Here is a 54,779-nt window from a genome sequence, read left to right on the forward strand (position 1 = left end):
TGGGGCGCCACGCACGACGATCAGCGCATCTGGGCGATGGTGGCCTTCCTCCAGAAGCTGCCCTCGCTGACGCCGGAGCAGTACCAGATCCTCACTGCGCGGGGCGAAGGGGATTCGGGCATGGATCACGCCGACGCGGCGCCGGCTGCGGCGCCTCCATCGGCCGGCGACGCTCACGGCGGCCATGGCGGCATGGACATGTCGCAAATGCCGATGTCGGAAGCGGGATCGGCCACGCCGGACGCCGAGAAGGCCGTGGAGGCCTTTCGATCGGCCCTGAGGGCTGGCGATCGGGCGGTCCTCTCGTACTGGCTTACCGACGACCTGCTGGTCTACGAGGGGGGCGGCGCCGAGCGCTCGCGCGACGAGTTCCTGGCCTTGCACGCCGGGGCCGATGCGGCCTTCCTCAAGGCCTCGAAGGTCGATCTGCTCAAGCGCGTTTCTGGAAGCAGCGGTGACAGTGCCTGGGTCAACTCGGAGTACCGCATCCGCGGACAGTCCTCCAAGGGCCGGCCCATCGACGTGCTGAGCACCGAGACGATCCTGCTCCGCAAGACCCCCCAGGGCTGGCGCGTCCAGCATGTCCACTGGTCCTCGCAGGACTACGCCGCTGTCGCGGCCCCTTCGGCCTGAGCGCGGAGGATAGGACCATGAGCGACTGCTGTGGCGACTCTGGAAGCACGCCGATGGCACGCGATCCGGTTTGCGGAATGAAGGTGAATCGGGTCACGGCGCTGCGTCACGAACTCCAGGACAAGGTCTTTGTGTTCTGCAGCGAGCGCTGCCGGCAGAAGTTCATCGCCAATCCGGCCCAGTACCTGGCGCCGCCGCCATCGTCCGTGGGCGCTCCCTCTGATGCCGATACCTTGGCAGCCGGTAACGGTGTGATCTACACCTGCCCCATGCATCCCGAAGTACGACAGCCAGGGCCGGGAAGCTGCCCAAAGTGCGGCATGGCCCTGGAACCAGAAGCACCGTCGCTGGAGCAGGACGACAGCGAATTGCGCGACATGCGCAAGCGCTTTCGCATCGGGCTGGCACTCACCCTGCCCCTGCTGGTCCTGTCGATGGCTGAGTTCTTTCCCCACCTGGAGCTGATGCGCCGCATCGGGCATGGGGTGTGGAGCTGGAGCCAGCTCGTGCTGGCCACGCCGGTGGTTCTCTGGGCGGGCGCCCCCTTCTTCGTCCGGGGCTGGCAGTCGATCCGTCAGCGCAGCCTCAACATGTTCACGCTCATCGCGTTGGGCATCGGCGCGGCCTACGCCTTCAGTATCGTGGCGACCCTGGTGCCGGGGTTGCTGCCCGAGACGTTCCGCATGGCCGGCGGTGCGGTGCCGCTCTACTTCGAGGCCGCAGCGGTCATCACGGTGCTGGTGCTGCTGGGACAGGTCCTGGAGCTGCGCGCACGCTCGCAAACCTCCAGTGCCATCCGCTCCCTGCTCGAACTGGCGCCCAAGACGGCGCACCGAGTCGATGATCAGGGAAACGAGACAGACGTGGATGCGCGGCACCTGCAAGCGGGCGACCGCCTGCGGGTGAGGCCTGGCGAGAAAATTCCGGTGGACGCCGAGGTGCTCGAAGGCGAGAGCCATGTCGACGAATCGATGATCACCGGAGAACCCGATCCGATTCGCAAGCAAGCCGGGGACAGTGTTACCGGTGGCACGATCAATGGGCGTGGCAGCCTGCTGATGCGCGCCGCCCGCGTCGGCAAGGACACGCTGCTCGCGCAGATCGTGCAGATGGTTGCCGAAGCGCAGCGATCGCGTGCGCCGATCCAGCGCCTCGCGGATGTGGTTTCGGCCTGGTTCGTGCCGGCGGTCATCGCCGTGGCTGTGGTGGCCGCGACCATCTGGGGCTTGTTCGGTCCCCCGCCCCAGCTGGCGACGGCTCTGGTCGTGGCCGTATCCGTGCTGATCATCGCCTGCCCCTGCGCGCTCGGCCTGGCGACCCCGATGTCCGTGATGGTCGGGATCGGCCGCGGCGCCCAAGCGGGTGTCCTGATCAAGGACGCCGCCGCATTGGAGCGACTGGAGAAGATCGATACGCTGGTCGTCGACAAGACGGGCACATTGACCGAAGGCAAGCCCAGCTTGCGCTCGGTGTTGCCCGTTGGCCGCTTCTCCGAAGCGGAGGTGTTTTCACTGGCTGCCGCCGCAGAGGCGCTGAGCGAACATCCCTTGGGCCGCGCGATCGTCGAAGCGGCCGCGCTACGCACACCGGGGCCTACGCCCCCCGCCTTGGAGTTCGGCTCCGACCCCGGGCTTGGCATCTGGGCGACCGTCGGCGGCCGCAAGGTCCTGGTCGGGAACCAGCGTCTGCTGGAAGCTCGTGGAGTAGCGACGGAGGCTCTGCTCAGCCCAGCCGAACTGGCCCGTCTCAAAGGCCAAACCGCAGTGCTAGTGGCCATTGATGACCGGCCCGCCGGCGTCATCGCCGTCGCCGACGCCATCAAAGCCTCCACACCCGAGGCCATCACGAAGCTGAAAGCGGCCGGTCTCCGGATCCTGATGCTGACCGGCGACAATGAGCGCACCGCACGCGCGGTCGCCGAGGAACTCGGCATCGAGGAGGTCATCGCGGACGTTCTGCCCCAGCATAAGGCGAGCGTCGTGCAACGCTTGCGGCGCGAAGGCCGCCGCGTCGCCATGGCGGGCGACGGCGTCAACGATGCCCCGGCGCTGAGCTCTGCCGATGTCGGCATCGCGATGGGCACGGGCACCGATGTGGCCATGCAGTCGGCCGGCGTGACTCTGCTCAAGGGCGATCTGCGCGGTATCGCGCGTAGCGTGGCGCTGTCCCGCGCCACGATGCGCAACATTCGCCAGAACCTGTTCCTGGCCTTCGTCTACAACGCCCTGGGCGTACCCATCGCGGCCGGTGTGCTGTATCCGCTCTTCGGCCTGCTGCTGTCGCCAATGCTCGCCAGTGCCGCGATGAGCCTGTCCTCCGTGTCGGTCGTGGCCAATGCCCTGCGGCTGCGTTCGACACAGCTCTGGCCGGAGCCCACATGAATATCGGTCGCATCACACCCGCAGCTTTGGGCGAACGCCTTCGGCACTCGCCCGCGCCGCTGCTGCTCGATGCCCGACGCCGTGATGCGTTCCGACGAGAACCGCTGGCGCTCCCTCATGCGGTCCCGATCTACATGGACGAGCAGCCACCGCAGCTTCCCGATCTGCCGCGCTCAACGCCAGTCGTCGTCTACTGTCTGTGCAACGGACAAGCTTCGAGCACTCGCGTCGCACGTTGGCTCGAAGCAGCTGGATACCGCGACATTGCCGTCTTGGACGGCGGATGGCCCGCCTGGCTTGCCGGCGGCGGCGTGACCGCGGTGCTGGCCCCCGAAGCCCGGCGTCAGATCGCCCAATGGGCCGTCCTGGGTGAAGAGCCGCAGGGCGATCTCATTGCAGAAGCCGCATTCCTGCGAGGCCTGGTCTTGCCGGCCCGCCGTGAACTGGCGGTGCTCTTTGTCGATATGGTCGACTCCACTCGCCTGTTCGCGACCCACTCCCCCGAGCAGGTACTTAGCCTGGTGCAGGCCTTCATGGAGATCGTGACGGAAATCGCCGTAAGCCATTGCGGCGATGTCCACGACTTCGAAGGCGACGGTGCCATGCTGTACTTCGCCAGCCCCACGGAGAGCCTGCCTGCGGCCTTCGCCATTCGTGATGCGCTCGCCGAACGCCGTGTGACTCGCCACGACCTCCCCGAGGTACGCATGGCCCTGGACTTCGGTCCGCTGATTATTGGCCGGATTGGCGGCCGCGAACGCCGCGGACTTTCCTTTATCGGCACGGCTGTGCACACCGCGGCCCGCCTGCTCAAGCTCCCTCCGCCGGGCGGCATTGCCGCAACCGAAGCAGTCATGAACTACGCGCGTATGAGCCACCAGGAACATGCCGAAGCCTTCGTGCTGCACGCAGAGCCGCAACACCTCAAGGGCTTCGACGCCCCCGTTTCGGTGTATCTGACTCATCCGTCGTCCAAGAGGGGAAAAACATGAAGCCATACCCGCAGGCCTTTCTGCTGAGTGCATTGCTGGTCAGCACCCTTCCGGCGCTTGGGCAGGATCGTTCCGCACCGGAGTTCGGGACCTATCCCGTCATTCCCGTGCAGTCCCGGGACATCGACCGGGTGGCCCCCGTCATCCACGGGTTACAGCCGGCGGCGTTCATGCTGGGACACGGGGGCAAATGGATGGCGGCCTACGAGTACGACTACGAACGGATGAACCGCAACCTCGATGGCACCGGAGGGATCAGCGAGGGTGAAATCCTGCAGAACTACTTCGCCGCACCCACCAAGATGAGCATGCAGATGCATATGGGCATGCTGATGTACGCGGTGACCGACGATCTGGCACTGATGGCAACGCTGCCCTACCTCGTCAAGTCGATGGAGCACCTCACCGCCGACGGCGAGCGATTCAGCGAACGCACCAGCGGTATCGGCGATGTCGGACTACGTGCACAGTACGTGGTCTATGCGCAGCCCGATCTGCGCCATCGTGTCCTGCTCAATGCTGGCCTCAGCCTGCCGACCGGATCGATCAACGAGCGCATGAACGGCATGCGCTTGGAGTACCCCATGCAGCTGGGCTCCGGCACCGTTTCCCTGAACCCTGGAGTCGCCTATCTGGGACAGGCCGCGCAATGGGGCTGGGGCGCGGAGTTCTCGCCCAACCTGCGCATCGGCGACAACGACAACGGCTATCGCCTCGGCAACGACTATCGGCTGGGCCTATGGATGATCCGTCGCCTCAACGAGGTGGCCAATGCTTCGGCCCGCGTCGAGGCCCGCCGCGTCGAAAACATCCGCGGCGCCGATGCAGAACTTGATCCCGCGGACGAACCGACCAAGGACGCTTCCCTGCAGGGCGGCAAGCGCCTGGACTTCCTAGTGGGCTTTGACCTGAGGCCGGGCCAGAGCCCCCGCTCCGAGCATCAGAGAGTGTTTCTTGAGGTCGGTGCCCCGGTGTATCAGGACCTGGATGGACCGCAGCTCAAGACCACCTTCCTCGGTCGGCTGAACTGGCAATGGCGCTTCCTGTAGTCCTCGCCCCCAATGACGCGCTGCCACTTCCGTGGCGGCTCTATCGGACCTTGAGTTTTCGGACATGAAATCAGCACGCTCATCGCAGAAGAAATGGCGCCAGTATCTTGGAGCTGGAGCGGCCATGCTCGTCATGCTCGCCGTGTTGTCCGCAGCGTCCTGGTGGGCCACCCGCGCGCCAGGAGCAATCGATGCCGAGACTGTCGTCGTCTACAAAAGCCCTACCTGTCACTGCTGCTCAAAATGGGTCGAACATCTGAGGGTAGCTGGGTTCACCGTCTCGGTGAAAAATGAGAATGCCATGAATCCACTGAAGACGCGGCTCGGCGTTCCGGCCGATCTGGCGTCATGCCATACCGCCCTGGTGCACGGTTACCTCATTGAGGGCCATGTGCCGGCGGAAGACATCCGGCGGCTGCTGGCCGAGCGTCCCAAGGCCAAGGGTCTCGCGGTACCCGGCATGCCGATCGGATCTCCCGGCATGGAACAAGGGGATCGTGTCGACCGGTATGAAGTCGTCCTGTTCAGCGATGATGCTCCGGCCTCGGTGTTTGCTACCCACGGGCCGGCGGCGCCATGACCGTGAGCCGACGAGCCACCCCACCGCAGCGGGCTGGTGGGCTGTCTGCGCTGCCGACCCGCGGCGACGCCCAGGCCTTGCCGCGCGTCACCATTGGCCGCCTAGCAAAACTGACGGACACCACGGTCGATACGATCCGGTTCTATGAACGCCTGGGCCTGTTGCCCAAGGCGCGTCGATCGACATCTGGATATCGCAACTACGGCGCGGACGATGTCGATCGATTGCGTTTCATCCGACGCGTGCGGACCCTGGGGTTCAACCTGGACGAAATCTCGGACATCCTGCGCCTTGAGCATCAGAGCGAGATCACCGGCCAGCTGGAATCCGGTATCGAACCGAGGGTTCGCGAGATCGAGCGTCGCATCCATGATCTCACCGCGATCCGGGACCGCTTGCGGCAACACGCCGGCAAGGCGAAGGGCCGCGCGAAGGGCCGCGCCTCCATCATCACCGAACTGCTGGGCCCTGACAGCTACCAGACCAAGGCCCGATGAAGGCTGTCATGCCACCGCTGGCGTCAGCAGTTCATACTCGAAGGCATCAGGCTAAGGGCTCGGCAAGCGAACTAGTCTTGCCGGCCCCTCTTGCGAGCCGGCGACGATTAGTGGGCGGCGGCGGCCGTGCCCTGCTGGGCACCGCGTGCCGGAGCCTTGCTCGCCATCTGTCGGCAGGCCTCGGCGCAGCGTCGGCAGGCCTCGGCGCACTGCTGGCAGTGATCAGGGGGATGACGTTCGCATTCCTCGCCGCAGGCCTCGCAGATGTCCGCACACAGCTGGCAGATCGCGCCGGCAAACTCACTGCCGCGCGCCATCGCCGAAGCGGCGAAGCGGCAGATCTGCGCGCAGTCCATGTCGAGCGCGACGCAGCGGGCCATCTCCCCGACATCGGGCTCCTGCAGGCAGGCTGTGGCGCAGTGGTCGCAGGCGTCGGCGCAGGCCTGGCAGGCCTCAATGCATTCTCGAAATTGATCGTGGGCCATGTCATTGTCTCCGTGTAAGAAAAGTGGGCTGCGGACCGAGAAGGCCTGCGGCGTTTCTCTTGCAGCAGCCATGCCCGCTCCAGGAGGACAATCGCTTCAGGTGCTTGGCCCGAAATCTCTGGACCTTGATCCGCCGCCCCTCTTTGCAAGATGGGAGAGTTTCGCGGCTGCCTCTTGCAGACTGCAGGCTCCAACCCGAATGAGCGCGCTTCAATGAGTCAACTTCAACCCGAAGACATCGCTGCCGAGACCCGGCAAATGCTGGAGGTCTGGCGTGAAGATCCTGCCGCTACCTATCGAAGCTGGTTTCTATGGGAGGAACGCCTCAAGAACTTCCGCTCTATCCGACGGGGCCTTGCGGCGGTGGTCGAGGAAATCGAGGCGGGGCGCTTCGGCAATGCCTATCGAGGATCCTCGCTGGAGACGGTGGTCAGCAGCATCGCGGAGCAGCGCCAAATCTTCAGGGGCGCGGATCACGCCTTTCTCTGGAAGCCGAAACTGCGCATCCCGGATATTTACGAGAGTCCGGACAATCAACGCGCCTTCGGTCGCTTCCTTCACAGCTGCGCCTGCTGCCAGACTGAAGAACCCGTGCTGGCTGCGATCCAGCAACTGGATGAGCAGCGCATCAAAGGTCTTGGCCCCGCAGCCGCGAACCTGCTGTACTTCTTGCATCCCACCCTGATACCGCCCTTCAACACTGCGATCGTGCGCGGCTACAACATGCTGACCGGCGCACAGGCCAAGCTCGGCAGCTGGAAGGAGTATCTGGCGATGCGCAGAGGCATCCTCGAATTCAACCAGCGGTATCGCCAACTGCTCTCCAATGACCTCGGCGCCATCGGCGGACTGCTGTTCGATATCGGTTCCGGCCGCTACATGGCACCGGCGATCGGTCGCGAAGAGGACCAGATCGCCCAATGGCGGTCGGATGTCGCGCTCGTGCGCGAGCAGTCGGCCCGAATCAGCAGCTCGCTGCGAGTAGCGGCCGAGGGCGATCTCACGCACACCGAGGTGCAAGGCTGGCTGAGAGACCTGGGGCAGGCGCTGGGCTACCTGGTCTGGATCGCCGCCAACGACCGTTCCAGGCCCTATGGCGGCGGTCGCCTGTCCGACGGCTGTGTCGATACCTTGCCGCCCAAGATCGCCGCGGCTGGCAGTGCCGAATCGATCCGGCTGATCGATGTGCTCTGGATCGACCCGGACCAGGAGCGCATTGCCGCAGCCTTCGAGGTCGAGCACACGACCAGCATCTACTCGGGCATCGTACGGATGCTGGACCTCGCTCTTTCCTTCGACGAACCGACGTCCGGCAATTACTTTCTTGTCGCGCCCGATGATCGGCAGGAGCAGGTGCGTGTACAGCTGGGTCGGCCGGCCTTCAGCCGGGTCTCCGACCTGAAGCTCCACTACCTGCCTTACGGCGCGCTGCGCGAGCACCGCACCGCCCTGGCGCGGTTCGGAACGGGGCTAAAGGGCATGCTGAGCCTCGCCGCCCCGTTGCGGTAGCTGCAAGCCCGGACACCTGCATGAGCCAGACCGATCCGAATCAGGCCCGCAGGCTCGCGACAATCTCGAGCTCGATCGGGTCCTCACCAGCAGCTCGCGCGAATCGGCAGCCTGACGTTCAAATCCGGCTTGCAGAAATTCCGACAATCTGCGTTCGAGCCAGCAATAGGGTCGACCAAGTGCACCGGCGCTGACAAAACCTACATGCCCGCCGCGGTGCGCCAATTCCAGTGTAACGTGGGGCGACAATGCCTCCACATCGGGAACGATGTCGGACGTCATAAAGGGATCATCCAGCGCATGCACCACGAGAGTCGAGCGCTGAATACACTTCAAATATTGGCCGCAGGAAGCGTGCGTGTAGTAATCCTCCGCGTTGCAGTAACCCGCCAATGGCGCCGTGCAGGCCTCGTCGTATTCAATAAAATCCTGCGCCGCAAGTGCAGCAGACAAATCGACCAGAGCTGATAGCGGAACCTGGGTATGCTTGCGCCGCAAAGCGACTTTCACCGCGTCGAGCAAGCGCTTTTGGTAGACGCGGGAGAAGCCCGTTCGCAAGCGCTCGGCGCACGGTCGGATATTGAAGGGCACGGAGGCCGCTGCTGCGAGGTTCACCGGTGCCAACTGGCCCTCTTCTGCCAGCGCCTTGAGGGTAAGGTTTCCGCCCAGGGACCAGCCCACCGAAGCGATGAACGCCTGGGGTTCCTGTTTACGCAGCAGATGCCAGAAATAGCGCAGGTCTTCGGTGTCACCCTGGTTGTAGCAGCGGTGCAAGCGGTTCGGCTCCGGTCCCGCGCCGCGCAGCTGCAAAATCACCGTGCGCCAACCTTGCGCTATCAGTTGGCAGGCAGTACCCAGCAGATACTTGGACTCAAATCCGCCGGCAAGTCCATGTACCAGCACCGCCAAGGTGCGGATTCTTCTACTGTTGGTCAGCGAATAGCGCTTCACCTGAGCAGTGAATCGCAGGATTGTGAGCAAGTAATCGCTGGTCCGTGATCAGCAGTTCGCTTTCTGTGCGAGCAGGTGCTTGAGCGCGGTACGTCCGATACGGTTGGGAATCACGAAGGTGTAGCAACAGAGGCCGGCAATAGCCAGGTAACTCAGCCCTGCGACAAGCTGAGCCATTGCGAGACCAAGGCTGCGCGGATGATCGGGTTGGATGCCAAGCACGATCACGGCAACCAGGGCCAGAAGAATCGTGTAAAGCCAACCGAAGGCTTCGAGCTTCGCTGAGGGAGCAAGAGTCACCTCGTCTTTGATCTCGAGTACCCCGGTACGACGGAGGTAGGTGATCAACTCTTCCGTGAGCTTGGCTTTCTTTTTGAGTCCGATGACTGCGGGCCGCTGCTCTTCCAGGACGCTGAACCGATAGATCAGCTTGAATGCACCTTCACCCTCAGTCGCGTACTGATCTCGAACTGCGTCGCTTTGCAGCTTCAGCCATTCCGCAGCTTTTCCAATCGACAAGTTCTCGAAGTAATCGCGCCCAGCCGCTCGGACATCGCATCCCAGTACGACTTGTTGCTTCGAAGTGTCTTCGGTGTCCACGCCTACGATCTCCCTGATCACTACGCTATCGATTTCAATCCGAAAGCCGATTCGTGTCAGAGACAAGCGGAGCTGCTCGAGATCGGCGTTTGTTTACCCTTACTTACTCTTCGGTTTCTTGCTGCCTTCGAAGTAATCGCGGCCGGCAGCTTTGACCGACAGGCCTATGTTCTGTTGGGCTGGTCGAGATTTACCTGCTGCAGGCTTCGATTCAGGCGCCGTAGGTTGCTCGCCCATTGCAGCCTTCAGAACATCGAGCGGTCGCTTTGAGTCGTAGTAAGCAGCCGCAGTGTTCAACGCGCCGCTAATGCGTTCTGCCGAATCTGTCGTTGCGATATGACCGTTGTACAGAATCGCTGCGAGAACAATCTCTTCTCCGGCCTTCAGATAAGGCTTCAACAAGTCACCGAGATCGCCAGTGTCAATCGACGCACCGACTCCAGTCATGCCGGAAAGAAGCTTCGCTGCTTCGGGATCACCTTCGATCTTCGCGAACCTTGCCAGCATGACTTGGGCCGCGATGAACTTGAAAGTTTCGATCGAGACCGCCTGCTCGCCCCTCATTGTCCCTGAGCCATCGAGCAGCCAGTCCACGCTGACCCCGAATGCCTCGCGGATGCGGTACAGGAACTCGGCACCTGGACGCTTCACCCCTCGAATAATGTCGGACATGAAGGCGGGCGACGCATCGATACGCGCCGCAAAATTGCCCTGCGACAGGCCCGTTGCTTTCACCAACTCTGCCAAGCGCGAACCGAGACCTTCCAGGCCGCCCATGGTTGTCATTTTGTTTTCACTTGAGTATCGTTCATGCTCAATAGAGAATAACTCTTGCTCACGTAGTCAGGATAACTACCACGTGGAAACGGGTCACGTCGCTGTCATGGATTCAATGGAGATCACCTACCGCCTGAAGCGGTTGGGCTGGTCTCAAAGCGACCTTGCACGGGAGTTCGGCATTACGCAGTCCGTGGTTTCGAACACCATCAGCGGGCGTATTACGTGCCATCGAGTGGCGACGTTCATTGCTGATCTATTGGGGAAGAATCTGCACGATCTCTGGCCGGGAAGATACGTCTTCAAGCCGAGACGACCTCGTTACCAACCGGCGGGGGTGCTACCGATGACCACCTGATGCTGCCGCTGTGCTGAAGTTGATGTCAGCTTTTTAGCGAGGCTCAGAAACGCGAACGGCCCAGGGGCGGGAACCCCTGAGCCGTTATAGGTGCTACCGACTGCTTTCTTCAACGGTATCCTGCGATTTCTCGCCAAGCCTGTCAAGGTTGGCGCCTCGTTCCCCCCGATGAAAATCAAGTCACTCTGGTGACGGTCGTTGCTCGGCCCGAAGCAGAGAATGGGAACCGTGATCCATGATACGAATCAAGCCGGATATTCTTCGGGCCACTGCCCGAATTTGCATTCAACGCCCTCAACTCTCATCACGAAAAACCGCTCGTGCTGCGGATTGCTCACCGGGCAGCGCACTTAAAATTCGAGAGCGCGTGGAGGTCTCCGGCCTCACTCTTGAGGCGCTGGAAAAACTGGATGACAGGGCGCTTCTAACGAGACTCTTCGGTGAACCCGCCCACCCTCCGACCCGCAAAGTCCACCCGGACTGGGTCGAAGTTCACAAGCTAATGGCGCAGCCCGATGCCACGCTGATGGTGATATGGGAAGACTGGATCGAAACGGAAGCCGACGGTGTCGGCTACCAGCAATTCGCCAAGCTGTATCGATCCTGGCTGAATAAGCAGAAGCTCACTTTGCGCAAGATTCACCGAGCTGGAGTCAACACTTTTGTTGACTACGCCGGCGCGACGATCCCGATCTACCTGGAGGACGGAACGATTCGGGATGCGAGTGTTTTCGTCGGAGTGCTTGGCGCCAGCAACTATACGTTCGGCTACCTCTGCTGGGGACAATCGATCCCAGATTTCATCGATGCCAACAATCGCATGCTGCAGTTCTTCGGCGGCGTCACCGAGTTCATCGTTCCCGACAACTTGAAGTCAGCTGTTATCGTCGCAGGACTAAAGCGGCTGAAACTCAATCAGAACTATCGAGAATGGGCGGTGCATAACGGCACCATCGTCCTTCCCGCGCGCGTGGAAAAGCCCAAGGACAAGGCTTCCGCCGAAGTGGGCGTACAGATCGCCCAACGACACATCGTCTTTCGCATGCGCCAACAGCGCTGGCATAGTCTAGAAGAGGCGAATGCGGCACTGAGGGTCTTTCTGGACAAGCTCAACTCTCGCCCCTTTGCCAAGATGCCGGGCACTCGGCGGGAGCGCTACGAATCGATCGACAAGCCTGCACTCAAGGAGTTGCCGACGACGGTTTTTGAACCTTCTGAAATCGTGATTCGCAAGAAGGTCGGAGACGAGTATCACGTTGAGTACGGAGGTAACTTCTACTCGGTGCCATACGCCTTAGCTCATACCTTCGTTGATCTGCGGGTGACTCGTTCCACGATCGAAATCTTGCAGCACCATCGCCGCATTCACAGTCACCAGCGGAGCTACGGTACGAGGGACCGCATTACGGCGCGAGAGCACCTGCCCGACGCACATCGGCACTATCTCGATGGTGAACCTTCGGCGCTCCTCGACTGGGCAGCGCTGACTGGCCCGAGCACGCAGGCCGTTGTTTCGTCGTGGCTCACACGCGGCAGCCAATTTCACACGGGTCTGGTCATGGCCCGCGGTCTCCGCTCTGAGGCGGATGCCTATGACTCGAAGCGGATCGAGTCCGCTTGCAAACTTGCGCTGGAGATTCGCTCTACGACCCTTAGCGGAATTCGCACGATTCTGCTCACCGAGGCTGACCTACGTCCGAGAGCACTTGCGGCTCCGTCGAACACGATTCATCACGACAACATTCGCGGTCCTGGCTACTACGATTCGACTCCGGAGCCCAGCTTGTGATCACTCAACAAACCATTTCCAATCTCCGCGAACTCAAGCTGCGGACCATGGCACAGACCTACGAGCAGCAACTTGCTCAGCCTTCATTCTCGACGCTCTCGTTCGATGAGCGGTTGGGCTTGATGGTCGATGCAGAACTGTCGTCCAAGACCAACAGGAAGTTGCAGCGCCTGTTGAAGGCTGCATCGCTACCGGAGCGTGTTCTGATTGAGGATCTTGCCTTCGGCGTCGCCCGTGGCTTGGACAACTCGGTGATCCATACGCTGGCCAGCGGCGAATGGGTTCGACGGAAGCAGCACGTTCTGGTGTCCGGCGCGACCGGTACAGGCAAAACGTGGGTGATTAGCGCTCTGGGGTCGCAGATGTGTCGCCTGGGATATCCCACGCTCTACCTTTCTGCCGGCGACCTCTACGATTTGTTGACCCGCGCTGCAGCGGATGGATCGTGGGCTCAGGTCAAGCGGCGCTTGATTGGAATACAGGTGTTGATCATCGACGACTTTGGCATGGCGCCGATTCCATCGGAACACGCACACGTCCTGCTCGACATCATCGACAAGCGTCGTCGCATCGGGCCTGTCGTGATCGCGAGTCAATTTCCGAAAGGGAAATGGCACGGCTTCTTCCCTGATCCGACGATGGCAGACGCCGTTATGGATCGAATCGTTCACATGGCGACGGAGATCAATCTCAAGGGCGATTCGATGCGGAAGATGAAAGGCAACGAGGCTATCGCATAGGCGCTTGAGCCCGCCGCATTGAGCATCCCGTTCCTTTCATAGCGTAGCGTAGTTACTCACTACGCTACGCTACAGGAGTACACCTGTGGCTCATGTCACCCTTGAAGACGTAAAAATTGCAGTTGGCCAACTTGAATCGCTTGGCTCTTCAGTCAGCGTCGCCAGCGTTCGTGGGCATCTGGGCCGGGGCAGCGCAACCACGATCACACGCCATTTACGTGAGGTCCGAGAAGCGAAGGCCCGTGAGAGGCTGCTTGAACCGTTGAATCCTGACGACGTTTCTCCCGAGATCGTCGAAAGGATTACTGCTGCAGCAAAGGCGGCTGGCATTGAATCATTTCGCGCAATCGCAGAGCCGCTGAATCGAAAGATTGAAGAGGCCAAGGCGGCGCTCGCAGCTGAGCGCCAGACAATGCAGCAGGACATGGCGCAGGTTGTTGCCGAGTCAAATGACGCTACTGAGCGGTTGGATATCCTGCAACGAGAAACGTCCGAAGCGATACGCCGAGAAGCGGCGGCCCTGGCCGAACTCGCTAGTGCCCGCGATCAGCTGCAGAAGCTGCTCTCAGAGCGTCAATTGGAGCGCGAACGACAAACTGAAGAGCTGTCCACTCTCCGGCAATACTTGACCGAGGCGCAGTCCGAGAACCGCCGCGTGCAGGAGCGTGTGGAAGTCGCCATTGGGGAAGCAGCAGAGCTGCGCGGCCGTCTTGCTGCATCGACCGAGCGGGCGCTACGCGGCAGCTAATCCTTGCGCAAAGACCAGTCAACCATTCCCCTTCCAGCCAGCCCTCAGCGGCGAACGGCCTTGCCGGTCTGAACGACGAGCGACTCCGGGGTTACCCCCAGATGCTCCGAGAGGACAAAGAGAGTGCTGAGGGTGGGCTGCCGCTCGCCTCGCTCCAGCAGGGACACGTAGGTCCGGTCGATGTCGCAGGCCAGCCCCAGAGCCTCTTGTGAGAGGCCGCTCCGGGTGCGCGCTGCACGCAATACCGCCCCGAACGCGATCGCGATTTGGTTACGTTGGGCGGGGGTGGCAGCCATCGGCCGGACGATGAATGTCCGACGACTATTGATCTACCGACTATAGTCTGAGAGGCTATACTTGTTTTCTAAGCTTTCCGAGGGCCGGCAGGCGCAGGTGGTTGCTTCCTGCACCGGCGCAGTCAGGAAAGCTGTCTCTCGATGCACAGCGGACAGTCCGGATTGCGAGAGGAGTACGACGAGGGATGCCTCGTGAACTTTTCGACAGGACTGAGGGTGAAGCGTGTGTTTTCGATTGATTTACGGCGATTCCGAGTTCGAGCTGGCTCTTCCCTTTGAAGAGCATATCGAGAACCGCCTATTCCAAATGATCAGCAGTGCCGAGCCGTCCATGGCGGCTGAGCGCGGCCGGAACGACCTGGCCCGGCGCATGGCGGACCTGGTTACTGCCTTGCTCGAAGGCGAGCTTCTGCCGCCAACTGACAAGCAACTAAAGTACGCGGTGGCGATCGCCCGAGAACTCTCGCTGGAATTGCCGGCGGAAGTTCTCCAGTACCGCGAGGCCATGACTGTCTTCTTGGGCACTCACGCCCAGCAGTACCGGCGCCGGAAAGGCTATTCGAGTCCAGCAGCGGTAGCTCAGGCGTGAGCGCTGAAACCGCTGAACAGGTTGCGCTCCGTGCAAGCGCGGCGCTTGAGTCCCGGTCGGCGATCGACTACGGCTCTGGCTTTGCCGACAAGCAATATCCCGAGATCGTTTGGTCAATGTGCGGACTTCCGTCCACCAACGAGATTGCAGTGATCGCAACCGTAGGCGATCTGAGGTTTGGCATGGCCCATCGCTCGGTCTTGGAGTGGCCCGCCATGATCGATCGCATCTTCGGCATCGATGTCGACGACCAGCGACTCGCCCTCTGGCTCTCCGAGCAGTTGTGGGCCTCACACTCCGAGCAGTTAATCGCCGCTGCGCTGCAGATTCGTCATGCCCACTAAGTCGGACGGCGAAGTCACACGCCGCCCCATCGTGAACGTCACGCTGACCGACGTCCGGCGCCGTTATCAGTGGGTTGTGAGCAAAGCCAGAAGAGCCGACGTGATCGTCCACAAACGGGGAGCCCCGATCCTCGTGGTGCTATCGATCCGGCGATACATGAAGCTCATAACTGCACTCGAGCTTATCGGTGGCGAAAAACATTCACGGCCGAGATCGGCAGAATCGCCCCCAGGATGAGAATCAGCAGCCCCAGCACCAGGAAGCGCAGCAGCTGAGCCTCACTTGCTGTCAATAACCATCTGATAACCGCCATCGAGCACTAAGCATGGCTGTGATGATCGTGCTCATCATCGCGGTCATGGACATTTGTAGAGAGCGAACAAATGTCCTCATCTGCGCAGGGCTCGAACTCGCACTGCAAGGTGGTGTGCGTCACCTTGTATTCGGATTTCAGCTTCATTTCCGTGCGCCGCAGGAAGCTGTCCACCTGGACTCCGGGCGCCAACAACACGTGCGCGGCCAAGCTGATTTGCCCACTGCCAAGTCCCCAGATATGCAAGTCATGCACGCCGCGAACATCCGCATCCGATCGAATAGACGACTCGATCTTGTCGATCTCGACGCCTTCGGGAACGCCTTCGAGCAACACGTTTGCGCTTGCCTTGAGCAAGATGTAGGTGCGCGGCAACACCCACACGGCAATGAGCACCGCGATCAGCGGATCGAACCAAGTCCATCCCGTGAGGTAGATCACTCCGGCGCCGATGATGACGCCGAGTGAGCCGAGCATGTCGCTCCAGACTTCGAGATAAGCCCCTTTGACGTTGAGGCTTTCAGACTGGCCTGCGCTCAACAGTCGCATCGATATGAGATTGACGATCAGGCCCAGCGAGGCGATCACGAGCATTGGGATTGATTGCACCTCCGGTGGCATCCGGAATCGCTGCCAGGCTTCGTAGAAGATGTAGATCGCGACAGCGAACAGCATGCCGGCATTGAACGCCGCTGCGATGATCTCGAATCGTCCATAGCCGAAGGTGCGCCGTCGATCAGCCGCTCGCTTGCCGATGCGAATCGCGAGCAAGGCAATCGCCAGTGCCACGGTATCGGTCAGCATGTGCGCCGCATCGGAGATCAGCGCCAGGCTGCCGGTCAGCCAACCTCCGACCGCTTCCGCGATCATGAAAGAGCCGGTCAAGCTCAGTGCGATCCACATCGAGCGCTCGTTTGCGCCCTTCCCGTGATCATGTCCCGCGCCCATGGTCGTCTCCTTAGATTGAAACCTTGTCTTCGACACGACGGTGCATCCACGTGAACCAACGACGAGGAGCGCCGCCTGCATCCACCAAGTAAATCTCGTGCGCATCGGTGCCAGCGGTAACCTGCGTGGCATGGCTCTCCATCAGAACGCCGCGTGCACTAGGGCGCTCGGCCGCAAGGCGCTGCAATACCTCGGCGGGGACATCGCCCTCCAGAAAATAGTCCAAGTAGCGGGCGATGTGACAGCCCTGCGAGTTCGGTGGCGCGTGGACATCCGCCCTCGGAATTCGAAGGTCTCCCGGCTCATAGAGGCGCACCGTATACCCGGAGTTTTCCAGGCTCTTTCCCCAGCTGAATGCGCAGGCACACGTGTGCAGACCGTAGATCGTGACGACTTTTTCGACCGGCGGTGCAAACCATCGATCCCAGTTCACGGCAACCGCAGCGGCAAGTCCGAACACGATCGCGACGAAAGCCAGAACCTTCAGGCGATACAGTAGTTTCTCTTCTTCAATTTTCCTCATGTCGCTCTTGCGACGACGAGGATGCGCAGGCTTGATGCCCATGTAATGTCTCCAAACCGGACGGCTGGGCGCGTGTTCGCGCCCAGCCGTCATCTAACTCAATAGGCCACGAATATCGCGGGCCACCCCATCAGGTCGCGAAAGTCGTGCAGCGTGTGCAGCACGATCGCTGCGATGGCGAACCAGCTGACTTCCACGAGCGATCGCCGGAACGGAAGCGGGCGAATCGTCCACTTCGCCGGTTCCGTGAACAGGCTCCAGTCCGGCCAGAAACGCGGCACTCGCGCTCGGTAGCGTTCGTACAACCCTTTGTGCCAGGCCGATAAAAACGCTTCCTCCTTGCGAATGACCCTGCCGAAGTACAGCGCGTAACACGCCGCAAACAGCACGGGTATCACCACGGTCTGTGTCGCCAGTACAACGCCGAGTCCACCGACGAAGCTGAAGAAGTACAGCGGGTTTCGCGTCACCGAGTACGGCCCGTCGACGAGCAGCACGACATTCTTATTGCCGGCCGCGTAGCTACTGCACCAGACCCGCCCCAATGCTCCGATCACGGCAAGCACGAGGCCGAGCGACGCCGTCAGATGTGCGAGCACCACACTGATCTCTTCCCAACCTGATCGACTGACGAGATAAAGCCCGAGGATCAGCGCGCAAACAAACCGCGCAATCCAGAATCGACGCGGCGGTGGGCGCGTGTCGGTGGAATCACCCTGACCCAGCGTCATGATGCTTCTCCGCTCGTCTGCGCCGAGGCGACCGATGACTCGGAGCGGCGCTCACGTCCGTGAACGAGTCGGTACAGACCGGGCAATACGAGCAGCGTCAGGATGGTCGACGAGATGATTCCGCCGATCACGACGGTCGCCAGCGGGCGCTGCACTTCGGCGCCGGTGCCGGTGTTCAACGCCATCGGCACGAAGCCAAGCGAGGCGACAAGCGCCGTCATCAGCACGGGACGCAGACGCGTCAGCGCGCCTTCGATAATGGCGTCATCCAGGCCGGCGCCTTGCTCACGCAGGCTGCGGATGAACGTCACCATGACCAGGCCGTTGAGCACCGCAACACCGGACAGCGCGATGAAACCGACGCCTGCCGAGATCGACAGCGGAATGTCGCGCAGCCACAGCGCCAGCACGCCGCCGGTGAGCGCCAACGGCACACCCGAGAAAATCACGAGTGCGTCGCGCAGATTGCCGAAGGCCAGGATCAGCAGCCCCAGGATCAGCGCCAACGTCACCGGCACCACAACCGCCAGGCGCTGACTCGCGGACTGCAGCTGCTCGAACGTGCCGCCGTAGTCGATCCAGTAGCCGGGCTGCAAGGACACCTGGCGAATGGCCGCCTGTGCATCGGCGACGAAGCTGCCGAGATCGCGACCCCGCACGTTGGCGGTGACGACGATGCGTCGCTTGCCATCTTCACGGCTGATCTGGTTCGGACCCGGAGCAACGACGAGTTCGGCGACTTCGGCGAGCGGCACCGTGCCGCCGCCCGGCAGGCTGATCGGCAGGCGTTCGAGATTGCGCAGGTCATCGCGCTGCGCTTCGGGCAGCCGCACGACGATCGAGTAACGCGCATCGCCTTCGAACACCTCACCCACGTCGCGACCACCCAGTGCAGCGGACACCACCGACTGCAGATCGGCCAGCGCTACACCGTAACGCGCCAAAGCATCACGACGCGGCTGAATCGACAGCACCGGAAGGCCGGACACCTGTTCGACTTTCACATCCTCGGCACCGGTGACGCTGCGAATAGCAGCGGCCAGCTGATTACCCGAGCGCAGCAGCACGTCCAGATCGTCGCCGTAGAGCTTCACTGCAAAATCCGAACGCACGCCTGAGATCAGTTCGTTGAAGCGAAGCTGGATAGGCTGACTCAGTTCGTAGGCATTGCCGGGCAACTGCTCCAGCGCGGATTGCATCTCCGCGGCCAGATCGGCTTTGGGCTTCTTCGGATCGGGCCACTGATCGATCGGCTTGAGCATCACGTAGCCGTCCGAGATGTTCTGCGGCATCGGGTCGGTCGCCACTTCGGCTGTACCCGTGCGCGCAAACGTCGTCAGCACTTCGGGGAATTGCAGCAGCCGCTGCTCGACCTGCTTCTGGAACTCAACCGACTGCGTGAGCCCGGTCGCGGGAATGCGCAATGCTTGCACGGCGATGTCGCCTTCATTCAAGTTCGGAATGAACTCGCTGCCCAAGCGACTCGCAACGGCGCCGCAGACGAGAGTCAGCGCAACCGCACCTGCAACGAAGCCCCAGCGCGCCTTGAGCGCGAAGCGCAGCATGGGCTCGTAGCCTCGGCGCGCGAGATCGAGTACGACGTTGTGCTTCTCTCGTACCGGACCACGAAACAGCAGCGCCACGCCGGCCGGCACGAAGGTGACGGACAGGAACAGCGCCGCGACGAGCGCCATGACCACGGTCTGCGCCATCGGGTGGAACATCTTTCCTTCGACGCCTTCGAGCGCAAAGATGGGCAGATACACCGCCGTGATGATGAACACGCCGAACAGACTCGGGCGTATCACTTCGGCAGTCGCCTCATAGACCACGTTGAAGCGATCGCGCAGCGTCAGCGATTGCGTGCCGGTGCTCTCTGAGAGTCGTCGCAGGCAGTTCTCGACGATGATCACGGCACCATCGACGATAAGGCCGAAGTCGAGCGCGCCGAGACTCATCAGGTTAGCCGACACCCCGGTTTCGACCATGCCGGTGATCGTCATCAACATCGCGATCGGAATCACCGCAGCGGTCAGCAGCGCTGCGCGCAGGTTGCCGAGCAACAGGAACAGAATCACGACGACCAGCAACGCACCTTCGAGCAGATTCTTCTGCACCGTGGCGATGGCCTTGTCGACCAACACCGTACGGTCATAGGCCGGAACCGCTTTCACGCCTTTGGGCAACGAGTCGTTGATCTTGTCGAGCTGGGTCGCGACGGCTTTGGCGACGGTTCGGCTATTGGCGCCGACGAGCATCACCGCCGTGCCCAACACTGTCTCGTGTCCATCACGCGTCGCCGCGCCGGTACGCAATTCCTTGCCAAGCGCCACTTCGGCGACATCGCCGATCGTGATCGGCAGGCCATCGCGCGTGGCAACGACGATGCGACGCAAATCGTCGAGCCCTGCGACCTGCCCCGGAATGCGGACGAGCAACTGCTCCTTGTTGCGCTCGAGATAACCCGCACCCTGGTTCGCGTTGTTGCGCTCAAGTGCTTCGGCCACCTGATCCATCGTCAGGCCGTAAGACAGCAGGCGTCCCGGATCGGGCAGCACATGAAACTGCTTGGCGTAGCCGCCGATGCTGTTGACCTCGGTCACACCCGGCACCTGCAACAGCTGCGGGCGAATCACCCAATCCTGCAGCGAGCGCAGCGCCATCGAGTCATAAGGCTTGCCGTCTGCCTGGCGGGCTTTGTCTTCGGCTTCCACCGTGTAATGGAAGATTTCACCGAGACCGGTCGCGATCGGCCCCATCGCGGGTTCAACGCCTTCGGGCAGGCGACTACGCGCCTGCTGTAGACGCTCGTTGACGAGGTTGCGCGCGAAGTACAGATCGGTGCCGTCTGCAAACACGACGGTGACCTGCGAAAGCCCGTAGCGCGACAGCGAGCGCCGATAGTCTAGGCCCGGCAAGCCGGTGATGGCGGTTTCAATCGGCACGGTGATGCGTTGCTCGACTTCCAGTGGCGTGTAGCCCTGAGCCTGCGTGTTGATCTGCACCTGCACGTTGGTGATGTCGGGCACCGCATCGATCGGCAGGCGCTGGTAGTTCCAGACGCCAAGTGCGATCAGCGCGAGCATCAGCACCATCACAACGCCGCGTCGATCGATCGAAAATCGAAGTAATTTCTCAAGCATGGTGGCGCCCTCCGGCGATGGCGGCAGAGCGAATGTCAGTGACCATGTTCGGCCTCTCCCTTGCCTTGTTCCGCCTTCAGCACGAAACTGCCTTCGCCAACGACGGCGTCGCCGGTCAGGAGACCTGCGAGCACTTCGACGAACAGTCCATCGCTACGGCCGACCTTGATCGGGCGTGCTACGAATCCTTCCGGTGTCTCGACGAAAACGGACGTGCTGCCTTCAATTTCCTGCAGCGCAGTCGCCGGCACGACGAGCGCCGCATTCGATTCACCGATGGTGACTTCGCCGCGCACATAGAGACCCGGAGACCACGAGCCATCGGCGTTGTCGAGCAACACGCGCGCAGTAAGGCTTTGCGTGTTCGAAGCGCCGAGGGGCGAAACGAAGACGATCTTGCCGTCGCGCACGGGGCCGCCATCTGCCGTCTGTACGCGCACCGATTGCCCCACTTGAACGCGCGTGCGATCGCGCGGGAATAGCGCCAGCTCCACCCACACGGTGCCGAGATCGGCAACCGTGAACAGGGAGGCTCCTTCGGCTTGCTCGCCCGGATTGGTGTTGCGCTCGGTCACCACGCCGCCGAGCGGGCTCGGGATCGGATACACCTGCAAGCTCTCGTTGCTTTCGACCGTCGCCAGCGTCTGTCCCTGGCGAACGGTGTCGCCGATCTTGGTGCTGACGCTGCGCACGACGCCTGGAAAGCGCGCGGTGACGCTGCGGATGCGTTCGGCATTGGGTTTGACCACGCCATAGAGCTGCAGTGTTTCGCGAATCACACCCGGAGCAGCCGGCGCGATTTGCAGCTTGGCCGCTTGCTTGGCTTCCGGGGTCAGCTTGATCGCTTCGCTGTGCTCGCCGGACTCGGCCGCTCCGGCTTCGTGCTGATCACCTTCGGCGTGACCTTCCTTTTCGTCGTGTTTCTCGCCTTGAGCATGGCCTTTGGAATCGTCGTGAGCGTGGCCTTGTTCGTCCTTGTGTTCTTCAGGCGTTGAGGAGCTACAGGCCGCCAGCGACAGCAAGCCAGCCAGCAGTGCAGGAAAGAGAATGAGTTGGCGCATGGGATGTTCCTTCAGCGACTCAGGCCAGTGCCGGTGAGTCGTTCGATTTCGATGAGGTTGAAGTGGTACTGCGCGGCGGCTTCGATCGCCTCGCGCTTGAGGTCCAGCATTTCGCGCTGGGCATCGACCAATTCGAGATAGCTGTAGCGGCCGCGCTCGAAGGCGTAGTCGGTGTTAGCGAGCGCCGATTCCATGCGCGGTAGCGCCTGTTCGCGAATGAGCCCGACCTGACGTTGCCGGTCGAGCAGCTCGCGGTAATAGCCGAACAGCTGCGTACGCGCCTTCACCCGCGTGGCTTCGCGCTCGGCCGCTGCACCTTCACGGCGAGCTTCGGCTTCGGTGATGAGGCCTTGGTTGCGATCGCGCACCGGCAGCGGCATCTGGAACGAGAACACCAGGCCGGTATCGTTGGTCTGCTCGAGCCGGCGCACACCAGCTCCGATCTGGAAGCCTTGCCGCCGGCCCGCGATCGCCAGCGCGATCTCGGCATCGCGCAGCCGCGTTTCCGACAGGTAGCGAGTCAGATCGGGGGTGTTCTCCAGCGCCCCGAGCAGTTCGTCGTAGGAGCGCGTAGGCGGCAGCTGATACAGATCGGCCGACGCCGCCAGAAAGTCCGGCTTCGAAGCGCCCCAGCTCGCCGCCAACGCGTATCGCGCGGTCTGCAGCTCATGCTCGGCGTGGGCGTCGTCGTTCTGCGCACGCTGCAGGGCGACGGCCGCACGATCACGCTCGGCCAGCGGCGACTTAGCCGCGGCGACGCGCTTCTCCACCGCTGCGGACGTCTTCTCGGCCAGCTCGACCGCAAGGTGTGTGAGCTGGTGCTGCTCTTGTTGTGACGCGAGCGAGACGAAGCGGCGTGCGGTTTCGGCGATGGTGTCGAGGCGCCTGATGTCGCCATCGGCCTCCAGGCCATCGCGTTCTCGACGAGCCACGTCGAGTCGGCGATCGCGCAGCCCGCCCAGCTCGATCACCTGGCTCAGCATCAGCGTGATCTCGGCGTATTTGCCGGCGCTGGCTTGTCCGGTGCCGAGCACGTTCTCGACAGTGGTAGACAGGGTTGGATTGGGCCGTAGGCCCGATTGCGTAATCCGACCGTCCTGCGCCTTCAGGGTGTAGGCATAGGCGGCGAGATCAGGGTTCGATTGAAGCGTGCGCGAGATGGCTTCGCGCAGCGTTATAGCGGGCGCTTCAGCTTCGACCGAAGTCGAGACGCCGAACGCCAACAGCGCCGCAGCCACGGATAGGCTGCGACCCAGGTGGGTGAACATGAAAATCTCCAAGACAGCATGAACGACCGCCCGGCTCGGGGCGGAGAAAGGTTCAGGTCAAGGAGATCGACGGCGGGCCGCGTGACGGCGGCGTGAAATTCGAAGGTCGGGGAGCCGCCGACGTGGGCGGGCCTTGCGGCAGCAGACTGGTGAGCCAGCCCGTTGCGGTGGACAGCGTCAGCCGATCTGGTCCCGGCAAGGCAACCACATCGAAGTCCACGTCCGATGCGGAATTGGCCGCCATGACGGCCAGTTCCAGCTCACGGTCGTCGGCGTGGTCGCTGTCGTGCGATTCGCCGAACAGCAGTCCAGCATCCGCGTAGTGCGGCTGCTCGTGGGTGGCCGGCTGTTGTTCCGTGCCCGCGCAGACATGGAGATGCACACCGAGCACGCGCGTAAGCACGAGGCCGATGCAGAAGATCCAGGTGGCGGTCAGGCGGGACATACGAGTACAGACTAGCAGGTCGGATGTGTCGGATTAACCAAACTGGACGCGCGGCTCGACCGTCGCCAGCTCGCGGCGTGCCTGGCCGATCACCTGCCAAGCCGCGCTCAAGCCGAGCATCGCCATGCCGACGGCGACGATCAGGTCGGGCCAAGCCGTGCCGGTGCCGAAGACACCGACGGCGGCCAGCAGGACGGCGACATTGCCGATGGCGTCGTTGCGCGAGCACAGCCAGACCGAGCGCATGTTGGCGTCGCCGCTGCGGTAGGTGTAGAGCAGCACCGCCACGCCGAGATTGGCGACCAGCGCGATGACACCGATCACGCCCATGGTTTCGGCATGCGGGACGGCTCCGATCCAGCCGTTCCAGGCAGCCTGGCTGAGCACGTAGAGGCCGTAGCCCCCCATGGTCAGCCCTTTGAGCAACGCGGTGCGCGCACGAGCCACCAGGCCCAGCGAAAGCACGAGCAAGGAAACGGCGTAGTTGGCGGCATCGCCGAAGAAATCGACGGCGTCAGCCATCAGCGAGGCCGAATCCGCTCCCCAGCCGGCCGATAGCTCGACACCGAACATCGCGAGGTTCACCGCCAGGGCGATCCACAGCGCGCGACGATAGCTGGGCGGGATCGCCTGTGTGGAGGAGCAGGTGCTCGAAGCGCAGCAGTTTCCGGCCATGGTCATCTCGTCTGGAACAGCGAATGGCGCCAGTACACACCCTGTAGTAACTTCAGGGTCAAGTGTTCCTGCCGGAGGCCCCATGTCCGAACTCGCGATCAAGATCGGCGACCTGTCCGAACGGCTGAAAGTGCCGGTCGAGACCATCCGTTACTACGAGAAGGAGCGGTTGCTGCCGCCTCCTCGTCGAACCGAAGGCAATTACCGGGTCTACGACTCGGCCCAGTTGGATCGCTTGGCCTTCATCCGTAACTGCCGATCCTTGGACATGACGCTGGATGAGATTCGCGAACTGCTGCGGCTGCGCGATGCGCCGGAAGAGGAATGCGGAGGCGTCAATCGACTGATCGACGAGCACATCGATCATGTGCAAGAGAAAATCGCAGAGCTACGAAAACTCGAATCGCATCTCCAGGCATTGCGGCGCCGCTGCGACAGCGCTCGACCTGCTGGAGAGTGCGCAATCCTGGGCGACCTGAATTCAACGGTCGTTCCTGCGGCATCGACCGCTGGCCACATCGGATTGCACTCGCCGTCAAAGCGTCGCCGCGCCGGAGCGTGACCACCGCCGCTGTCACATTGCGGGTCGCCTTCAGGTTCGTGGCAGAGTTGTAGTGTTCAGCGGTTTTGGCGAAACACCTTCACGGCCGAGATCAGCGGGATCGCTCCCAGGACGAGGATGCAACTACGATGAAGTGTCCGTCGATCTCCTCCTGCGCCGCCATCGGAGATGACCCTTATCTGCTGGCCGAAATCTCTTCGGCACTGGCCAAAAAGTGCACGTACTTTCCGGTTTTGGACAGCCCCCGCTTGCACTGGCCTCAAGTTGAATCTCCTGCGACTCGGCGCCGGAACGCACTGGCCAGGATGCAGGTAAAAACTGTGGTCTACGCTGGGCTTGACCCTCACGTCGATACGGTTCTTTCGAGAGGCATTCCCAGCGGACAAATTGTCCGCATCGCGGACGGCTCTCAAATCGACAGGGCACTGCCGGGAGCTCGAAAACAAGCTGTCTTCCAATGGGGCAAGGAACACCTGGCCCTCGGCCTTTTGCGAGCGCTGCGTCTGAATGCGCGCATCCAGTTCGACGGCGTGTCCGAGGCGGCGTCTGTTCCAAGTGTGTCGGGCCATTTGGTCGTCTGCGAAGAAGGCGACTTGCACGCTCAGGTGGTCGCGGCGAACTACGCGCACGCGCTCGACGCAGGCCTCATCCTGATACCGGCGGTGGAACGCAGGTTGGGAGAAAAGCTGTTGGAGCGCTTTTACAGCGCGACTGAGGTCCGAGATCGCCCTATGGGTGAAGTTCTGGAGGAGCTTCGGGGTGAGCTACGGGAGATGGCAGGAGGTGTGTCGCAAGCTGATTACGATTCGGCGACCTTCTTTACGAGTAGAGTCCCGTGGGGTTATGCGTTTCCGGAACGTCCTTCCACGCATATCTTTCTATATCCAGACGTTGGCATTTGCGTCTTGCATGGCTTACTTGCTGAGCAGGCAACGACACCAGGAATCAAAGTCGCCGCCGTAGTCGATCCTGGGCAAGTTCTCGCCACGGAAGTCGATGTTGCGATTAAATCGCTGTGCGACAGCAGTGTATTTACCAAGATGCTTGCAGACCGCAACGCCAGTGTTCGACAGGTAGCTCGGACAATCGAGCTGTATCCATACGACTTTTTGTTGATCTCGACTCACTGCGGAGACGACGGAGGTTGGCGGCGGACCTACGAGTTCAAGGATCGTGGCGGTAGGCAGCGTACGTTGGTAGTCGATGTTGCTGCTGCATTCTCTCGGTTGGATGACAGTGACCGAATCGAAGTCATGGAGCACATTCGATTCGTAGCCTTGGACGGCGTGGATATCACCGATCCGTCGGCACACTCTGACCATATCGGCTCAGTGAAGCTCGAATTCAGTGAGCTGATATCGCGCCAAGAGCTAGAGCCTGTTCATGTGGAGACGGTGCAGCGAGTCGTCGGGTCTGCGGCGTTGAAGATGGCGGATGGCTCATACATCTGCCACCCACGATCGCTCGCAAACGAGCGCACCCCGATTGTGTTCAACAATGCTTGCGTGTCATGGCACGAGCTTGCGCTCGCTTTCACCTTTTCCGGCGCTCGTTGCTACATCGGAACACTATGGAGCGTTCGCGACTCCGAGGCGCAAGTGCTCGGAGAAAAGGTTCTTGGCACTTATTTCGGCGAGCCACTGGAGGTCGCGTTGTGGCAATCTCAGAACGACATTTGGGGCGACGATGTCGCTCGTCGTCCATATGTGATGATCGGAACCAACTTTCAAAGGCTGCGAGGCACAAGAAATGACGGGCCTCTGCGCGTTCTTTCCATTCTCAAAGCGTCAAAAAGCGAGTGGCAACGACGCCTCGACCTCATCACTGCCCCTGACGATCAGCAAAAATCGGCGCTGGGTGACTACATTCGCTATCTCGATGACGAGATAAAAGGGTTAACCAGTCGCTGGATAAAGCGCCCCCCACCTAAGCGTTGATCTGGTTTCGAATCACAGCCCCGACGATACCGCTGCCCAACCGACATTCGGTCGGGCAGCGTTGCTTCCAGGGCAGATCAGCCAATGCTGGGCAGCACGAACGCGAAGAACACTCCGAGTCCGAAGATCGCCAGCGAGACCAAGTAAACGCCCAGACTGGCCCGACGAGCCCGCATGCAAGCGGCAGCAAGCCTCGCATCTGCCGGGCAAGGCGCGAGACGAGCGCGGTATTGCAGTCCGCCGGCTATCGCGAGCATGACACCGGCACTACCGAACACGAGGGCCTTGTGTGTCGAGAGCCAGATCAATTGCGGCACGGCGGTAACCAGCCCCGCCAGCGTGGCGCCTGCCCCGATCGCAACCAACAGCGCGGGTAGCGCACAGCAGATCAGCGTCGAGCTGCTGGTGGCGATCGACAGAAGAGCACTCCAGAGGCTGCCGCGTAAGTCGGGATGGAGTTGATCCGTCATGGCTTGCTCTTGAGGCGAGTGCGGATTTCTTCAAACGTTTCGGATGTCCGCTCGATGGACTGGAGCGTGTAGCCGGCTTCCGTCAGCGTGCTGCGGAGGTCTTCATCCTTCACATCCTTTCCGGGCTTCAGTGCGACAGCGACCAGTCCATTTTCGAGGTTTACGAGTACGTCGGATGTCGCGTCCATCTTCCCGAGTTTTTTCGAGATTCCTTGTGCACAGAAGGCGCACACCAGCCCGTCAACTTTCATCTCGATGGTGCGAGGTGCGTCGTTTGCCCATGCAGCAAAGCTCAGTACGGCCGAAAGTAATGCGGTGATTAGAAAGCGAGTCATGGGAAGCTCCTAAAAATTGATCATGAACATGGACTGGAGGTGGCCATCGATCGTCACGCCAGCCTCAATCCAGAAAGCGGTTGTGCGTCCGTTCTTGAACAGGCGAACCAGTGCGGCCGGTTCGACGCCGTCATAGAGACCGCCGGTGTAGTCGCGAGCCTGCACAAGCAGCCAGGTCGCCAGCCGATCCCAGTCATGCGGATAAGGCGCCCAGCCGAGTTGGAAGGTATCGATGCGGTGCGAGAACCCGTCTTTGGCGTACTGCCAGTCCGTCCTCAGCGAGGAATAGAAGCGCAGGGTTTCGTAGTCGATCTGACCACCCGCGTTCCAGGCGAACTTCCGGCCCGTTGTGTCGCTACTGTCGGCACTGCCGATGCCGCCCCAACCGAAAACATTCGCTTGGGCGCGAGGAAGGTTCCAGCGATGCAGCAGCAGGTTGCCGCGTAGATAAGTGATGTCTCTTGAGAAATCGCCATCGTCGGCATCGAGCCGAAGATTGCCGACGCCAGCAGACCAGCGATAGCTGGGGGCGTAGAACGCCTGTGCTTCCGTCATGGTGCCGGCGCCGTATTCCCCCATCAAAGCCGTGCCGCCTTGATAAGCGATGGGTTTGGCAAAAGCAGGAGCAGTCAGCAAGCAAGCCGACAAGCCCCACACGCGAAACGTGGACATGGTGTCCTCCTAATTGAATTGGAAGGCGCCGCCGCGAAGCGGCGCAGCAGCTCAACTCAGGAGGACGGCAGGGGGCCTTAGCAATCGATCGGGACGTGCCGGTGGCAAAGCCACGACGGCAGGGATTTTCTCGAAACGAGAAAGGACAAAGCCGTCGATCGCCGAGATCGGCGGAGCCAGCGCCGTCAACACGCCGAAGCAATTCGGGTCGCAGTGGCAGTCGCTCTTTTGATCGTCGCAGCACGGCATCTTGGCCGGCATCGAAACGGGGTCATGGCACGGCATAGCCTTCACTGCCGTCTGCTCGGGCATGGCTATCGTGGGTGCCATCGACAGCGCGCTGCCCAGGCCCTCGACGAGGACCACCAGAATCAGCAGCAGGGCTTTGACCAACTTCGGCATGGGGCCAGCTTAGATCATCTCGATTGCCCGCGTGCAGGGACGCTACTGGCGAGCTGTCGCAATAGACGACAGGTCCGTCGTCTGATCAATCGGGCGTCCATCTTCCTTCCGCTCCGAATACCGATCGACGAGCTGGGATGTGTGTGGCCGCAGCAGCACCGTCATCCGAACAAGCTCTTCCATCACGTCGACAATCCGATCGTAGTAAGCCGAGGGACGCATGCGGCCCGCAGCGTCGAATTCCTCGAACGCCTTGGCGACGCTGGATTGGTTGGGGATAGTGAACATCCGCATCCAACGCCCCAGGAGCCGCAGCGTGTTGACGGCGTTGAAGGACTGCGAGCCGCCCGACACCTGCATCACTGCCAGCGTGCGTCCTTGCGTGGGACGCATGCCGCCCATGTTGAGCGGGAGATGATCGATCTGAGCTTTCATTAGGCCAGTGATCTGTCCGTGCCGCTCGGGGCTGCACCAAACCTGTCCTTCCGACCACATCGACAGCTGCCGCAGTTCCTTGACGGCTGGGTGATCGTCTCCAGCAACCTGATCCGGGAGAGGAAGATCGGACGGATCAAAGATGCGGACCTCTGCCCCGAAGAATTTCAACAGTCGCGCCGCTTCTTCCGTAGCCAAGCGGGAGAACGAGCGCTGCCGAAGCGATCCGTACAGCAACAGAATGCGAGGCGGCGGTTCGGTTTGGCCAAGACCAATCGCCGGACGGCGATGAGCAAAGGTTTTGTCCAGTGCTGGCAGATGGTCCGGGTCTGAAAGGTCACGAACGCGCGTCATATCGACTTGCTCGCAACGACACGCTTTCCGGTTTCGTCGATGACGCGTTCGCCATCTTCTTTGGTGAAAGCGCCGCGTTGTTCGGCCGGTAGCAGGTCCAGCACCCGTTCGGAAGGGCGACAGAGCCGAACACCCAGCGGCGACACCACGATAGGCCGGTTGATCAGAATGGGGTGAATCATCATCGCGTCAAGCAACTGCTCGTCCGAAACACTGGGATCATTCAAGCCCAATGTTGCGACCTCGCTTTCTTTGGCTCGCAGCAATTCGCGTGGACTGATGCCCATTCGTTCGATCAGGGATTCCAGCAGCGGCCGAACCGGCGGCGTCTTGAGGTATTCGATGACGTGGGGCTCGATCCCGGCATTGCGGATCATGGCCAAGGTATTCCGCGATGTGCCGCATGCGGGGTTGTGATAGATCACGATGTCAGTGGTCATTGTTCAAGCGACAGCCTTTTCGGAGTAACGGGTGCGCTTCAACCACAGCGCGACATGGACCAGGGCCAGCAGCACCGGCACTTCAACGAGAGGCCCGATCACCGTCGCGAAGGCAACCGGTGAAGCCAAGCCAAAGCTGGCGATGGCAACGGCAATCGCCAGCTCGAAATTGTTGCTCGCCGCAGTGAACGCGATGGCAGTGGTTCGTGGATAGTCGGCTTCGATCATTCGCCCCATCGCGAAGCTGATCGCAAACATGATCAGGAAGTAGATCGCCAGCGGAAGCGCGATGCGTAACGCATCCATCGGCAGCGCGACCAGCTGATCGCCCTTTAGGCTGAACATCGCCACGATGGTGAACAGTAGTGCGATCAACGTCAGCGGCCCGATCTTTGGCAGGAATCTCTGCTCGTACCATGTCGCGCCCTTGGCTTTGAGCAGGATGCGGCGTGTCAGAAAGCCAGCCAGGAACGGGATGCCAAGATAGATCAGCACGGCCTTGGCGACTGTTCCAAATCCCACTTCGATGATCTGGCCGTCCAACCCAAACAGCGGCGGCAGTACGGAGAGGAACAGCCACGCGTAGGCGCTAAAGAACACGATCTGGAAGATCGAATTGAATGCGACGAGACCGGCCACGTATTGGCTGCTGCCGCAGGCGAGCTGGTTCCAGACCAAGACCATCGCGATGCAACGAGCCAAGCCGATCAGGATCAAGCCGGTCATGTATGCGGGCTCATCACGCAGAAACAGAACGGCAAGCCCGAACATCAGCAACGGGCCGATCACCCAGTTCTGAATCAGCGACAGCAGCAGAATCCGGCGATCACGGAACACTTCTGGCAGCTCTTCATAACGCACCTTCGCCAGCGGCGGGTACATCATCACGATCAAGCCGATTGCGATCGGAAGGTTGGTTGAACCGATCGACAGCTGATCAAGCTGCTGAGGCAATCCGCCGATCGTTGTCGCCAACAGAACGCCAACGCCCATTGCCAGGAAAATCCATAGCGTCAGATAGCGGTCGAGAAAGCCGAGCCGTGTCGGAGTTGCAGTGCTCATGATCGGCCCGCTTCTTTGACTTGCTGGAGCATCGCCAAGTGATCGAGTTTGTCGAATGGCAGGCTGGCGAAGATTTCGATGCGGCGCTTCAACGTCACGAAGGTGTCGGTGAAGGCTTGGCGAATCTCGTCTGGCGTGCCGATGACAGCGGCCGGGTCCGGCATTCCCCAATGCGCTGTCATGGGCTTGCCCGGCCAGTACGGACACGCTTCACCCGCTGCCTGATCGCAAACAGTGAAAATGAAATCCAGCGCTGGCGAACCAAGCTGCGCGAACTCGTCCCAGCTTTTGCTGCGAAGTCCCTTGGTAGGAATTCCGCTGCGCTCCAGCAGTTCGAGTGCATACGGGTTTGGCTCGCCCTTGGGGTGGCTGCCGGCGCTGTAGCCAACGAACCGTCCGCTGCTGATCGGAAGGTGGTTCAGGGCGGCTTCGGCCAGAATCGACCGAGCAGAATTGCCGGTGCAAAGGAACAACACGTTGTAGGGGCGATGGCTCACAGCGATTTGCTCATGAAGGTGGAAGATGAAGGGCACAACCCGCTGAACTGCGGTGTTTTCGAGATGGCCGTCGGTGCGCTTGCACGGGATGCGGGGCCATAGCCGAAGCGTTCGAAGTAAGCGCCGGCTGTTGTCGTGAGAAGGTAGAGCACGCGAATGCCGAGTCCACTCGCTAATCTCTCGGCCAAGGTCACCAGCTGGCCGCCCAGGCCGCTGTAGCGCGCGTCGTTCGCAACGACCAGCGAGCGCAGCAAACCGATATCGCCGTAGGGCTCTACTCCAACCGCTCCGACGATGCCCGAGCCTCGCCAGGCGATCAGAAAGCCCGCGAGCCGTGAGGTGTCGAGGTCTTCTGTCGGCAGTTTTTCGGCTTCAAGCAGACGGCGCAGTGCGTCGAAGTCGGCTGGGGTCGCCGACTCGATGCGAATCTCAGCCACAGCACGCGCTCTGAACCTTGATCGGGATCGCGCTGATGCTGACCTTTGGCGTGCAGCAGGCGCTGGCCTTGTCGGCCTTCACCGCGGCAGTGCCGAACACCGGAATGTCACCGAGCGTGTGAAACGTCTCCCACGCGATGCCCTGCGGGTCTTCGATCCAGTGCTTGTCCGATTTCGCGTAGCAGCAGGCCGCCCCCATTTCCTCGACGGCGGCGATATCAGCCTGCTGCGCCTGCTCACGGAGCTGGGTCAGCTCGTCGCTGGTATCGACCTGGAAGCCAAGATGGTTGAGCCCGGCTTTACCTTCGCGAGTGGAGATCGCGAAGTTGATGCGCGGATCGTCGAGCATCCATTTGGCGTAGTCCGACTTGGCCACTGTGGGCTCGACGCCGAATAGCTTCGAGTAGAAACCGATGCTTTGCCGCAAGTCCATCACTGAGACGTGAACGTGGAATCGCTTCATGGTCAGCATTCCTTGCAGGTTGCTGGAATTGCGCAATCGACGGGTGCTGCCGCACTGCCTACGCAGCAGTTTTCGGTTAAGTAGGCCAGGAGGGCGTTCATAGCCTTGAAGTCCGGGGCGTAGTAAACGAACCGGCCTTCCTGCCGGGACTTGAGCAGGCCTGCGTTGCTCAGTTCCTTCAGGTGAAAGGACAGGTTGTTGGGTGCCACACCGAGGCGTTCGGCGATCTCGCCCGCCGGCATGCCGTCCGGCCCTTTCTCAACGAGAAGTCGGAACACGGACAGGCGGGAGGCCTGGGCCAGCGCGGAGAGGCGTGTGACGGCGGTATCGATCTTCATGCTTCAAAGACTATTGAAGTGTCTTTGACGTGTCAATAGCCATTGAAATATTGAATTAATTGCCTGGGTGCGACTGCGCCCCATTACGCGCTACATCAAACGTATTTCGCGAAGAACTGCCTACGGGGAGGGAGATTCGCTGCCCATTTGGATGCGAGTCACTGATCAACTCAACTAGATCGCGTGTTCACATCGAACGCGATTGAGCGATCACATTCGAGGCGATCGAGTGCGTGCGAACGTAGCGCGCGCGCAGCCAAGGGGCCACCGGCATTGTGGTCCCCGCTCCAGCCCAGATCCACGAAGTCTCCATCCGTCAACTCCAGCCGCTCTCGGCGAAGGACGAGCCTGGGGGCGGGTCGCAACAGGGTCGCGATGGTTTGCAGATGCGCGCCCGGCAACAGGGGGTGTGGCCGGAAACTGCTTTGCAATATCTGACCATAGCGCTGTCCGCGCTGCGCCGGCTTGAGGGAATCCGTTCGCATGGCTTTTCGACTCTGGGCGGTTTCCGTGCGCATAGTGAAATTCACCTTTAGACGAGACGATTGCGAGCAGTCGCACCAATTCCTCGGGTTAAGGCCGGCCCGACAGCATCATGCCGTCCGGACCGGCAGCCGACTTACATCATCTCTGCACCACGCTATTTCGGCTTCTTGTGCGCCGCCAACCAGCGATCCAGCTCGGCGATTTCCTTTTTCTGCGCGACGATGATGCTCTTGGCCATCTTTAGCATGTCCGCATCCTTCCCCTTCTTGAGCTGGGCTTCGGACATATCGACGGCCATCTGGTGGTGCTTGCGCATGTTGGCTGCGAAGTCATAGTCCGCGTCACCGGTCATGGACATGCCGTCCATATGCTTCATGCCACCCATATCCTTCATGCCTTCGCCGCATTTGCCTTCCGCGGTCTTGGCGGTTTCGGCCGCGGCCAGTTGGTAGCCCTTGCCAAGGTCGGTGGCTTTGAATACTGAGGACTGATCCGCACTGGCAGGCGCGCCGGCGAGCGCAAACACTGCGCCCAGTGCGAGCGCAATAGGTTTCCTGGTGAATCGATTCGACTTATTCATGCTGACTTCTCCATTGGTGATATGACCCGTTTGGGTCGTAGCAAACTAATTTGCAAAAAGTGGTGTCAGCGCGACTCCTGTGGGGTCCGCACCTCTTGGCTATGCTTCCTGGCGATGCCACCACGCGTCGGCGAACAGGCCCAGCGACAACAAAGCCAGGACCGTGGCGTCTGCGAACAGATGCGTAGAACTCAATCCCAGCAGCGGACCGAATAGATCTGCGATCCAGGCTCCGAGCAGAGCCACGAATGCGGCAAACCACAAAAGTCGCGCGCACCGCACTGCGAAGGCGGGGCTCATGCCGCTACCCCTCGAGGCGGGACGGTGAAGCGAAGCACTTGCAGGCAGCTCTGGGCCAAGACCTGGCAAATCTGGACACAGTCCTGCATCCCGGACACTTCTTGGAGTGTCTCGGCAGAGGCGCGGCTGACCGTCGCGCAGGCCTGAACTACGGTGTGCCGCTCAGGTGCCCTGGCCATCAGAAAGTGCGCAGTCACCAGGCTGAGTTCCGCACAGTTCAATAGTGTCGCGGCTGGGTCCGTGCCGACCCGAACTTCCGCCCCTTTCGGTCGCAGTGCAGCCTCGGAACACAGGCGTTGGCATTCGAGGCAGGCCTCGATGCAGAGCTGGATAGAAGGCGCTTCGACATCGGGCATGGCGGTCACTCCGACTTTTACGGTTGTTCGTTCGCGATATCGGGGCAGTTGGCATGCCAGCACGGGAAGGGCTTTCTGCGTCAGCGTCTTACAGCCGTAAACCCTGGATAGTCGTCCATTCAGAAAGCGTGGGATTTACAGGTCTGTGGACGCTTCTCCATGCAGACTGCAACTCTTGGCTCAGCGAGTTGGGGCGGAAGGAAACGGGGCGCCCTCTGGCGCCCCGTTCGTCTACTAGTGACCTGCTTGACGCCGACAAGGCTCAGCAGCGAAACGTCCCGGGTCCTTCACCGCCATGACGGCTTCGTAGGAACCGGGCGACGTCGAGCGGGTCGGGCAGCCCTCGTGTTCGACGCCGGCCTTCGGGCCCCAGTGCGCGGGGTCCTTGACGGACATCACCGCTTCGAACGACCCCGGAAGTCCCTCGCTGCGCGGCGATATTGGGGCATCCCCGGCAGCTTTAGGACCGTAGTGGCCCGGGTCCTTGACGCTCATGAGGGCCTCGAAGCTTCCGGGCACGGGGAATTCTTGTGCCGGTTGCGCCCAGGCGCCGGTGGAGGCAGCTCCGAGCAGCGCGGCGGCGGCCATGGAGCGGGTGAGACGAGTAGCAAGCAGATGGGTGTTCATGATGATCTCCTTGAGAGGAAACTTAGGGGGCGGCTGGGATCGTGCCCCGAGGGCCGACCCAGCTCGTCGGTTGGGTCTGCGGCGCGGTGTCGCAGGGCGCCAGGAAGGCGACTTCGACACGGCGCTTGTTGGCGCCGTCCCAGAGCTGCCGCGTAACCGCCGGTGCCGGGCAAGGCATGGCCGGCGTGCTGGCGGAAAGGGAGTTACGAGGGCCGTAGGTCGGCGCGGCTTGTGCCGCCTGGACCAGGCTGATGATCGTGACCAGGCTCAGGCCGAGCCGGCGGATCTGGATGACTGCAGTGTTCATGGATGACCTCTTCGGGCAACAGGAATGCAAGGCATGACGGGCATGCCGGTCTTTGTTGTCGAGGTGAATCCAGGCCCGCGCTGGTGCGAGCCCTCGCCGCTCCTACAGTCGCAGGCGGGCCGTCACCAGGTAGGTACGGGTTCCGGCGAAGCGCGGCGGCGTGCCGGGGACCGTCAATGGCGGTGGATGCCAGACCCAGTCGGGCGCAAGGCCGGACAACCGCGGCAGCAGAGCGGGAGGTTTGTCGCCGGAGAAGTTTGGCAGCGCGTCGGCTTCGGCGTCCTTGACCTGTGCCTGCAGGGCGACAACCTGCTTGCAGCATTTGCCGACGCCGCTGCTGACGTGCGGACATGGCGCCATGACGTCGGTGCAACAGCAACGCTGCTGCATGGATTCGGCGTCATGGGCACAGGCCAGCGCGACCCGCCACGGCAACAGCGTCGCCAAGATGACCAGAACGGCCCAGACTCCTCGGCGCACGCGATTGCTCCTGCCCGGTCTCATGGATTTGGACCCGGCTGCGGCGTTGCCGTTCCGGCGAAGGTCTGTCACCGGCGCCCTTCCGTCGGCAGCCGATGTCCGCGAATCAGCAGGTATGCCGCCGGCAGCACGATCATCGACAACAAGGGAGCGGTGATCATGCCGCCCACCATCGGCGCCGCGATGCGCTGCATGACCTCGCTGCCGGCACCCGCGCCGATGAACAAAGGCACCAGGCCCGCGACGATGACCGCCACAGTCATGGCTTTCGGGCGTACACGCAGCACGGCCCCCTCGATCAGGGCCTCGCGCAGGTCGGCTTGGGTGCGCATCTGGCCACGCTCCTGCCGCTCGCCGATGGCGTTGTCCAGGTAGATCAGCATCACCACGCCGAACTCTGCGGATACGCCGGCCAAGGCAATGAAACCGACACCGGAAGCGACCGACAGGTGATGGCCCAGCAGGTAGATCAGCCAAAACCCGCCAACCAGGGCGAAGGGCAGCGTGGCCATGATCAACGTCGCCGAAGCCGCGCTGCGGAAGGTCAGATACAACAGCAGGAAAATGATCGCCAGCGTGAAGGGCACGACGACCTGCAGGCGCTTGGTGGCCCGCTCGAGATACTCGAATTGTCCCGACCAAGCGACCGAGTATCCGGCCGGCAGCTGCACCTGCTCGGCCACGGCCTTGCGCGCCTCGGCGACGTAACCCCCGAGGTCACGGCCACGGATGTCGACATAAATCCAGCCGTTCGGTCGAGCGTTCTCCGACTTGATCATGGGCGGACCATCGGTGATCTGTACTGTCGCGAGACTGCCCAATGTGATGGTCTCGCCGCGCATCGTCACCAGCGGCAGGTCTCTGAGGTCCTGCACCGAATCCCGCAGCGCCCGCGGATAGCGCAGGTTGATCGGAAAGCGCTGCAGCCCCTCAACCGTCTCGCCGATGTTCTCGCCGCCGATCGCCAGGGAGACGAAGCGCTGCACATCGGCGATGCTCATGCCGTAGCGGGCCGCCGCGAGGCGGTCGGGAACGACCTCGATGTAGCGTCCGCCGGAAACCCGCTCGGAGAAGGCCGAGACAGTACCGGGCACCTGCTTCAACACGGTCTCGATCTGGGCACCGACTCGCTCGATCACCGCCAGATCGGGCCCCGCGATCTTGATGCCCACCGGCGACTTGATGCCGGTCGCCAGCATGTCGATGCGGTTGCGGATCGGCTGGACCCAGAGATTGCCCATGCCCGGAATCTTCAACGCCGCATCCATTTCCTCGATCAACTTTTCGGTGGTCATGCCGTCCCGCCACTCCGAGCGAGGCTTGAGCCGGACCGTGGTCTCGACCATCTCCAGCGGCGCCGGGTCGGTCGCCGACTCGGCGCGTCCGATCTTGCCGAAAACCCGCTGCACCTCGGGAAAGGTCTTCAGGATGCGATCGGTCTGCTGCAGCACCTCGGCGGCCTTACCGACGGCAAGGCCCGGCAGCGCGGTCGGCATATACAGGAGGTCGCCCTCGTCCAGTGGTGGCATGAACTCGCTGCCGAGCCGCGTGGCTGGCCATAGCGTCGCCAGGGCAGCGAGCAGCGCGATCACCAGCGTCGCACGGGGGTACGCCAGCACCTTGTCGATCACCGGTCGATAAACCGCAATCAGCGCTCGATTCAGGGGATTGGCGGTCTCGTCCAGGATTCGGCCCCGGATGAAGGCCACCATCAGGACGGGGATCAGCGTGACCGACAGAGCGGCTGCGGCCGCCATCGCGTAGGTCTTGGTGTAAGCCAGGGGCGCGAACAGCCGACCCTCCTGGGCCTCCAGGGTGAAGACCGGCACGAAGGACAGGGTGATGATCAGCAGCGAGAAAAACAGTGCCGGCCCCACCTCGCCGGCAGCAGCCGCCATCAGTTCTAGCCTCTCTGCCCCGGCGGGGTCCCGCCCCTCATGCGCGTGTCGCCACTGCTCCAGCTTCTTATGCGCGTTCTCGATCATGACCACCGCCGCGTCCACCATCGCACCGACGGCGATGGCGATGCCGCCCAGCGACATGATGTTGGCGTTGATGCCCTGGGCGTGCATGACGATGAATGCCGCCAGGATGCCAATCGGCAGGGTAATGATGGCTACAAGCGCCGAGCGTAGGTGCCAGAGAAACAGTGCGCAGACGAGCGCCACGACCAGAAACTCCTCCAGCAACTTGTGCGACAGGTTCTCCACGGCACGGTCGATCAGCGCTGAGCGATCATAGGTCTCCACGACTTCGACACCCTCGGGCAGGCTGGCCTTCAGGGTTTCGAGCTTCGCCTTGACGGCCTCAATCGTCGATTGGGCGTTCTCGCCAGAGCGCAGCACGATCACGCCGCCAACGACCTCGCCCTCCCCGTCCAGTTCAGCGATGCCTCGCCGGGTCTCCGGGCCGATCTGCACGGCCGCGACATCGCGCAGCAAGATCGGCGTGCCGTTGTCTCCGAGTCCCACGGGAATCTCGCGGAAGTCGTCGAGCGACTTCAGATAGCCCCGCGCGCGAACCATGTACTCAGTCTCAGCCAGCTCCAGAACCGAGCCACCCGATTCGCCATTGGCGGCCTGCACCGCGGCGATGACCGTGTCCAGAGGCAAGCGATAGGCACGCAGCCGGTCCGGATCGAGCACAATCTGGTACTGGCGGTTGAAGCCGCCGATCGTGGCGACCTCGGCCACGTTCGGCACTGTCTTCAGTTCGTACTTGAGAAACCAGTCCTGCAGTGCGCGCAGCTGGCTGATGTCGTTCTTTCCCGTGCGATCGACCAAGGCGTACTCGTAGATCCAGCCGACCCCAGTGGCGTCGGGCCCCAGCGCCGCGCGCGCCGTTACCGGCAGCCGGCCCTGGACCTGCGACAGGTATTCCAGCACGCGAGACCGCGCCCAGTAGAGATCGACGCCGTCTTCGAACAGCACATAGACGAAAGACTCGCCGAACAGCGAGTAGCCGCGGACCGTCTTGGCGTGCGGCACTGACAACAGCGTCGTGGTCAGTGGATAGGTAACCTGGTCCTCCACGACCTGCGGCGCCTGCCCTGGATAGACGGTCCGGACGATCACCTGCGTGTCGGACAAATCGGGAATCGCGTCGAGCGGCGTACGCGCCGCCGAGTACAGGCCCCAGGCTGTCACCAACAGCGTGGCCAAGAGCACCAGGAAGCGGTTGTGGACCGACCAATGGATCAAGCGGGCGATCACGGCGCCGGCTCCGGGGCCATGGTCGCCTCATCCGTGGTTGCCGGGCCGCCCATGCGCTGGTAGGCGCCGCGCAGGCTGGCCTCGGAGTCCAGCAGGAACTGGCCGGATACGACCACCTGCTGCCCTTCGGAAAGGCCCGACAGGATCACCGTCTGGTCCTGCCGCTCGGGGCCCAGCTCCACGTGAACCGGCCGGTAGCGGCCGGCGGCCTCGGCCACCAATACCACGCTGCGATCGCCGGTACGGATGACGGCCTCGCTCGGGACCATGACGACGTCGCGCTTCGCCCCCCCGAAGAGGGTTACGTCGGCGAACATGCCGGGCTTGAGTGCCAGGTCGGGATTGTCGAACACCAGGCGCACCTTCAGCGTCCGGGTCTGGGTGTCGAGCATCGGGTACACATAGTCGACGACGCCTTCGAACACGCGATCAGGCTGGCTCTTCAGGCGCGCCTCCGCGGTTCTGCCTACGGCAACCCAGCTGGCCTGCGTTTCGGGCACCTCGACCAGGATCCAGATGCTGGACAGGTCGGCGAGCTTCATCAGAGGCATGCCCGGGGTCACCTGCCCTCCTTCGCGGACCATCAGCTCGGTGACGACGCCGGCTTGCGGCGCCACGATGCCTACTTGGCGCTGCGGACCACCCGAACCGCCTCCAACGCCCAGTAGGTTGAGCCGGGTCTTGGCGGCATCGATGAGCGTTGGATCGCCCAGTTTGCGGGCCAGGGCCAGTTCCTCTTGTGCCGCTAGAAGGTCGGGGGCATAGACTCCCGCCACGACCTGACCGCGACGCACGGTATCGCCGACGGCCCGGACTTCCAGGCGCTCGACCCAGCCGGCGGCGCGGGCTTCTACCGATACGATGCGACGCTCGTCGACCGCGACACTACCGACGGCATCGATACGCTGCCAAAAAGTGCCGCGTTCGACCGGTGCGGTGCGCATACCCAGGTTCTGGGCCATGCGCGGGTCGATCTCGATCGTCATGCCTGCGCCGTCTGGCGTGGCCGACCCCTCGGCATACTTCGGCAGCAGATCCATGTCCATGAAGGGCGATTTGCCGGGCCTGTCGAAATGCACCTCCGGCTTCATGGGGTCGTACCAGTACAGCACCCGGCGCTCGGCTGCAGAGTTCTTGACCGGCGTGGCGGCAGGCTGGTCTTCCCGCTTCACCAGCTTCATGCCGCAAATCGGGCAGTTGCCGGGATGGTCCTGGCGCACCTGCGGATGCATCGGGCAGGTCCAATACGCTTGGCCCTGGGCATCCATCTTCTTCACCAGCGTATGGCTGTGCCCGGGCCGCTCCTGCGCGTACCACCAGCCACCGCCGGCGGCCGCCGCAAGCACGAGGGTCAGAGCAATCAAGATCTTCTTATTCATGGTTTTGGTCTCCGGCACCCGAGGCATCCTCGAAGGCACCGAGATAGCTGAGTTGGATGTAGTGCATGGCCAGGTCGGACTGCAGGTCCAGGCGAGCCATTTGCAGTTCCAGGGCGCCACGACGAGCGTCGATCACATCGCGCAGCAGCCCACGTCCCGACCGCCAGCCCGCGAGCGAAGCGGTGACTCGATTTCCGCTCTGCGGAAGCAGGCCCTCGTCGTAGGATTTCAGTCGCGTCGTCAGCCGCTCCCAGTCCTGGTGATTGAGACGGGCTTCCGACAGTAACTGCCGACTGGCGTCGTCGATCGCGGCCGCGGCCGCCTCCTGCTGGGCCCGGGCCGCGGCGACAGCGCGATCCTGGCGGTTGCGGGTGAAGACCGGCAGATCGATGCCTACCTGCAGCATGGCCATCTCCGAGAACTCGGGCCGATAGCCGTAGCCGACTTCCACGCGCCAGTCCGGTTTGTAAGCGGCGGCGGCCAGATCGGCGTTGGTCTGGGCCATGGCAACCTGGGCCGCGGCACCGGCCAGGTGCGGATGCTGCCGCACGCGTTCCAGCACGACTTCCAAAGGGGGCAATGCCGGCAGCACAGGCAGATCCGCAGTCACGGGACGGAACGCTTCGTCACCGATCCAGCGGGACAGCCCATTGCGGGCGTGCGCGATGCTCTGCTCGGCGGCTGCGACAGCGTCCTTCAGGCGGTCCGCTTCCTGGCGCGCGGTCAGGAATTCGGCTTGCGTGGCACCGCCGGTACGCAGCGCGATCTCGACGATCTGCATCTGCGTCTCGGCCTCCCGCAGGCCGTCGCGCGTCAAGCGCAGGGTCCGGTCGTACTTCCATGTCTGCAACCAGGCCAGGGCCGCGTCCCGCCGAACGCTGCGCCAGGCCAGGTGATGCTCGGCCTGGAGGCGCCCCGCTTCACGTTCGGACAGCTCACCCCGCAGGCGGCGCTTTTCCGCCCGCGGAAATTCCTGCATCAGGCCGGCTTGGATCTGCGTGTCGGAGTCGCGCCGCAGGGACCAGGCGTCGGACGTGTTGACGGGAACATCCTGAATACCGGTCACGAGCTGTGGATCCGGCAGCTGGCGCGCGGCGACTGCCGTTTCCAGCGCGGCGCTTGCCTGCGCCTCCAGGCCGATCAGGATGGGTTGGCCGGACACCGCCAGGCGCTCGACTTCACCGAGCGTCAGCGCGGCGCTGTCGGTTTCGGCCCAGGACGGCAGGACGGCAGCCGCCAGCACGACCGCGGCGACCGCCGACGGCCATCGGTACCGCGCAGGTGCGCGGCTACACAAGGGATACATGCACTCTCTCCACGAAAGGGCCGCGTAGCGGCCTGTATCAGCTCAGGCGGTGCCCGAGCTGTGGCTATTCGTCAGCCGAGGGAGAGAATGGGAGGTCGTAATAGGGATGTCGGCGCGCGCGCAATTTCACGGACGGCAACCAAACCAGGTACAGCGACATCGCCGCGAGGAGTATCCAGCGTCAGGCTGACCGGCGAGGCGATGTGCCCCAGCGCACAAGTGGTCATGTCCGGGCAGTCGGCATTGCAGCAGGAGAGCTTGTCGGCTTTCTCCGCATCGGCCTTCTGGCCATGGCAAGGCATGTCCATCTGCATCGCCATTTCGGCGCCAGAATCCTTCAACAGATTCGCCCGGGGCGCCGCGGACACGGCATAGCCTTGCAGCAGGAGCACCAGCCCCAGCAGCACGCTCAACCATGTCCGGCCTATTTTCATGACACCTCTGACTCTAAGTCCCGCTTCGGCGTTCCGCAATGGTTTTCATGCAATTGCACGTCTTCGTTCGTCGGCAGACCGAACGCAAAGGCGGAGTCCACTCCCGGAGTTCACTTCAGGCAATCGGCAGCATGTCATTGAGACCCCGGCTTTTCCTGCGCATTATCCCAGTCCCGATGCCCGGGCCCGGCTCGGCCCGGCCGAAAATGCTCCTTGAACCTCCAGCCATGGGCGATGAAGATGCCGCCATGTGGACAGGCAAGGCCAGCATTCAGCCAGGATGGGCGCTATTCAGCGGCACGGCCGGAGATCACTCCCTCCATCGCCATCACGCGGTCCAGCTCGCAATAGGCCTGACGGGTGCCATCGAGCTGAGGGTCGGGACGGGGAACCTGATCCGGGCTCCCGGAATCGTCATCCCCGCCGATCATTCCCATCAGCTCGTCAGCGGACCGAATCCGCTGCTATTGCTCTATCTGGAGCGAGAGTCCAGCCAGGGACGCAGACTCGATCAGTGGTGCGGCCCCGGACCGCGTGCTTTGACGGAAGCCCAGTGCCGACGCCTGGTCGAGCTGTTATCGGCCAATACTGCGGGAGTGCTGGAGCAAGTCATTGCCGATCTGCTGGGGTCAGCTCCGGCAGCATCGGAGCATCCGTTCATGGATCCTCGCATCCAGGATTGCCTTGCGGCGCTTCCGCGACCTTTGCCCGAATCGCTGTCCGGCGCTCACCTGGCTAAAAAGGCCGGCCTGTCGTCCAGTCGATTCGCGCATCTGTTCCGTGCTCATACCGGCATGCCTCTGCGTCCGTACCTGCGTTGGCTGCGCTTGCAGCACGCGCTGGCCGCGATCGCCCATGGCCTTAATCTCACGGAGGCGGCTCATGCCAGCGGCTTCTCCGACTCCGCCCACCTGTCGCGCAGTTTCCGCAGCACCTTCGGGATTGCACCGAATGTCTTGTTGCACCCTCTGCTGTCTCTACGCGCAAACGCCTGAGCCCTCCCCCTACTGCCTTTTGGCACTGGAATAAACCGCCATGATCATGACGTCCAACATCCGCAAACTGATGCTGACCTTTCACGTCACTGCGTCGATCGGCTGGGCCGGCGCGCTGGCCGTATTCCTCGCGCACTCTCTGGTCAGCCTGTCCAACCAGGATCCCGCCGTCGTGCGGGCGGCCTGTCTGATGATGGGTATCACGGCCTGGTTCGTCATCCTGCCGCTCGCCGCGACCTCTCTCGTGACAGGGCTGGTGCAAGCCCTGGGCACCGCATGGGGGCTGTTCCGGCACTACTGGGTGACGATAAAGCTCTTGCTCACAGCGTTTGCCACCGCCGTCCTTCTGCTGAAACTGACGCCCATCAGCGCCCTGGCAGCCGCCGCACAGACCGCCGTCTCGTTGCAGGAATTCGCGGGCCTGAAGCTCTCGCTGGTGATCCATGCCGCGGGAGGCCTAGGGGTGCTGCTGGTGACTACCGCCCTGGCCATCTACAAGCCCGCCGGCCTCACACCTTACGGCGCCCGGATGCTGGGCACTCGCAGCGCTTATATCCGCAACAGCGGATCAGCTGCCGGATTGCCCCGTTGGGTGAAGGGTTTCGTCGCCGCCTCGATGGTGCTGTTGCTCGTGCTCATTGTCATGATCATGCATGGCGGACATGGCCCTGGGGCGCATATGTAAGTGCCGGGCTGTCGGCGGGATAGCGCCCTCCCGCCACGTCAGGGCGCCGCGCCGAAGCGATAGCCAATACGTTCAAGCCCGATCCCCGGCTCCTGCGTAGTCTGCATCCCATCGCAGACGCCTAGGAGCAACCCATGCGGACCGCAGTTCGATACCTCGCCTATCCCCTGATCTTGGGAACCTTGGCCGTTCTCCTCGTCGTACTGGCCGATCGCGGTGTCGCTTATTGGCCGGCCTTCCCCGTGCTCGTGGTCGTGGGCATCGGCGCCGTGGCCGTGCTAGAGCGGCTGGCACCATATGAGCCGGCATGGAATCGTGACCATGGGGGCGATACCCGGGTCGATGTCCTACACCTACTGGTGAGCCATGCCCTTATCCAGGGGGCCGTTGCCTCGGCTTTCGGGCTGCGTGCCCTCCTTCCCGATCTGCCCACTTTGTGGCCCAGCTCGGCTCCCATGTGGGCACAGATCCTCCTGGCGGGTGGAGTCATGGACCTGGGGCTCTACGCCATGCATCGTGCCAGCCACATCAGTGGCTTCTTGTGGCGCTTGCACGCCATCCATCACATGCCCGAACGGCTCTACTGGCTGAACGGCGGACGCCGCCATCCGCTGTCGGCACTGGTTTTAGCAGGGCCCGGTTTGATCGCCCTGCTGGTGCTGGGGGCGACACCCATCGCCCTGGGCGCCTGGCTCAGCATCATGAGCATCCATCTCGCATTCCAGCATGCCAATCTGGACTACCGGCTGGGACCTTTTCGGCATGTGCTCGGCGTTGGGGAGATGCACCGGTGGCACCACAAGCGCGAATTCGAGGATGCACAGGTGAATTTCGGTGAGGTGTTCCTCATCTGGGACCTGCTGTTCGGTACTCATCATGACGCGCCGCGCAGCCCTGCGCGTGGCGAGGTCGGTCTCAAAGATGATGATATTCCCGCGACCTACCTGGGGCAGATTCTCTGGCCCATGCGAAAGCGCTAGGGGCAGGTGAGGCGGCTGGGTGACAATGCGGGCCTCTATTGACCGCTCCTGTCTCGTACCTGTGCCCTCAGGGAATCAAGCTCTGCTCGAGCAGCGCCCCGCATCGCGTCTCTATCAGGAGGATCATCGCGTGCGAACATTCGCTCCAGTTGGATAGTCCTCGTATCAAAATGGTCGACTGCGTAGTCCAACCAGCTGGGATATCCATCAGGAGGGGGCAGTGTTCCTGGCATATTTCCGTCCCCGAGTTAACTCCGTGTTTCCTCAACGTCGTGATGGCAGTAGAACGTGCCCCGCCACTCGATTCCGATAGGGGGACAAGTAAGGGGCTATTGCCGAAGGTCAAAAACGAGTGCAGACTATACTCATCATGAAGACAATCTTCATAACGCAAATGATACGACTGCCCTGACGGGGCTGCCGGCGCGTTATTGAACGCATCTCTGGCAGCCATTGGCTGCCACTTCTTCAAGAGATGCCATGTTGTTCGACTCCCCCTTTGTCAGCCTGCCGGTCAACGACCGGGGTCGCGATTTCTGTATTGGCGACTTGCATGGTTGCCGGCAGATGCTCGACTGCCTGCTGATGGCGGTCGACTTCGATTCGGAGCGTGACCGGCTATTCTCGGTCGGTGACCTCATTCACCGTGGTCCAGAATCCGCGGCGTGCCTTTGCCTGGCCGAGCAGCCTTGGTTCTTTCCGGTGATGGGCAATCACGAGGCGATGCAGATTGCTGCCTACGCCGGCGCCTATTGGGTCGAAGATTCGAAGCTCGAAACCGGCCTGGAATACCTGGCCGACGCAGATCCGCAGGCAATCGCGCGGGAGCACCAGCGCTACCAGGCCATCCTCGATGGTCTTCCTCTGGCGATCGAAACCACCCTCATGGACGGACGGCGCGTGGGCATCGTCCACGCCGGCTTGCGGTCGCCCTACCTTTGGGCCGACGTCCAGGCGATCTACCGGCGTGACGCCGAATTGGACAGGCCGCGCGTGGCCCTGCAGCCCTTGCTGCTCTGGGACAGGCTGCCAGCGGACTTCGTGTTTAGCGCGGCATTGCCCGATGCAAAGACCCGTATTGCCGCTCTCAATCTGGCCCAGCGCCGCCAGCAGTACGTCCTCGGGCAGCAGATTCCGGACATCGATCTGTTGATCTCAGGTCACTCCCAAACCCCCGGCGACCAGCCCTTGCGTGCCGGTATGCGCCTCTTCGTGGACACCGGTGCTGGGTTCGAGGATGGCTGGCTATCCATGGTCGAACTGGCCAGCGGGCGCTGCTGGCAGGTTCCAGACCCTCGGATGTTCCCGGAGATGCCCGTCCGCATTCTCGATCGATATTTGGAACCAGCGATGGACTGGCCATGGCTCTCGGAGAGCGAGATTCCAAGCCTGGCGGAGGAGTTGCAGCGCGCCTGGTTCCGCTGATTCCTTCATCCCACGACAATATCGAGACGCCCCATGCTGTTCGACACCCCTTTTGTGTCCCTCTCCGTCAACAAGCGGGGACGCGACTTCTGTATCGGCGACCTGCACGGCTGCCGGGAGATGCTCGGCCGCTTGATGGATGCCGTGGCTTTCGATCAGGGGCGCGACCGCCTGATTTCCGTGGGCGATCTCGTGCACCGCGGGCCCGAGTCGGTTCGTTGCTTGCGGCTGGCCGAGACCCCCTGGTTTTTCGCGGTCATGGGCAACCACGAGGCGATGCAGCAGGGCGCCTATTACGGCGCGATTCATAGCTCCGGTCGCTCGGTAAGCTCCATGTGCGAGTACGACGGCATGAATGATCCCCTCTGGCCGGGCAAGCCCGATCAGGCCCACATGGAAGGGATCCTGCAGCGGCTCCCCTTGGCCATGGAGATCCCCCTGCGGGACGGGCGCCGCGTGGGAATCCTGCACGCCGGGCTTCCCGCCGAATGGACTTGGGACAACGTCCGGGCGATCTCCGATCGCGAGGAGTTCCTCTTCGAAAAGCTTCGTCCGGGGCTCCAACCGGCGATTCTTTGGGATCGCCAGCCCATCATTGCGGCCACGGCCGCCGTCTATCACACCGAAGAATCGGAGTTGCGCGCCCTCTATCCCACGATGAGGCGCTACCAGTTCTCACAAGTCACCAAGCCCGTGGCCGGCCTGGACCTGCTGGTCTCCGGCCATACCACGCTCAAGAAGTGGCCGTTGGCGGTCGGAAACCGTCAGTACATCGACAGGGGCGCCGGGAAGGCGGATGGAAGCCTGCTCATGGTGGAGTTGGGCACCGAGCACTACTGGGAGGTGCCGGATCCACGCCATGACCCCAGCATGCCGGTGTCGGAGCACACCGGATTCAAGCGCGCCGGACACGACCTTCCTTGGCTGACACCCGAGGAACTGGCCACCATGGAGCGCACCGGACGGCCACCCGGTGATCCGAACGTGCAGTTGTTCTACCCCGGCCTCAGGGACGACAACTTCTAGCGCCGCATGGATGAGCCTCTCATGAAGCCCCTAATCGCCCGCGCCTGGGCTTGCGACCGAATACCCCGGCGGTAGTGCCCTACTGCCCCGGTCGCCTAACGGTTTGGCAGACGGACTTATAGCCGTCTAAGGCATTGGCCAGATAAGCCAATGATGCGGGTTCGAATCCCGCCCGGGGCACCACTTTGCCTCCAGAGCGATGGAAATACCCGATACCATGAAACCAACACCCCACCCCGCGGCTCCTCTGCGGGTTCGCTACATGAGCGACCTGCACCTCGAGTTCACCGGCTATGCCCCGGATGTCGTCGCCGATGCCCGGGAGGACCTGGTCGTGCTCGCGGGCGACATCGGCACCGGCACGGATGGCATCCACTGGGCCAAGCGCACCTTTCCGAACACCCCGGTGCTGTACGTTTTGGGGAATCACGAGTTCTACGGCTACGACTGGGAGCAGCTGATCGACGAGGCCCACAGCGCCTGCGAAGGGTCCAATGTCCGTCTGCTCGAGAACGACGTCTTTCGATATCGCGGGGTCCGCTTCCTCGGTACCTCGCTCTGGACGAGCTTCATGCTTGCCGGACTCTACGGGCAGCCCCAGGCCATGTTGGCCTGCGAGCGAGCGATCAACGACTTCCGCTTCATCCGCTCCGGCGGCCGCAACCTGCTCGCGCGCGAGACGGTCGAGCGCCATGAGCGAAGTGCAGGCTGGCTACGGCAAGAGCTGGAAGGCAGCGATGAGGTGACCGTGGTGATCACACACCACGCGCCCTGCCTGCCCGCGCGGCACCCGAAGTATCCACTGGATGACATCTCCAACACCTTCTTCAGCGATCTGCCGGAGGCGTTCTTTCAAACACCCGCTGCCTGGGTTTTTGGCCACACGCACTACTCGATGGAGGCCGTCCGGCACGTGGGGACGAAGCTGTACTCCAACCAGCGCGGCTATCCCCGGGAGCGTGTCGACTTCGACTGGTGCAAGGTCCTGGAGGTCGCGCCGGGTGGCTCGGAGGCGGCTGGCGCCCTTCAAGGCATCGTCAGGCCCGGATCAGGATCTCCGTAATGGGACATAAACGTCCCGTGAAGCCCCTTCCCGTGCATTCAGTGGCCCGTCATGCCGCGATCCAGTAAGCGCCTGCTGCCGTCCCAGCAGGCCCATATGACCGAACTCGGGGAACGCCTGCAGCGCGCCCGGCTCAGGCGCCGCATGCCGGCGAGGGTCCTGGCGGTTCGGGCCGGCCTTTCCACCCGGACCCTGTCCAGGATTGAGCAGGGGGACCCGTCGGTCGCGATCAGGTCTTACGTGCGGGTTTTGGGCGTACTTTACCTAGAGTCCGACCTCGACCTTTTGGGTCGGGACTGCGCCCTGATCCGGCGGCTTTATGACGCTCCGACTTTGCGGCAGTTGCAGCGCCGCGGGCGATCGTCTCCCGCTTGGGTCGGCTGATCAGCGCCAGGTTCATGGCCTTGCGCGTCGCCGTGACCATCGACTCGGCGGTGATCTCCAACTCGTCGGCGAGCAGGAAGATGGTGCCCAGCGTCGGCTGGTTGCCGCCGCGCTCCAGGACGCCGACATAGGTCTTGTCCAGGCCGCAGGCCATGCTCAAGGCTTCCTGGGATCGCCCGGCCTGAATACGGCTCGCGCGGAGGGCCACCCCGAAGGCCACGGCCACGGGGTGCCGTTTCTTCTTTTTAGGAGAGGCCACCATCCCGGGGACGATGCAGCCCCGCAGGGTCCTGTTCCACCGAGTATACTCATGAAAATACAGCGCAGGCTGTTGATTTGCAGAGCATAGTCTGAGAAGCTTAGGGGATATCGAACCCCGCTAATCCGCAGGAGCCAGCCGAATATTGGCCCTCTTACAGCCGGAATGGGGCTTCGATGCTGATCTCTCGACGCCCAGCGGACAGTCCGAATTTGCGAGAGCGGCACGGCCCTTTAGGTCGTGCTTCTTGAGTTCACGACAGGACTGAGGGCTGCCCGGTGTTCCGACTGGTTTATGGAGACTTCGATTTCTCTCTCGTGCTGCCGTTCGAGGCGCACGTCGAGGAACGTCTCTATCGCATTATCAGTTTGGCAGACGGGGCGGAAATGGATCCCCCGGAACTTGCCAGGCGCGCGGCTGATACGCTCTCTGCGGCTCTGGATGCTCACCTCATCCCCCCGACGGGCCCTCAGATCAAGTACGCGATTGCCATTGCGCAAGAACTCGAACTGGAGTTGCCGGCAAACGCACTGCGATATCGGGAATCCATGAGGGTGTTTCTCAGCACTCATGCGCCCACGTTCCGTGAATCCAAAGCCTACCGACGCAGACAGGGGACCGCAGGATGACCACGCCCGAATCTCCCGAGGAGGTGGCCAGCCGGGTCATCGAGGCCCTCGTCCGTGGGCAAGTCATCGACTACGTCGACGGTACGACCGACAAGGAATACCCCGAGGTCATGTGGTCCATATTCGGACTGCCGCTCACGAGGGAGATTGCCGTGGTTGCCAGGGTCGGAGATTTGCGCCTGGGGAAGGCCGCTCCCTCCGCCCTGCTGGTTCCTCACATGGAGGAGCGGGTGTATGGCATTGACGTTTCGGACCAGATACTGGCAAACGAGCTTTCGGAAGCCCTCTGGGCCGAACAATCGGAACGCCTCATCGCAGCCGCATTGCGGCGGCGCGGACACTGACCATGCCGCGGCGGAGGCTGGTCACGGTATCCGTGACCCAGATGCGGCGCCGCTGGGGGCACTATCTGGCCTTGTCGCGCCGTGCGGACATCCTGATCTGCCGGCGGGGCATTCCGATCGGCGTCATGATGAGCGTCGCCCGCTATCGTCGCCTGACGGCCGCGGCCGCGGGGACCAACCAGCCTCGCGCCCCTGTGCCACCCGCCTCCAGCAAGGCGAGAACGGCCAAGCGGCGCCGATAGCTCATCAATGCTGAAGATCTCGATCCGGGCCTATCGACTGGCGGAACGTCGCGCAGCTCGACGCGGCCTGGTCTTGCGCGCAACCGACGCCTACTTCGACCGGCGACGACGTCGCCTTATCGTCACGCTGGATTCCGGCGTGGAGTTGTCGGCCCCGCGACGCTTGCTGCTTCCCTTGAGCGGTGCCCGGGTGGCCGACATGAGTATGGTCAGGGTCTCCCCGGCAGGCTATTACCTTCATTGGCCACGCCTCGGCGGCTATCTCTGGGTAACCGATTTGTTCGGGCTGAACTTTCGGCAAGTCCTCGACGAATCGTAGCGATTGCTCACCTTCCGAAGCGCCCTCGCGCTGCGTCCGGCCTCGCGATTTCTCGACGGCTCTCAGCTCCGCCGTTCTGGGAATCGATAGCTTCCGAATTGCCGGACCACCCCTGTCACCACTCCCCAGATCGAATCTCCCTGGTCGGGCTGCAGCGGTCGGCTTCGATGCTCTGAGTTCGTCGAGTCGGGCTCGAGCGAAGGGGTTCGTCGTCTTGCCACGAAGCGGTGGACGGTCAGGTCCCGGTTCTCCAGCACTGCCAGCACGATATCGCCAGTCGCTGGCTTCAACCGGCGATCCACCAGCACGCGGTCGCCATCGAGGATTCCCGCTCGGTCCATCGCGTCTCCGCGGACCGTGTACACGAAGGTAGAGCCAGGTTCAGGAGTCAGCGGGTCATGGGAGCCGTCGCCGGCGAGACCACCCCCCAGCGCGTTTGTTGCCATCTCCCGCACGAGGTTTAAATCGATTCCCTGGGCCGACGGCCTTTGGCCCTGCGTACCATGCCATCCGGCCAGGGCATGCGCCCCACGGGAATACTCCTGAAGCTGGGCAAGCATGGAATCGACCAGCGAGGTCGGTACTCGCATTACCCGCGTTTCTTCCCCGTGGTATCGCCCCGAGCCTGCCGGCCTGCCAGCACCCGCTCGACGTCCGCCGTGCCTAGCCATGCACAGCCCTCCGCACGGTGCCAGCGCTGTCGGACGGCCAGCACCACGGGGCATTGCTTCGCGACGCCCTTAGGGGGCGGCCATAACCATGAAGGTTCTGAATCATTTTCCCTGCAAAAAAGGACTTCTCCAGACTGTTGATATACGTTACTATAATCATGTTGGCAAGCTTCGAACCGGCATCAGGGGAACGGCAATGCGACAGAATCAGAGGTCTTCCCAGGCAATCGGTCCACTACGGGCCGCGCCCCTGGCGCTTCGCTTGGTGGAGGCCTGGGAAGCCGAGCGGGCGCAACGGGGCCGCGCGAAGCGCGGAATGCGCGTCGAATTGAAGATTTGCGTTTCTGACCGCGGTGATTCCCCGGCCAGAAGCCAAGCAGCGCTTCGGCTCATTGAGCGGTGGTGCCTGAAGGATTACCGCCCGCGTCGATTGCAGGCCGATGGCTCGCTCATCGAGCTCGCCCTGCCCCCCACGGGCGGTTCGATTGATCAGGCGGCGCAAGCGCTGCTCGAGCGGATTCGCAGCGTCGGGAATGATCGAGATTGCGAGGTCGATGCAGTGATCCGCCACCGCGACACCAGCCGAGTCTGGAGCTAAGCTCCCTCCCCTCTCGGTGGCCACGGTCGAGGAAACCGCATACCCGCGATTGCTTCCAGAGCCACGGCCCAGGGAGCTCAACGACCATTACATCCCTTCCGACGACGAGAAGGCTTGGGCAAAGAAGAGCGCCAATTCCGCCACCAAGCGCGTCGCACTTCTGGTGCTGCTCAAATGCGCCCAGCGCCTGGGATTCTTCCCGCGGCTAAAAGATGTTCCTCGGCCATACCTGGATCACGTCACCCTTGCGAGTGATTTCAAGCGTCCCCTGACAGGCGATGAAATCAGGATGGCCGATGATGGCGGCGTCCGCCATCGCAATCTCAATCTCCTCCGCAAGCGTTTGGACATTCGCCCGCTCGACGATGAGGATTGGATGATCGAGCGCGCAGCGACGGCGGCGCTGACTCAGCATCACCTCACAGACATCATCAATGTGCTGCTTGAGGAGCTCATCCACTATCAGTATGAGTTGCCCGGATTCACGACCTTGGAGCGCATGGCACGCCGCGCCCGGGAAAAGGTCGAGACCCTGCACTATGGTTCCCTTGCCGACCCATTGTCCTCGCAGCTTCGCAAGAAGATCGATGCCTTGTTCGAGACCGCCGGCTCGAGCACATCCGCCTGGAACGCGTTGAAGCAAGAGCCCAAGCGTCCAACGAACAATGCCGTGCGCGACTATCTCGACCACGTCCGCCAGGTGCAGCAACTTTCGGTCGGTCTGCCAGCGGTCGCCGATATACCGGTCAGCAAGCTCAAGCACTATCGCGTGCTGGCGCGAGCCCAGAATGCCACCGAAATGCTCGAGCTGGTTCCCCGCAAGCGATACGCGTTGGCCGTCATCTTCATTCGGTCCTGCCATGCGCGGGCTCTGGATGACGCCGCCGATCTGTACATCCGTTTGCACGACAGGCTCCGGTCCTCTGCCGAGCGTCGACTCCGCCAGTACCAGATCGAACGCGCCAAGGCGATCGATCTCTTGGTCGAGCGATTCCACGGTACTTTGAAGGCCTACCAGACCGATGCCAGCGCGGTGAAAAGGCTGCAGGCTATCGAGAACAGCATTGGAAGTGACGCCGCGATGCTCTTGGAGCTGTGTGAAGAGCATCTCGCGTTCTCGGGCTCCAATTACCTGCCCTTTATGCTCAATCGCTACCCGGGATTCAGATCCCTTTTTCTGAACTGCCTGGAGGTGATCAAGCCCAAATCGACGAACGAAAACCAGGGAATGGAGAAGCTGATAGAAGCACTTCATCGTCTCCGGCATTCCCGAATCGAGCATGTCTCGCTGTCAGAATTGGGGCTCAACGCCAAAGCCGACCTAGGCTGGATGAGCAATGCATGGCGGCAGCTGGTGTTTGATGACGGCACGGGGTTGCCTTCTACTGGCGATATCGTTCATCGCAAGGCCTTCGAGCTCAGCGTCATCTCGCGGATTCGCGAAGACTTGGGTAATGGCGACCTGTTCATCCAGAGCGGCGAGAAGTACGACGACTATCGCGAGCAGTTGGCAGATATGGATACCGTCGAAAACGAGCTGCCTGAATACGGCGAAATGGCGGGCATCGACGTCGATGCGGTCGAAGCGGTGGCCCGGCTGCGCACAGAGCTCGCGGAGCTTGCGACGGAGGTTGATAAGCGCTTCAAGCACAACACCCACGCTTCGATCGTCGATGGGAATTTGTCGCTGCGCAATCTGAAGAAGACCATGCAGCCGGCCGCCGCGGAAAAGCTCGATATGATGATCCGGGATCGCTTGCTCCCGGTCAGCATCCTCGATGTGCTGATCGACGTGGAGCGCTGGCTGAACCTGCATCGCCATTTCAAGCATTTGGCAGGCACGGACACCCGGATTGAAGATCTTCCGAAGCGCTTTGTCACCTCGTTGTTCTGCTACGGCTGCAACCTCGGCGCCGTCCAGACCAGTCGATCGGTCAAAGGGATCAGCCGCCGCCAGATCAGTTGGCTCAATCTCAAGTACGTGACGGAGGAGTCACTCGACAAGGCGACAGTCGAGGTGACCAATGCCTTTGCCAAGTACGATCTGCCCGAATACTGGGGCAGCGGCAAAACCGCCTCTGCGGATGGCATGAAGTGGGACCTGTACGAGCAGAACGCGGTCTCCGAGTATCACATTCGCTATGGCGGCTACGGTGGCATCGGTTATTACCACGTTTCAGATCGGTACATCGCGTTCTTCAGCAGGTTCTTTCCCTGCGGAGCTTACGAAGGGGTGTACCTTCTCGACGCCATGGTCGAGAATGAGTCCGATCTAAAGCCCGATACCATCCACGGCGATACACACGCTCAGAACCTGGCGATTTTTGGCATCTCGCACCTGCTGGGCATTCGGCTGATGCCCCGAATCAGGGGCATCAAGAAGCTCAACTTCTACAGGCCTTCCGCTGGGGCGAAGTACAAGCATATCGACGATCTATTTACTGGGACGATCAACTGGAAGCTGATTCAGGCCCACTACAAGGAGATGCTCCGCGTGGCGGTGTCGATCAAGCTCGGCAAGATCACGGCTTCAACGATCCTGCGGCGCTTCGGAAACAAGAATCAGAGCCGGTTGGCTATGGCGTTCCGGGAGCTTGGGAAGGTAATCCGCACCAAGTTCCTCTTGCGGTTCATCGACAACCCGGACTTCCGCAAGCTGATCAGCGCGGCCACCAACAAGAGCGAGGCCTTCAACAACTTCATCCAGTGGGTGTTCTTCGGCAGCGAGGGCATCATTCAGGAGAACGTCGCTCACGAGCAGCGCAAGATGATCAAGTACAGCCACCTGGTGGCGAACATGATCTGCCTCTACAACGTCCAGCACATGACGCGGGTGATCCGCGAACTGAGGGCGGAGGGGGT

General features: G+C 62.2%; 63 protein-coding genes, 1 tRNA gene and 1 pseudogene (2 of these 65 only partly in view). 30 read left to right on the forward strand and 35 right to left on the reverse strand.

Annotation, left to right across the window (positions count from 1 at the left end; genetic code table 11):
* The 6 genes from WQQ_RS24525 to WQQ_RS20120 all read left to right on the forward strand — a co-directional run.
* On the forward strand, positions 1 to 633 hold the 3' portion of the coding sequence (locus WQQ_RS24525; RefSeq protein WP_007187095.1) for a c-type cytochrome. 438 nt of this gene lie to the left of the window's left edge; 633 of the gene's 1,071 nt are visible here — the last part of the coding sequence; its start codon lies beyond the left edge, outside the window; the stop codon is at positions 631 to 633.
* A gap of 53 nt (positions 634 to 686) precedes the next feature.
* On the forward strand, positions 687 to 3,014 hold the full coding sequence (locus WQQ_RS20100) for a heavy metal translocating P-type ATPase (RefSeq protein WP_050997780.1): 2,328 nt from the start codon (positions 687 to 689) through the stop codon (positions 3,012 to 3,014).
* The gene (locus WQQ_RS20105) at positions 3,011 to 4,006 is read left to right on the forward strand and encodes a rhodanese-like domain-containing protein (protein WP_007187098.1); all 996 of its coding nucleotides are present in this window, start codon (positions 3,011 to 3,013) and stop codon (positions 4,004 to 4,006) included. The genes WQQ_RS20100 and WQQ_RS20105 overlap by 4 nt, the downstream gene beginning before the upstream one ends.
* The gene (locus WQQ_RS20110) at positions 4,003 to 5,055 is read left to right on the forward strand and encodes a transporter (protein ID WP_157534813.1); all 1,053 of its coding nucleotides are present in this window, start codon (positions 4,003 to 4,005) and stop codon (positions 5,053 to 5,055) included. Before WQQ_RS20105 ends, WQQ_RS20110 begins: the two co-directional genes overlap by 4 nt.
* 64 nt (positions 5,056 to 5,119) lie before the next feature.
* The gene (locus WQQ_RS20115; protein WP_083844671.1) at positions 5,120 to 5,635 is read left to right on the forward strand and encodes a DUF411 domain-containing protein; all 516 of its coding nucleotides are present in this window, start codon (positions 5,120 to 5,122) and stop codon (positions 5,633 to 5,635) included.
* On the forward strand, positions 5,632 to 6,132 hold the full coding sequence (locus WQQ_RS20120) for a MerR family transcriptional regulator (protein WP_007187101.1): 501 nt from the start codon (positions 5,632 to 5,634) through the stop codon (positions 6,130 to 6,132). The genes WQQ_RS20115 and WQQ_RS20120 overlap by 4 nt, the downstream gene beginning before the upstream one ends.
* A gap of 107 nt (positions 6,133 to 6,239) precedes the next feature.
* Here WQQ_RS20120 and WQQ_RS20125 read toward each other — a convergent pair whose 3' ends face one another.
* Positions 6,240 to 6,617 (reverse strand): four-helix bundle copper-binding protein, encoded by a 378-nt coding sequence (locus WQQ_RS20125; protein WP_007187102.1) that lies wholly within the window; start codon positions 6,615 to 6,617, stop codon positions 6,240 to 6,242.
* 213 nt (positions 6,618 to 6,830) lie between these two features.
* Here WQQ_RS20125 and WQQ_RS20130 point away from each other — a divergent pair, with 213 nt between their 5' ends.
* Positions 6,831 to 8,126, forward strand: coding sequence for a type II restriction enzyme NmeDI-related protein (locus WQQ_RS20130; protein ID WP_007187103.1), 1,296 nt, complete (start codon positions 6,831 to 6,833; stop codon positions 8,124 to 8,126).
* Here WQQ_RS20130 and WQQ_RS23935 read toward each other — a convergent pair.
* The 3 genes from WQQ_RS23935 to WQQ_RS23355 all read right to left on the reverse strand — a co-directional run bounded on the left by WQQ_RS23935 (position 8,088) and on the right by WQQ_RS23355 (position 10,463).
* The gene (locus WQQ_RS23935; RefSeq protein WP_083844672.1) at positions 8,088 to 9,107 is read right to left on the reverse strand and encodes a YheT family hydrolase; all 1,020 of its coding nucleotides are present in this window, start codon (positions 9,105 to 9,107) and stop codon (positions 8,088 to 8,090) included. The genes WQQ_RS20130 and WQQ_RS23935 overlap by 39 nt on opposite strands.
* A gap of 18 nt (positions 9,108 to 9,125) precedes the next feature.
* Positions 9,126 to 9,677: a hypothetical protein gene (locus WQQ_RS20140; protein WP_007187104.1), complete on the reverse strand. Its 552-nt coding sequence runs from the start codon at positions 9,675 to 9,677 to the stop codon at positions 9,126 to 9,128.
* A gap of 99 nt (positions 9,678 to 9,776) precedes the next feature.
* Positions 9,777 to 10,463 (reverse strand): helix-turn-helix domain-containing protein, encoded by a 687-nt coding sequence (locus WQQ_RS23355; protein ID WP_050997782.1) that lies wholly within the window; start codon positions 10,461 to 10,463, stop codon positions 9,777 to 9,779.
* Between the two features lie 106 nt (positions 10,464 to 10,569).
* On the opposite strand from WQQ_RS23355, the gene WQQ_RS25325 reads away from it, so the two are divergent.
* From WQQ_RS25325 to WQQ_RS20165, 4 genes are all read left to right on the forward strand, one after another.
* Entirely contained in the window at positions 10,570 to 10,812 is a 243-nt protein-coding gene (locus WQQ_RS25325; protein WP_040455211.1) for a helix-turn-helix domain-containing protein, read from the forward strand.
* Between the two features lie 235 nt (positions 10,813 to 11,047).
* Complete coding sequence (gene istA / locus WQQ_RS20155; protein WP_083844674.1) at positions 11,048 to 12,601, forward strand: IS21 family transposase; 1,554 nt, start codon at positions 11,048 to 11,050, stop codon at positions 12,599 to 12,601.
* Complete coding sequence (gene istB, locus WQQ_RS20160) at positions 12,598 to 13,341, forward strand: IS21-like element helper ATPase IstB (RefSeq protein WP_007187107.1); 744 nt, start codon at positions 12,598 to 12,600, stop codon at positions 13,339 to 13,341. Before istA ends, istB begins: the two co-directional genes overlap by 4 nt.
* An 85-nt stretch (positions 13,342 to 13,426) precedes the next feature.
* Positions 13,427 to 14,089, forward strand: a complete 663-nt coding sequence (locus WQQ_RS20165; protein WP_083844675.1) for a DNA-binding protein — start codon at positions 13,427 to 13,429, stop codon at positions 14,087 to 14,089.
* A 44-nt stretch (positions 14,090 to 14,133) separates the two neighbouring features.
* Here the strand turns inward: WQQ_RS20165 and WQQ_RS20170 are convergent, their stop codons facing one another.
* Complete coding sequence (locus tag WQQ_RS20170) at positions 14,134 to 14,385, reverse strand: helix-turn-helix domain-containing protein (protein ID WP_040455213.1); 252 nt, start codon at positions 14,383 to 14,385, stop codon at positions 14,134 to 14,136.
* Between the two features lie 223 nt (positions 14,386 to 14,608).
* Between WQQ_RS20170 and WQQ_RS20175 the strand changes: the two genes are divergently transcribed.
* The 3 genes from WQQ_RS20175 to WQQ_RS25330 are packed head-to-tail and all read left to right on the forward strand — an operon-like array spanning position 14,609 to position 15,556.
* Complete coding sequence (locus WQQ_RS20175; protein ID WP_192813008.1) at positions 14,609 to 14,974, forward strand: hypothetical protein; 366 nt, start codon at positions 14,609 to 14,611, stop codon at positions 14,972 to 14,974.
* Complete coding sequence (locus WQQ_RS20180) at positions 14,971 to 15,318, forward strand: hypothetical protein (RefSeq protein ID WP_040455215.1); 348 nt, start codon at positions 14,971 to 14,973, stop codon at positions 15,316 to 15,318. Before WQQ_RS20175 ends, WQQ_RS20180 begins: the two co-directional genes overlap by 4 nt.
* Positions 15,308 to 15,556, forward strand: coding sequence for a type II toxin-antitoxin system prevent-host-death family antitoxin (locus WQQ_RS25330; protein ID WP_366490176.1), 249 nt, complete (start codon positions 15,308 to 15,310; stop codon positions 15,554 to 15,556). The genes WQQ_RS20180 and WQQ_RS25330 overlap by 11 nt, the downstream gene beginning before the upstream one ends.
* Before the next feature lie 82 nt (positions 15,557 to 15,638).
* On the opposite strand, the gene WQQ_RS20185 is transcribed toward WQQ_RS25330, so the two are convergent.
* From WQQ_RS20185 to WQQ_RS20220, 8 genes are read right to left on the reverse strand one after another with little or no spacing between them, the layout of a single operon-like run.
* Complete coding sequence (locus WQQ_RS20185; protein ID WP_050997785.1) at positions 15,639 to 16,580, reverse strand: cation diffusion facilitator family transporter; 942 nt, start codon at positions 16,578 to 16,580, stop codon at positions 15,639 to 15,641.
* Positions 16,581 to 16,590: 10 nt separating this feature from the next.
* A complete protein-coding gene (locus tag WQQ_RS23360; RefSeq protein ID WP_007187113.1) occupies positions 16,591 to 17,145 on the reverse strand; it encodes a DUF411 domain-containing protein in 555 nt (184 codons plus the stop codon).
* A gap of 56 nt (positions 17,146 to 17,201) precedes the next feature.
* Positions 17,202 to 17,834 carry a methyltransferase family protein gene (locus WQQ_RS20195; RefSeq protein WP_007187114.1) on the reverse strand — a complete coding sequence of 211 codons (633 nt, stop codon included), beginning with the start codon at positions 17,832 to 17,834 and terminating at the stop codon, positions 17,202 to 17,204.
* Positions 17,831 to 20,977, reverse strand: a complete 3,147-nt coding sequence (locus WQQ_RS20200) for an efflux RND transporter permease subunit (RefSeq protein WP_007187115.1) — start codon at positions 20,975 to 20,977, stop codon at positions 17,831 to 17,833. Before WQQ_RS20200 ends, WQQ_RS20195 begins: the two co-directional genes overlap by 4 nt.
* A 35-nt stretch (positions 20,978 to 21,012) precedes the next feature.
* Positions 21,013 to 22,038, reverse strand: a complete 1,026-nt coding sequence (locus WQQ_RS20205; RefSeq protein ID WP_007187116.1) for an efflux RND transporter periplasmic adaptor subunit — start codon at positions 22,036 to 22,038, stop codon at positions 21,013 to 21,015.
* Positions 22,039 to 22,049: 11 nt separating this feature from the next.
* Positions 22,050 to 23,306, reverse strand: coding sequence for a TolC family protein (locus WQQ_RS20210; protein WP_007187117.1), 1,257 nt, complete (start codon positions 23,304 to 23,306; stop codon positions 22,050 to 22,052).
* Between the two features lie 52 nt (positions 23,307 to 23,358).
* The gene (locus tag WQQ_RS20215) at positions 23,359 to 23,751 is read right to left on the reverse strand and encodes a hypothetical protein (protein WP_007187118.1); all 393 of its coding nucleotides are present in this window, start codon (positions 23,749 to 23,751) and stop codon (positions 23,359 to 23,361) included.
* Between the two features lie 33 nt (positions 23,752 to 23,784).
* Positions 23,785 to 24,426 carry a cation efflux transmembrane domain-containing protein gene (locus WQQ_RS20220; protein WP_007187119.1) on the reverse strand — a complete coding sequence of 214 codons (642 nt, stop codon included), beginning with the start codon at positions 24,424 to 24,426 and terminating at the stop codon, positions 23,785 to 23,787.
* 82 nt (positions 24,427 to 24,508) lie between these two features.
* On the opposite strand from WQQ_RS20220, the gene cadR reads away from it, so the two are divergent.
* Complete coding sequence (cadR, locus tag WQQ_RS20225) at positions 24,509 to 24,988, forward strand: Cd(II)/Pb(II)-responsive transcriptional regulator (protein ID WP_007187120.1); 480 nt, start codon at positions 24,509 to 24,511, stop codon at positions 24,986 to 24,988.
* Between the two features lie 128 nt (positions 24,989 to 25,116).
* Positions 25,117 to 26,925 (forward strand): hypothetical protein, encoded by a 1,809-nt coding sequence (locus WQQ_RS20230; RefSeq protein WP_007187121.1) that lies wholly within the window; start codon positions 25,117 to 25,119, stop codon positions 26,923 to 26,925.
* 77 nt (positions 26,926 to 27,002) lie between these two features.
* Here WQQ_RS20230 and WQQ_RS20235 read toward each other — a convergent pair whose 3' ends face one another.
* From WQQ_RS20235 to WQQ_RS20335, 20 genes are all read right to left on the reverse strand, one after another.
* Positions 27,003 to 27,395, reverse strand: a complete 393-nt coding sequence (locus tag WQQ_RS20235; protein ID WP_040455219.1) for a hypothetical protein — start codon at positions 27,393 to 27,395, stop codon at positions 27,003 to 27,005.
* Positions 27,392 to 27,730 carry a heavy-metal-associated domain-containing protein gene (locus tag WQQ_RS20240; protein WP_040455221.1) on the reverse strand — a complete coding sequence of 113 codons (339 nt, stop codon included), beginning with the start codon at positions 27,728 to 27,730 and terminating at the stop codon, positions 27,392 to 27,394. The genes WQQ_RS20235 and WQQ_RS20240 overlap by 4 nt, the downstream gene beginning before the upstream one ends.
* A 9-nt stretch (positions 27,731 to 27,739) precedes the next feature.
* Complete coding sequence (locus WQQ_RS20245) at positions 27,740 to 28,402, reverse strand: hypothetical protein (RefSeq protein WP_007187123.1); 663 nt, start codon at positions 28,400 to 28,402, stop codon at positions 27,740 to 27,742.
* 51 nt (positions 28,403 to 28,453) lie between these two features.
* Entirely contained in the window at positions 28,454 to 28,804 is a 351-nt protein-coding gene (locus WQQ_RS20250; protein ID WP_007187124.1) for a hypothetical protein, read from the reverse strand.
* Between the two features lie 42 nt (positions 28,805 to 28,846).
* On the reverse strand, positions 28,847 to 29,593 hold the full coding sequence (arsH, locus tag WQQ_RS20255) for an arsenical resistance protein ArsH (RefSeq protein ID WP_007187125.1): 747 nt from the start codon (positions 29,591 to 29,593) through the stop codon (positions 28,847 to 28,849).
* Positions 29,590 to 30,033, reverse strand: a complete 444-nt coding sequence (arsC, locus tag WQQ_RS20260) for an arsenate reductase (glutaredoxin) (protein ID WP_040455222.1) — start codon at positions 30,031 to 30,033, stop codon at positions 29,590 to 29,592. The genes arsH and arsC overlap by 4 nt, the downstream gene beginning before the upstream one ends.
* Positions 30,034 to 30,036: 3 nt before the next feature.
* Positions 30,037 to 31,095 (reverse strand): ACR3 family arsenite efflux transporter, encoded by a 1,059-nt coding sequence (gene arsB, locus WQQ_RS20265; protein ID WP_007187127.1) that lies wholly within the window; start codon positions 31,093 to 31,095, stop codon positions 30,037 to 30,039.
* Complete coding sequence (locus tag WQQ_RS20270) at positions 31,092 to 31,592, reverse strand: arsenate reductase ArsC (RefSeq protein WP_007187128.1); 501 nt, start codon at positions 31,590 to 31,592, stop codon at positions 31,092 to 31,094. The genes arsB and WQQ_RS20270 overlap by 4 nt, the downstream gene beginning before the upstream one ends.
* On the reverse strand, positions 31,589 to 32,029 hold the full coding sequence (arsN2, locus tag WQQ_RS20275) for an arsenic resistance N-acetyltransferase ArsN2 (protein WP_007187129.1): 441 nt from the start codon (positions 32,027 to 32,029) through the stop codon (positions 31,589 to 31,591). The genes WQQ_RS20270 and arsN2 overlap by 4 nt, the downstream gene beginning before the upstream one ends.
* Positions 32,022 to 32,492 carry an ArsI/CadI family heavy metal resistance metalloenzyme gene (locus WQQ_RS20280; RefSeq protein WP_007187130.1) on the reverse strand — a complete coding sequence of 157 codons (471 nt, stop codon included), beginning with the start codon at positions 32,490 to 32,492 and terminating at the stop codon, positions 32,022 to 32,024. The genes arsN2 and WQQ_RS20280 overlap by 8 nt, the downstream gene beginning before the upstream one ends.
* A 2-nt stretch (positions 32,493 to 32,494) precedes the next feature.
* Positions 32,495 to 32,830 (reverse strand): ArsR/SmtB family transcription factor, encoded by a 336-nt coding sequence (locus WQQ_RS20285; protein WP_007187131.1) that lies wholly within the window; start codon positions 32,828 to 32,830, stop codon positions 32,495 to 32,497.
* A gap of 640 nt (positions 32,831 to 33,470) precedes the next feature.
* Positions 33,471 to 33,896 carry a DUF305 domain-containing protein gene (locus WQQ_RS20290; RefSeq protein ID WP_007187133.1) on the reverse strand — a complete coding sequence of 142 codons (426 nt, stop codon included), beginning with the start codon at positions 33,894 to 33,896 and terminating at the stop codon, positions 33,471 to 33,473.
* Between the two features lie 296 nt (positions 33,897 to 34,192).
* Positions 34,193 to 34,552: a four-helix bundle copper-binding protein gene (locus WQQ_RS25430; protein WP_040455225.1), complete on the reverse strand. Its 360-nt coding sequence runs from the start codon at positions 34,550 to 34,552 to the stop codon at positions 34,193 to 34,195.
* Between the two features lie 234 nt (positions 34,553 to 34,786).
* Positions 34,787 to 35,179 carry a hypothetical protein gene (locus WQQ_RS20305; protein WP_040455227.1) on the reverse strand — a complete coding sequence of 131 codons (393 nt, stop codon included), beginning with the start codon at positions 35,177 to 35,179 and terminating at the stop codon, positions 34,787 to 34,789.
* A 22-nt stretch (positions 35,180 to 35,201) separates the two neighbouring features.
* Entirely contained in the window at positions 35,202 to 35,486 is a 285-nt protein-coding gene (locus WQQ_RS20310; protein WP_007187136.1) for a hypothetical protein, read from the reverse strand.
* A gap of 102 nt (positions 35,487 to 35,588) precedes the next feature.
* Complete coding sequence (locus WQQ_RS20315) at positions 35,589 to 35,966, reverse strand: hypothetical protein (RefSeq protein WP_007187137.1); 378 nt, start codon at positions 35,964 to 35,966, stop codon at positions 35,589 to 35,591.
* 68 nt (positions 35,967 to 36,034) lie between these two features.
* Positions 36,035 to 39,178 carry an efflux RND transporter permease subunit gene (locus tag WQQ_RS20320; protein ID WP_007187138.1) on the reverse strand — a complete coding sequence of 1,048 codons (3,144 nt, stop codon included), beginning with the start codon at positions 39,176 to 39,178 and terminating at the stop codon, positions 36,035 to 36,037.
* Positions 39,175 to 40,557: an efflux RND transporter periplasmic adaptor subunit gene (locus tag WQQ_RS20325; protein ID WP_007187139.1), complete on the reverse strand. Its 1,383-nt coding sequence runs from the start codon at positions 40,555 to 40,557 to the stop codon at positions 39,175 to 39,177. Before WQQ_RS20325 ends, WQQ_RS20320 begins: the two co-directional genes overlap by 4 nt.
* On the reverse strand, positions 40,550 to 41,863 hold the full coding sequence (locus tag WQQ_RS20330; RefSeq protein ID WP_083844678.1) for a TolC family protein: 1,314 nt from the start codon (positions 41,861 to 41,863) through the stop codon (positions 40,550 to 40,552). The genes WQQ_RS20325 and WQQ_RS20330 overlap by 8 nt, the downstream gene beginning before the upstream one ends.
* Positions 41,864 to 41,934: 71 nt before the next feature.
* Entirely contained in the window at positions 41,935 to 42,276 is a 342-nt protein-coding gene (locus WQQ_RS20335) for a hypothetical protein (protein ID WP_157534815.1), read from the reverse strand.
* 248 nt (positions 42,277 to 42,524) lie between these two features.
* Between WQQ_RS20335 and WQQ_RS20340 the strand changes: the two genes are divergently transcribed.
* The 8 genes and pseudogenes from WQQ_RS20340 to WQQ_RS25335 all read left to right on the forward strand — a co-directional run.
* Positions 42,525 to 43,292, forward strand: coding sequence for a helix-turn-helix transcriptional regulator (locus tag WQQ_RS20340; RefSeq protein WP_157534816.1), 768 nt, complete (start codon positions 42,525 to 42,527; stop codon positions 43,290 to 43,292).
* Positions 43,293 to 43,332: 40 nt separating this feature from the next.
* Positions 43,333 to 43,977, forward strand: a complete 645-nt coding sequence (locus tag WQQ_RS20345) for a hypothetical protein (protein WP_007187143.1) — start codon at positions 43,333 to 43,335, stop codon at positions 43,975 to 43,977.
* 134 nt (positions 43,978 to 44,111) lie between these two features.
* Positions 44,112 to 44,957, forward strand: coding sequence for a sterol desaturase family protein (locus WQQ_RS20350; RefSeq protein WP_040455234.1), 846 nt, complete (start codon positions 44,112 to 44,114; stop codon positions 44,955 to 44,957).
* A 480-nt stretch (positions 44,958 to 45,437) separates the two neighbouring features.
* Entirely contained in the window at positions 45,438 to 46,382 is a 945-nt protein-coding gene (locus WQQ_RS20355; RefSeq protein ID WP_007187145.1) for a metallophosphoesterase, read from the forward strand.
* Positions 46,383 to 46,415: 33 nt separating this feature from the next.
* Positions 46,416 to 47,408 carry a metallophosphoesterase gene (locus WQQ_RS20360; protein WP_007187146.1) on the forward strand — a complete coding sequence of 331 codons (993 nt, stop codon included), beginning with the start codon at positions 46,416 to 46,418 and terminating at the stop codon, positions 47,406 to 47,408.
* An 84-nt stretch (positions 47,409 to 47,492) separates the two neighbouring features.
* Positions 47,493 to 47,591: transfer RNA gene (locus WQQ_RS20365), tRNA-Ile, on the forward strand.
* Between the two features lie 79 nt (positions 47,592 to 47,670).
* Positions 47,671 to 48,471 (forward strand): metallophosphoesterase, encoded by an 801-nt coding sequence (locus tag WQQ_RS20370; protein WP_007187147.1) that lies wholly within the window; start codon positions 47,671 to 47,673, stop codon positions 48,469 to 48,471.
* Between the two features lie 144 nt (positions 48,472 to 48,615).
* Positions 48,616 to 48,672, forward strand: a pseudogene (locus WQQ_RS25335) (hypothetical protein); the annotation flags it as partial.
* Positions 48,673 to 48,700: 28 nt separating this feature from the next.
* Here the strand turns inward: WQQ_RS25335 and WQQ_RS23945 are convergent.
* Positions 48,701 to 49,081 carry a helix-turn-helix domain-containing protein gene (locus WQQ_RS23945; RefSeq protein WP_237715103.1) on the reverse strand — a complete coding sequence of 127 codons (381 nt, stop codon included), beginning with the start codon at positions 49,079 to 49,081 and terminating at the stop codon, positions 48,701 to 48,703.
* Positions 49,082 to 49,392: 311 nt separating this feature from the next.
* On the opposite strand from WQQ_RS23945, the gene WQQ_RS23365 reads away from it, so the two are divergent.
* From WQQ_RS23365 to WQQ_RS20395, 4 genes are read left to right on the forward strand one after another with little or no spacing between them, the layout of a single operon-like run.
* Complete coding sequence (locus WQQ_RS23365; protein ID WP_050997791.1) at positions 49,393 to 49,743, forward strand: hypothetical protein; 351 nt, start codon at positions 49,393 to 49,395, stop codon at positions 49,741 to 49,743.
* Positions 49,740 to 50,087: a hypothetical protein gene (locus tag WQQ_RS20385; RefSeq protein WP_040455237.1), complete on the forward strand. Its 348-nt coding sequence runs from the start codon at positions 49,740 to 49,742 to the stop codon at positions 50,085 to 50,087. Before WQQ_RS23365 ends, WQQ_RS20385 begins: the two co-directional genes overlap by 4 nt.
* A 2-nt stretch (positions 50,088 to 50,089) precedes the next feature.
* Entirely contained in the window at positions 50,090 to 50,329 is a 240-nt protein-coding gene (locus WQQ_RS25340; protein ID WP_040455239.1) for a type II toxin-antitoxin system prevent-host-death family antitoxin, read from the forward strand.
* A 7-nt stretch (positions 50,330 to 50,336) separates the two neighbouring features.
* A complete protein-coding gene (locus tag WQQ_RS20395; RefSeq protein ID WP_007187151.1) occupies positions 50,337 to 50,648 on the forward strand; it encodes a DUF2442 domain-containing protein in 312 nt (103 codons plus the stop codon).
* Positions 50,649 to 50,710: 62 nt separating this feature from the next.
* On the opposite strand, the gene WQQ_RS23370 is transcribed toward WQQ_RS20395, so the two are convergent.
* Positions 50,711 to 51,238, reverse strand: coding sequence for a LexA family protein (locus WQQ_RS23370; RefSeq protein WP_157534818.1), 528 nt, complete (start codon positions 51,236 to 51,238; stop codon positions 50,711 to 50,713).
* A 169-nt stretch (positions 51,239 to 51,407) separates the two neighbouring features.
* On the opposite strand from WQQ_RS23370, the gene WQQ_RS20405 reads away from it, so the two are divergent.
* Together WQQ_RS20405 and WQQ_RS20410 are read left to right on the forward strand one after the other, a co-directional pair.
* Positions 51,408 to 51,917, forward strand: coding sequence for a hypothetical protein (locus WQQ_RS20405; protein WP_157534819.1), 510 nt, complete (start codon positions 51,408 to 51,410; stop codon positions 51,915 to 51,917).
* Positions 51,918 to 51,933: 16 nt separating this feature from the next.
* On the forward strand, positions 51,934 to 54,779 hold the 5' portion of the coding sequence (locus WQQ_RS20410; RefSeq protein WP_007187153.1) for a Tn3 family transposase. It continues 133 nt past the right edge of the window; 2,846 of the gene's 2,979 nt are visible here — the first part of the coding sequence; it begins with the start codon at positions 51,934 to 51,936; its stop codon lies beyond the right edge, outside the window.

The organism is Hydrocarboniphaga effusa AP103, from assembly GCF_000271305.1.
In the GTDB taxonomy this organism is placed as follows: Bacteria; Pseudomonadota; Gammaproteobacteria; order Nevskiales; family Nevskiaceae; genus Hydrocarboniphaga; species Hydrocarboniphaga effusa.

Bases quoted from the DNA above. Each gene is read 5' to 3' on its own strand.
- WQQ_RS20205 (WP_007187116.1), bottom strand. From the start codon at position 22,038: ATGCGCCAACTCATTCTCTTTCCTGCACTGCTGGCTGGCTTGCTGTCG.
- WQQ_RS20235 (WP_040455219.1), bottom strand. From the start codon at position 27,395: ATGACGGATCAACTCCATCCCGACTTACGCGGCAGCCTCTGGAGTGCT.
- WQQ_RS25330 (WP_366490176.1), top strand. From the start codon at position 15,308: ATGCCCACTAAGTCGGACGGCGAAGTCACACGCCGCCCCATCGTGAAC.
- WQQ_RS20200 (WP_007187115.1), bottom strand. From the start codon at position 20,977: ATGCTTGAGAAATTACTTCGATTTTCGATCGATCGACGCGGCGTTGTG.
- WQQ_RS20185 (WP_050997785.1), bottom strand. From the start codon at position 16,580: ATGGGCGCGGGACATGATCACGGGAAGGGCGCAAACGAGCGCTCGATG.
- WQQ_RS20240 (WP_040455221.1), bottom strand. From the start codon at position 27,730: ATGACTCGCTTTCTAATCACCGCATTACTTTCGGCCGTACTGAGCTTT.
- WQQ_RS25430 (WP_040455225.1), bottom strand. From the start codon at position 34,552: ATGCCCGATGTCGAAGCGCCTTCTATCCAGCTCTGCATCGAGGCCTGC.
- WQQ_RS20195 (WP_007187114.1), bottom strand. From the start codon at position 17,834: ATGACGCTGGGTCAGGGTGATTCCACCGACACGCGCCCACCGCCGCGT.
- WQQ_RS20305 (WP_040455227.1), bottom strand. From the start codon at position 35,179: ATGAACACCCATCTGCTTGCTACTCGTCTCACCCGCTCCATGGCCGCC.
- WQQ_RS20170 (WP_040455213.1), bottom strand. From the start codon at position 14,385: ATGGCTGCCACCCCCGCCCAACGTAACCAAATCGCGATCGCGTTCGGG.
- WQQ_RS20345 (WP_007187143.1), top strand. From the start codon at position 43,333: ATGATCATGACGTCCAACATCCGCAAACTGATGCTGACCTTTCACGTC.
- WQQ_RS20405 (WP_157534819.1), top strand. From the start codon at position 51,408: ATGAAGGTTCTGAATCATTTTCCCTGCAAAAAAGGACTTCTCCAGACT.
- WQQ_RS20310 (WP_007187136.1), bottom strand. From the start codon at position 35,486: ATGAACACTGCAGTCATCCAGATCCGCCGGCTCGGCCTGAGCCTGGTC.
- WQQ_RS20220 (WP_007187119.1), bottom strand. From the start codon at position 24,426: ATGGCCGGAAACTGCTGCGCTTCGAGCACCTGCTCCTCCACACAGGCG.
- arsC (WP_040455222.1), bottom strand. From the start codon at position 30,033: ATGACCACTGACATCGTGATCTATCACAACCCCGCATGCGGCACATCG.
- WQQ_RS20280 (WP_007187130.1), bottom strand. From the start codon at position 32,492: ATGAAGCGATTCCACGTTCACGTCTCAGTGATGGACTTGCGGCAAAGC.
- WQQ_RS20210 (WP_007187117.1), bottom strand. From the start codon at position 23,306: ATGTTCACCCACCTGGGTCGCAGCCTATCCGTGGCTGCGGCGCTGTTG.
- WQQ_RS20245 (WP_007187123.1), bottom strand. From the start codon at position 28,402: ATGTCCACGTTTCGCGTGTGGGGCTTGTCGGCTTGCTTGCTGACTGCT.
- WQQ_RS25340 (WP_040455239.1), top strand. From the start codon at position 50,090: ATGCCGCGGCGGAGGCTGGTCACGGTATCCGTGACCCAGATGCGGCGC.
- WQQ_RS20360 (WP_007187146.1), top strand. From the start codon at position 46,416: ATGCTGTTCGACACCCCTTTTGTGTCCCTCTCCGTCAACAAGCGGGGA.
- WQQ_RS20325 (WP_007187139.1), bottom strand. From the start codon at position 40,557: ATGAATAAGAAGATCTTGATTGCTCTGACCCTCGTGCTTGCGGCGGCC.
- WQQ_RS20285 (WP_007187131.1), bottom strand. From the start codon at position 32,830: ATGAAGATCGATACCGCCGTCACACGCCTCTCCGCGCTGGCCCAGGCC.
- WQQ_RS23370 (WP_157534818.1), bottom strand. From the start codon at position 51,238: ATGCGAGTACCGACCTCGCTGGTCGATTCCATGCTTGCCCAGCTTCAG.
- WQQ_RS20250 (WP_007187124.1), bottom strand. From the start codon at position 28,804: ATGCCGAAGTTGGTCAAAGCCCTGCTGCTGATTCTGGTGGTCCTCGTC.
- WQQ_RS20115 (WP_083844671.1), top strand. From the start codon at position 5,120: ATGAAATCAGCACGCTCATCGCAGAAGAAATGGCGCCAGTATCTTGGA.
- arsB (WP_007187127.1), bottom strand. From the start codon at position 31,095: ATGAGCACTGCAACTCCGACACGGCTCGGCTTTCTCGACCGCTATCTG.
- WQQ_RS20120 (WP_007187101.1), top strand. From the start codon at position 5,632: ATGACCGTGAGCCGACGAGCCACCCCACCGCAGCGGGCTGGTGGGCTG.
- WQQ_RS20105 (WP_007187098.1), top strand. From the start codon at position 3,011: ATGAATATCGGTCGCATCACACCCGCAGCTTTGGGCGAACGCCTTCGG.
- WQQ_RS20230 (WP_007187121.1), top strand. From the start codon at position 25,117: ATGAAGTGTCCGTCGATCTCCTCCTGCGCCGCCATCGGAGATGACCCT.
- WQQ_RS20125 (WP_007187102.1), bottom strand. From the start codon at position 6,617: ATGGCCCACGATCAATTTCGAGAATGCATTGAGGCCTGCCAGGCCTGC.
- istA (WP_083844674.1), top strand. From the start codon at position 11,048: ATGATACGAATCAAGCCGGATATTCTTCGGGCCACTGCCCGAATTTGC.
- arsH (WP_007187125.1), bottom strand. From the start codon at position 29,593: ATGACGCGCGTTCGTGACCTTTCAGACCCGGACCATCTGCCAGCACTG.
- WQQ_RS20395 (WP_007187151.1), top strand. From the start codon at position 50,337: ATGCTGAAGATCTCGATCCGGGCCTATCGACTGGCGGAACGTCGCGCA.
- WQQ_RS23355 (WP_050997782.1), bottom strand. From the start codon at position 10,463: ATGACAACCATGGGCGGCCTGGAAGGTCTCGGTTCGCGCTTGGCAGAG.
- WQQ_RS20340 (WP_157534816.1), top strand. From the start codon at position 42,525: ATGGGCGATGAAGATGCCGCCATGTGGACAGGCAAGGCCAGCATTCAG.
- WQQ_RS20110 (WP_157534813.1), top strand. From the start codon at position 4,003: ATGAAGCCATACCCGCAGGCCTTTCTGCTGAGTGCATTGCTGGTCAGC.
- WQQ_RS20215 (WP_007187118.1), bottom strand. From the start codon at position 23,751: ATGTCCCGCCTGACCGCCACCTGGATCTTCTGCATCGGCCTCGTGCTT.
- WQQ_RS20330 (WP_083844678.1), bottom strand. From the start codon at position 41,863: ATGTATCCCTTGTGTAGCCGCGCACCTGCGCGGTACCGATGGCCGTCG.
- WQQ_RS20350 (WP_040455234.1), top strand. From the start codon at position 44,112: ATGCGGACCGCAGTTCGATACCTCGCCTATCCCCTGATCTTGGGAACC.
- WQQ_RS20130 (WP_007187103.1), top strand. From the start codon at position 6,831: ATGAGTCAACTTCAACCCGAAGACATCGCTGCCGAGACCCGGCAAATG.
- WQQ_RS20290 (WP_007187133.1), bottom strand. From the start codon at position 33,896: ATGAATAAGTCGAATCGATTCACCAGGAAACCTATTGCGCTCGCACTG.
- WQQ_RS20100 (WP_050997780.1), top strand. From the start codon at position 687: ATGGCACGCGATCCGGTTTGCGGAATGAAGGTGAATCGGGTCACGGCG.
- WQQ_RS23360 (WP_007187113.1), bottom strand. From the start codon at position 17,145: ATGGGCATCAAGCCTGCGCATCCTCGTCGTCGCAAGAGCGACATGAGG.
- WQQ_RS20355 (WP_007187145.1), top strand. From the start codon at position 45,438: ATGTTGTTCGACTCCCCCTTTGTCAGCCTGCCGGTCAACGACCGGGGT.
- cadR (WP_007187120.1), top strand. From the start codon at position 24,509: ATGTCCGAACTCGCGATCAAGATCGGCGACCTGTCCGAACGGCTGAAA.
- WQQ_RS20370 (WP_007187147.1), top strand. From the start codon at position 47,671: ATGAGCGACCTGCACCTCGAGTTCACCGGCTATGCCCCGGATGTCGTC.
- WQQ_RS20385 (WP_040455237.1), top strand. From the start codon at position 49,740: ATGACCACGCCCGAATCTCCCGAGGAGGTGGCCAGCCGGGTCATCGAG.
- WQQ_RS25325 (WP_040455211.1), top strand. From the start codon at position 10,570: ATGGAGATCACCTACCGCCTGAAGCGGTTGGGCTGGTCTCAAAGCGAC.